Here is a 41,133-nt window from a genome sequence, read left to right as displayed (position 1 = left end):
ATCGCCTTTTTGTTTTATCAGACTTTTAATTTTTTCGTTAAGTTCTGTTTCGATTTCAGAGGTCAGATTTCCGTATTTTTTAAGTTGTTTTATGAGAGGGTTCATTCTTTGTACGGTGTTGGTTTATGCTTGCCGCTAACGCACAAATATACGCAATAATATTAAAAAACAATCATTTGTTTCAATAAAAATTAAAATGGGTTTTACATCTATGTGAATCAGTTGATTGAAAACAGATATTTTGTTGCGTATTTCGAATTATTATACTATCTTTCAACTCCAACAGAGATTTAAAAGTGGATGTTTAACATATCTGAAATACGCAGTTATGGATTTTAGAGATAAAAGATATCATTTTGAGCCGGGTGAATATAACGGCAAGCAGGTGATTTGGATTAGGTTCGAAAAAGACAACCAACTTATCTCCTATCTGCGCAATCATACAAAAGCAAGATGGTCGGCATCGAAGAAATCATGGTATGTTACCGATAACCGATATTATCGTGAGTTATTTGGTTTGAAGCCGGTGATTGCCGGTAAAGAAGTACTGAGCAAAATTCATGCTAAAAACCTACCAGCTCTAAAACGGTTTCAGGAACAGATAATACTGAAAGGATACAGCGAAAATACGCTTAGAACCTATACATTGGAATTTGCTCAATTGCTGTACATCCTTAAATCGTATCCGGTCAATGAGCTTACTCCTGATCGGTTACGTGGTTATTTTCTTTATTGTCACCGGACACTGAAATTGTCGGAAAGTGAAATCCATAGCCGTATCAACGCAATAAAATTCTACTATGAACAAGTGTTACACCGCGAGAAAATGTTCTTTGATATTCCACGTCCCAAAAAACCGCAGACACTTCCAAAAATGCTCAATAAGAAAGAAGTGCAAAAAATTATTGAAGTTACCCAAAATCCGAAACATAAACTGATGTTGAAACTTGCTTATGGTATGGGGTTACGTGTCAGCGAACTGGTCAGCCTGAAAATTTCGGATATCGACAGTACCGCCATGTTAGTCCGAATAGAACAGGGTAAAGGGAAAAAAGACCGTGTGGTTCCCCTCCCGGAATCAGTACTTGAAGATATGCGAAGTTATTATAAGGACTATCGTCCTAAAATATATTTCTTCGAAGGACAGGATGGAGGGCAATATTCCATCCGGAGTGCCCAACAAGTTTTTAAATCGGGATTAAAAAAGGCTGGAATCAAAAAACAAATCGGCATACATGGGCTGCGCCACAGTTATGCCACACACCTGTTGGAAACCGGTACAGATATACGTTTTATCAAAGATTTGCTTGGCCACCAATCTGTTAAAACGACCGAAATCTATACACACGTGACCGACCTGTCGAAGTCAAAAATAAAAAGTCCGCTCGATTCACTGTAAGAATATGTATAGCGGAATAAGCCAGGCTGCATAAATATGGCTTGCCAGACCGAGTAACACAAATAGATGAAAAACGGTATGGACAAATTCCCTTTTGGCCGTGGCGTATATGATCGCTCCTGCCAAAAAGTCATATTGCATGCTTTGGCAAAGATTTTGACGACACTATGATAGAAATAACGTGAGGCAGGTTTGGATCTCCCCATCCAATAATATGTGGAACTTTTAACTGGTTGTCACGTTTATCAATAAGAAAAGAAAGGAGACAATATATATGAACTTTAATAATTTTACAATAAAAGCGCAGGAGGCGGTACAGAAGGCGATTGACTTGGCGCAGGGCAACAGCCAGCAGATGATTGAGCCGGCCCACCTGCTCAAAGGAGTGATGATGGTGGGTGAAAATGTAACCGGTTTTTTGTTCCAGAAACTGGGTGTGAATCCCCAAAACCTGGAGAGGGTGCTCGATAAGGAGATCGAGTCGTTTCCTCGTGTATCCGGGGGCGAGCCGATGTTGAGCCGGGAGACGAATGCGGTGTTCCAGAAAGCTACCGGTTTCACCAGCAAGATGGGCGACCAGTTCGTGTCGCTGGAACATCTGCTGTTGGCGATACTGGATGAAAAGAACAGTGCTTCGCAGATGATGAAAGATGCGGGCATCTCGCTGAACCAGTTGCAGGCGGCCATACAGGACCTGCGCAAGGGGGAAAAGGTGACCAGCCAGTCGGCGGAAGATACTTACCAGTCGCTGGGCAAATATGCGGTGAACCTTACGGAACGGGCGCGTAACGGTAAACTCGATCCGGTGATCGGGAGGGATGAGGAGATCCGCCGTGTGCTGCAGATACTGAGCCGGCGTACCAAGAACAATCCTATCCTTATCGGTGAGCCGGGAACGGGTAAGACGGCCATTGCAGAAGGGTTGGCATACCGTATCGTGCGGGGTGATGTGCCGGAAAACCTCAAAAGCAAACAGATATACTCTCTGGATATGGGAGCACTGATTGCCGGTGCGAAATACAAGGGTGAATTCGAGGAGCGGTTGAAATCGGTAATCAACGAAGTGGTGAAGTCGGAAGGGGAGATTATCCTTTTCATCGATGAAATCCATACATTAGTCGGTGCCGGAAAGAGCGAAGGAGCGATGGATGCAGCCAATATCCTGAAACCGGCGTTGGCGCGTGGTGAGCTGCGCGCTATTGGAGCTACCACACTGGATGAGTACCAGAAATATTTCGAGAAGGATAAAGCGTTGGAACGCCGTTTCCAGACGGTGATGGTGGATGAACCGAGTGAATCGGACAGCATCTCGATCCTCCGTGGGTTGAAAGAGCGGTATGAAAACCACCATAAGGTGCGTATCAAAGACGAAGCGATTATTGCCGCCGTACAACTTTCAAGCCGTTATATCACCGACCGGTTCCTGCCCGACAAGGCAATCGACCTGATGGACGAGGCGGCTGCCAAACTGCGTATGGAGGTAGACTCCGTTCCAGAAGAGCTGGATGAAATCATGCGCAAGATCAAGCAGTTGGAGATAGAACGTGAAGCAATACGTCGTGAAAACGATACCCAGAAAGAGGAGTTGCTTACCAGGCAGATCGAAGACCTGAAGGCGGAGGAATCGGAATACAAAGCCAAATGGCAATCCGAAAAAGAGATCATCAATAAAATACAACAAGACAAGATTGATATTGAAAATGCCAAGTTCGAGGCAGAACGTGCCGAACGTGAAGGCGATTACGGCAAGGTGGCCGAGTTGCGCTACGGAACGATCAAGGAGAAGGAAAGCGAGATAGAAGCGCTGCAACAGCAGTTACACGAACGCCAGGGTGGCCGTGCGATGATCAAGGAAGAAGTGGACGCGGAAGATATTGCCGATGTGGTATCGCGGTGGACGGGTATTCCCGTAAGCAAGATGATGCAGAGCGAACGGGAGAAACTGCTTCATCTCGAAGACGAACTTCATAAGCGGGTGGTCGGCCAGGATGAAGCCATCACTGCCGTGGCAGATGCCGTGCGTCGTAACCGCGCCGGGTTGAGTGACCCGAAACGGCCGGTCGGCTCTTTCATTTTTCTGGGTACCACGGGAGTGGGAAAAACCGAATTGGCGAAAGCATTGGCCGAATACCTGTTCGATGACGAAAATATGATGACCCGTATCGATATGAGCGAATACCAGGAGAAATTCAGCGCTACGCGATTGATTGGTGCGCCTCCCGGATATGTAGGCTATGATGAAGGTGGACAACTCACCGAAGCCATCCGCCGAAAACCTTATTCAGTGGTATTGTTCGATGAGATTGAAAAGGCCCATCCGGATGTGTTCAATATCCTCCTGCAGGTGCTGGACGATGGACGGTTGACCGACAACAAGGGTAGGGTGGTGAACTTCAAGAATACCATCATCATCATGACTTCTAACATGGGATCGAACTTGATCCGTGAGAATTTCGAAAGGATCACTCCTTCGAACCGTGAGGAGATCATCTATAATACCCGCAATCTGGTGATGGATATGCTGAAAAGAACAATCCGCCCGGAATTCCTGAACAGGATTGATGATATCATCATGTTTGCCCCGCTGAAGGAGGATGAGATCGAACAGATTGTCCGCATTCAACTCGATGGCGTAGGGAAAATGTTGTTGGAAAACGGCATAGTGTTGAGATACACCGATGAAGCGGTCAGAAGTATTTCAGTAGCCGGTTTTGATCCTGAATTCGGGGCCCGTCCGGTGAAACGGTTGATCCAGCGGAAAGTGCTGAACCAACTCTCCAAGGATCTGCTCGCCGGGAAAGTGGACAAGACTAAACCGATTACCATCGACGCGATAGACGATACGATCTTCTTTAAGAACTAAAAGTGAAAAGTGGATATTTAGTTTTTTCACCTTTTCCAGAAACCGGGAACAAATAACGAGAGTACGGTAAATATCTCAAGACGCCCTACCAGCATAAGGAAACTGAGATAATATTTCATAAACGGTGTGGCTGATTCAAATGTGCCGCTGGGACCATAAGAACCTAATCCGAAGCCGTAGTTGCTGATGGAGGATAATGAAACGCCGATCGATTCTTCGAAGTTCATCCCGTTAAGGCCCAAAATAACGGCACTGATGACCGTAATGGATACATACAGGAAGACAAAGGCAAACAGCCGAGAGAGAGTCTCTCCCGTAATCACTTTCTTGTTTATCTTTACCACATAGAGGGCGTTGGGGTGTACCTGACGCTTGAAGACCAGCAATGCATTTTTGGAAAGGGCGATCAGACGGGATATCTTCATACCGCCCGATGTAGAACCTTCACTTCCGCAAAAGAGGATCATCACCAGGAAAAGAAGCCAGTAGGCAGACCCCCACAACTGGAAATCGGCTGTGGCAAATCCGGTAGTGGTGACAGCCGCAACGACCTGGAAAAATACTGTCCGGAATGTTTGTTCTATGTCATTCATTCGCCCTGTAGCCAAAAGAGCGATTGTAATTCCCACGGTGAAAAGAATGATGATCAGGAAATACCATTTGAACTCTTCATCCTTGAAAATTGTGGGTTTAAAACGTGTGACAAGCGTTGAAATAAGAAGGAAGTTAGTGCCGCCCAGGAACATGAGCAGTGTGATTACATATTCTGTATAAGGAGAATTGAAAAAGGCTATACTGGCCTGTTTCGTAGAGAATCCGCCTGTAGAGATGGCTGTGAGGGTATGGCAAGCAGCATCGAACGCATCCATAGGACCGGCCCAGAGAAAGAAAAATCCGAGAATGGTGAGGCCAAGATATGTCAATGACATCTGTTTGGTGATTTCACGGATACGGGGCCGGAACTGGTCTTCAGCGATACCGGTGGCTTCTGCTTCATAGAACTGGCTCGAAATCCCACCGAAGATAGGCATAAAAGAGAGTACGAAGATGATGATCCCGATTCCTCCGATCCATTGCGTGAAGCTGCGCCAGAAATGGAGTGATTTGGGAAATGCTTCGATATTGACCAGGGTAGAGCTCCCCGTAGTGGTAAAACCGCACATATTCTCAAAAAAAGCGTTCGTGAAAGAAGGGATGGCACCACTGAACAGGTAGGGGAGCGTACCGAACAATGCCATCACCAGCCAGGAAAGTGAGACGGTAAGGAATACCTCCCGCTTGGTGAGGTTTCCTGTTGTACGTCTGCGTTTTCTCACCATAAAAGTGATGAGTGCCCCTGTGCAGAAACAGATTACTGCCGAAAAATAGATACTCTTTACAGCTGTTTCGTTGTAATACTCACCTACCAGTGCGGAAAGGAGCATGAAGACCGCTTCAATGATCAGGAGCAGACCAATAGTGCTTAATACGAATTGATAGTTAAATCTCTTCATGTTTTTATTTCCCGGTGATGGAAGCCGGTGATAAAGGTCTCATATTAGTTAAACAGCTTCTCGATTACTTTCAGTGATTTATTGAGGAAGAAGACCACCACCTGGTCATATGGCTCAATAAGCGTGTCTCCATCCACCAACATCGGTTCACCGTTTCTGATAAGCGCCGCAAAAGTAATATCGGGTGGGAGGTTGAGGTTCCTTATCAGTTTTTTTGTCACTTTGGAATTGGGTTTGGCGATGACTTCTCCCACATTGGCGTCGGCAACGGTAAGGCTCTTTATATTGGAAGCATCGGCTTTCAGCAATAATTCATAGATCTTGCTGGCGGCAATCAACTTTTTATTGATCACCGTGCCTATATCGAACCTTTCCGCCATCGCAATATAATCGATGTTTTCCACTTCGGCAACCGTCCTTTTTACGCCATACTGTTTGGCCATTATACATCCCAGGATATTGGCCTCGGAATTGCCGGTAAGGGCGAGAAACGCATCGGTGTCGGCGATACTTTCCCGAAGCAGGAATTCGGCGTTCCTTCCATCTTCCACGAAAACGGTCACGTTGGAGGGAGCCATCTCAACCAGTGCCTGGGCACGCTCCCTGTCCTGCTCAATAACTTTTATACTGATGTTTTGCGGCAGTTGTTGTATGGTACGCATCGTGATGCGGCTGCCTCCCATGAACATAACTTTCCTGGTTTCGAACGATTTTTTCCCGAACAGTTCCGGCAGAGAATCGATATACTTCCTCAGGGTGCTAAAATAGAGGATGTCGTCGGGCAATATCTGGTCACTCCCTTTGGGTATAAGAGTGCTTGAATTGCGCTTGATGGCTACCATATGGAACCGTTTCTCTGTTTTTACAAGATCGTACAGGTATGTATTGACGATGGGCGCATTTTCCCTCACTTTGGCGGCGGCAATGATCACTGTTCCGTTACATAGCTCCCACCAGAAACGGGCCCATGGAGTTTTAAGCGACATGGCGATCTCCCTTGCTGCTATCAATTCGGGATAGATCATGGAGTGGATGCCCAGCTTCTCAAAAAAATCTTTATTTTTGGGTAACAGGTATTCGTAATTATCTATCCGTGCAAGCGTTCTCTTCGCTCCTAAATTGGATGCGAGCATACAGGAAGTAATATTCCTGGATTCTTCCGGAGTTACACCGACATAGAGATCGGCATTGGTAGCTCCCGCTTCGGTAAGATCCTTAATTGACGTGCAACTTCCAATATAGGTCAGTATATCGCTGTTGTCGCGTATGATGGCAAGCCGGTCCTTGTCGTCATCGATCAATGTTATGTCGTGATTTTCCTGCCCGAGAAGTTTCGCCAGATGGGTTCCGACTGCGCCCGCACCTGCTATTAAAATCTTCATTGCATCTTTTGCAGTTAATGATTCTCTATCTTAACGGTTATGTATTTGTATAACAGGACTTATGCTGTTATGCGGCGGTTGTAGATGTGCATGATTACCTTTACTTTCCTTGTATATATGGATAATCTGTTCCAGAATTCCTTTTTTATCGATTCCGGTGATATGTTGTAGTTCACTGACAGATCCATGGGTGACAAATTCATCAGGAATACCTATCCGGTGCAGGTGCACGTCGGTATAGTCGTTTTCCGAAAGAAATTCGAGGACTGCACTTCCTAAACCACCCTTACTGACTCCATCTTCCACGGTGATTATATATTTAAATTTACGTGCCACTTTATGCAGCAACGCTTCATCAATGGGTTTGAGGAATACCATATCATAGTGCGCTACGCCGATGCCTGATTCTTCGGCTTCGTCGATAGCCCTTGCAGCACTGTTTCCGATAGGACCGATAGAGAGGAGGGCTATGTCTTTTCCTCTTCTTAATTTTCTCCCCTTGCCGATGGGGATGATGTGAGGTTCATTCTTCCATTCGATTATTTCACCCTGTCCACGGGGATATCGGATGGCAAAAGGACCGTCATTTCCATATACACCTGTATACATCAGATTGCGCAACTCATGTTCATTATAGGGGGATGAGATGATCAGGTTGGGTATAGGACGGAGATAAGCCAGATCGAATACACCATGATGAGTAGGACCGTCGGGTCCCACTAATCCTGCCCTGTCGAGACAGAAGATCACTTTCAGTTTTTGTAGTGCCACATCATGGATTACCTGGTCGTATGCCCGCTGCATAAACGACGAATATATATTACAGAATGGGATCAACCCCTCCTTTGCCATACCGGCGGAGAATGTAACGGCATGCGCCTCGGCAATACCGACGTCGAAAGTCCTGTCAGGAAACTTATCCGCCATAAAACACATTGAACAGCCGGTGGGCATGGCCGGCGTCACTCCTACAATTTTTTCGTTTTTCTCAGCCATCTCTACGAGGGTGTGCCCGAAGACGTCCTGATAAGCCTGGGGCTGATTTGCATTATTTTTTACGATCCGTTCGCCGGTATCTTTATTGAAAAGACCCGGTGAATGCCAGATGGTGGCCGATTTTTCAGCCGGTTTGAATCCTTTGCCTTTGACAGTCTTGATATGGAGCAGCTTTGGCCCCTGCATGTCTTTGATGTTGCGGAGTATGCGGATCAATCCCGGCAGGTCGTGCCCATCCACCGGACCGAAGTAGCGGATATTGAATCCCTCGAACAGGTTTTGCTCCTTTGTTATCAAGGATTTGACGCTGTTGTTAAATCTCAGGACAAGATTCTTGCTACTTTCAGAAATAAGATTCCGTTTCTTGAACCCTTGGTAAATATTATTCCTTACCTTATTGTATTTTGCGGATGTGGTTAGTTTCACTAAGTAGTCCTGCATCCCTCCCACATTACTATCAATCGACATATCATTGTCGTTGAGGATGATCAACAGGTTATTGGGTTGCGAACAGGCGTTATTGATCCCTTCGTATGCCAATCCGCCGGTCATCGAACCGTCGCCGATGATGGCTACGATATGGCGGTTTAATTCCCCGCGAAGATTAGCCGCTACAGCCATACCCAATGCTGCCGAGATAGAAGTGGATGCATGACCGGCAACAAAAGTGTCATATTCACTCTCTTTAGGGTTTGTAAATCCCGAAAGACCGCCCAGTTTACGGTTGGTTGAAAATCTATCGCGACGGCCGGTCAGGATCTTATGCCCGTAGGCTTGATGCCCTACATCCCAGACAAGCCGGTCGTAGGGAGTGTTATATAAATAATGCAGTGCCACTGTCAGCTCCACCGTCCCGAGGCTGGATCCAAAATGACCCGGGTTGTGGGAGAGCTGTTCGATGATGAATTCCCGCAGTTCGCTGCAAACTGTTTCCAGTTGGTCTATGCTGAGTTTCTTCAGGTCATCGGGACTGTTTATATATTGTAAATATTGCATACGCTTGTTTTATTTAGATTTCACTCACAAGCTTCCTTCTTAATAACGAATACCTGTATGAAATAGTTTAACCGCTTAGGCACCTACCCACTTAATCACTTAGGCACTTAATTCGCCATATCGGAGAAAAATTTGATACGCACTAAACGAATTTCTGTCTCAGTATAATCCGGCAACTCTTCCTGGGCTTTTTCCAGATCATCGGTTTCCGCTTCTTTGAAATAGGAATATACGTCCTGTAGTACATCCTGATCCATCACCTCGTTAAGGAAATAATCGATATTGATTTTGGTACCTGAGTAAACGATTGCTTCCACTTCTGTCAGCATTTCATTGAAATCGATACCTTTTGATTCCGCCAGATCGTCGAGCGCCACTTTCCTGTCGATTGCCTGTACGATGGATACTTTTAGTTTCGATTTATTGGCGACTGTCTTTACGCGGAGATCCTCAGGACGGGTAATGTCGTTTTCCTCCACGTGTTTCTTTATCAAATCGACGAATTCTTTGCCGTAGCGCTTTGCTTTTCCTGCACCCACCCCGGGAATATTTTGAAGTTCTTCCAGCGTAATAGGGTACGACGTGGCCATAGCCTCGAGCGACGAGGGCTGGAAAATGACGTAAGGAGGAACGTTCAATTTCTTCGATAATTTTTTCCTCAGGTCTTTCATCATAGAGAAAAGTACAGGATCGGCAGCTCCACCGCTTCCACCGGCAGAAATAACATCTGAATCATCACTTTCCGGATCAGCCATATTATCCTCATCTTCATCTTCTTTTGTTATCTTGAAAGAGACCGGATTTTTAATGAAATCTTTTCCTTTTTTGGTGATCTTAAGAATGCCGTAGTTCTCGATATCTTTTTTCAGATAGTTATCCAGCATTGCCTGGCGGATAACTACTTCCCAGGTGCTTTCTTCTTCATCAGCGCCCGATCCGAATTCCTCCAGTTCGTTATGCCCGTATGTCTCTATATCGGATGATTCTTTTCCAATAAGGAAATTTATAAGATAATCGGCTTTTTGTTTTTCTTTGAGAGCGGTAATCGCCTCCAATACAGTAATAAGTAACTCTTTTGCTTCCACTTTCTTCTTGGGATTTAAACAGTTGTCACAATGTTCACAATTCGGTTCGTTATACTCTTCGCCAAAGTAGTGCAACAGCACTTTCCTCCGGCATACGGATGTCTCAGCATAAGCGGCTGTTTCCAGCAGCAGTTGTTTTCCGATCTCCTGTTCCGAGACCGGTTTCCCCTGCATGAACCGTTCCAGTTTCTGCAGGTCTTTTTCTGAATAAAATGCGATACATTTGCCCTCACCACCATCGCGTCCTGCACGGCCGGTTTCCTGGTAATAGCCTTCAAGGCTTTTGGGGATGTCGTAATGAATCACATAGCGGACGTCGGGTTTATCGATCCCCATGCCAAAGGCGATAGTAGCTACGATCACATCTACTTTCTCCATGAGAAAAGCATCCTGGTTATAGCTGCGTGTGGCCGCATCCATTCCGGCGTGGTAAGGCAATGCCCTTATGTCGTTTGCTTGCAGTATCTCTGCAAAATCGTCTACTTTCTTTCTGCTCAGGCAATAGACAATTCCTGATTTCTTCCCCTGGGAAAGAATATACTTGATAATCTCCCTGTCTATTTGTTCGGTCTTGTTACGGACCTCATAATAGAGATTAGGACGGTTAAAGGATGATTTGAATACAGCCGCATCGGTCATCCCGAGATTCTTCTGTATGTCGTGCTGTACCTTTGGGGTGGCTGTGGCAGTTAAAGTGATGATGGGACGCATGCTGATTTCACTGATGATAGGCCTTATGCGCCGGTATTCCGGCCGGAAATCATGCCCCCATTCAGAAATACAATGTGCTTCATCCACAGCATAGAATGAAATAGGAATGTTCCGGAGAAATTCCACATTTTCGGCTTTGGTAAGCGATTCAGGCGCTACATACAGCATTTTGGTCTTGCCGGAAAGCACATCTCTTTTTACTTCCTCAATCTCCTGCTTATTCAGTGACGAATTCAGGAAATGGGCAATGCCGTTCTCTTCACTGTAGTTACGCATGGCGTCCACCTGATTCTTCATCAGTGCAATAAGCGGTGAAATGACAATCGCCGTCCCTTCCATCAGCAACGCAGGGAGTTGGTAGCAGAGAGATTTTCCACCACCGGTAGGCATCAATACAAAAGTGTCTTTTCCGGATAAGATACTCCCGATTATAGCCTCCTGGTTACCTTTAAAAGTATCGAACCCGAAATATTCTTTTAAACCTTTGTATAATAAATCTTGTTTTTCCATTGAGCAAATCACTCTGTAATCAAATCGGCCTTCTTTGAAAGGCAAGCACAAATTTAGGAAAGTATTTTATATTTCCAAATAAGATTTATAGTAATACAAAATGAATATTTGTGGTTGTGCTGTAAATCCTCTATAATTCAATAAAGAACGGATGGTGAACACATAAAAAAACGCAGGCTGAACATGCGTTTTTTTGATTCACACGCAACCGGCTTTCACCGGCCGGAGTTCCTATATGTCGCGAATGAAGTCTCTGTCAGGCTACTCTTAAATGATGGAGGTCTGAATTTTCCAACTGGTGGGTAGCATATTCGCGGGTAACGTGCATTTTTTTCTTCTCACCTGAAGAGGGAAGAGTGAACATAGCTTCGATCATGATGGCTTCTACGATAGAACGCAGTCCGCGTGCTCCCAGTTTAAACTCAATCGCCTTATCGACGATGTATTCGTAAGCGCCCTGGTCGAAAGTGAGTGCTACATTATCCATCTCAAACAATTTCTGATACTGTTTGATGATCGAGTTTTTGGGTTCTACCAATATCCGGAGCAATGCATCCCTGTCAAGCGGTTCCAGGTAGGTGAGGATAGGAAGTCGCCCGATGATCTCCGGTATCAGTCCGAACGACTTCAGGTCGAGCGGAGTGATATACTTCATCAGGTTGTTCCGGTCTATTACTGAAGTCTGACTGCTGGCAGCATAACCTACCACACGTGTATTAAGTCGTTGAGCGATTTTTTTCTCTATCCCGTCGAAAGCACCCCCACAAATAAACAATATGTTTTTTGTATTTACGGCGATCATCCTTTGCTCCGGATGTTTTCTGCCTCCCTGGGGCGGTACATTTACCACCGAACCCTCAAGGAGTTTCAGTAATCCCTGTTGTACTCCTTCACCACTCACATCGCGGGTAATGGAAGGATTGTCACTTTTGCGGGCGATCTTATCGATCTCATCAATAAAAACGATCCCCCTTTCCGCGGCATTCACATTGTAATCGGCAACCTGAAGCAGGCGGGTGAGAATACTTTCAATATCCTCTCCCACATATCCGGCTTCGGTAAGCACCGTAGCATCCACAATAGTAAAGGGAACCTGCAGCAACTTTGCAATGGTCCTGGCCAGCAATGTTTTTCCTGTACCGGTTGCTCCCACCATGATGATGTTCGATTTTTCAATCTCCACATCGTCTTTGGTATTCTTTTGCAAGATACGTTTATAATGGTTGTAGACCGATACGGACAGAAAGCGTTTCGCACTATCCTGTTTAATCACATACTGGTCTAAAAACTCCTTGATCTGCGCAGGTTTGGGGAGAGAGGAAAGGGTGAGGCCTACGTCCGACTTCTTATTGCTTTGGAACGAGTCGTTCACAATTTCATGTGCCTGTTCGGCGCACATATCGCAGATAAAGCCGGTCATACCCGAAATGAGCAGATTTACCTCCTGCTCACTTCTTCCGCAGAAACTACAATGATTGCTACTATTCGCCTTTTTTGCCATTATTTATTTTTTTTTGTCAGGACGTCATCTACCATACCGTATTCTTTAGCTTCGGCTGCCGTCATCCAAAAGTCACGATCGGAATCCCTGGCCACATCCTCAACGGGTTTACCCGAATGGGTGGATATGATGGCATAGAGTTCCTGTTTGATTTTTGCAATTTCACGGGCGGTAATTTCGATGTCAGAGGCCTGTCCTTGTACGCCTCCCAGCGGTTGATGGATCATCACACGGGAATGGTTGAGGGCAAACCGTTTTTTCTCGGCACCGGCTACCAATAGTATGGCAGCCATGGAAGCGGCAATACCGGTACAAATGGTAGATACATCGCTTGAGATAAACTGCATGGTGTCATAAATACCCAATCCTGCATATACCGACCCGCCGGGTGAGTTTATGTAGATGGAGATATCCTTTCCCGGATCGGATGAATCGAGATAGAGCAACTGAGCCTGGATCACATTGGCCGTATAATCGTCAACGGCGGTGCCGAGGAAGATGATACGATCCATCATCAATCGTGAAAAAACATCCATTTGTGCTACGTTGAGCTGGCGTTCCTCGATGATGGTGGGAGAGATATATCCCCCCTGACTGGTGATATTCATGTAACTGTCCAATCTGGCGCCATTCATGCCCAGATGTTTCACCGCATATTTTCTAAAATCGTTATCCATAATTTTTTTATTGATGTGTATAATTCTAATCATTATCAATAAGGGCACTGCAAACAAAGTGCCAAATTTTACATCCGGGTATACTTTCCCGCTTTAGAATTATATAACAAATTTATAACGAATTATCGAAATACAAAATAAAATCCTGATAAACAATTAATAGTTATTCAGAGGAAAGTTATTTTTGTGTCGAAGTTTTTCTTTTTCTTGTCGGTTTTTCGGTTGGATCTGCTTCTTCTTCCGTGTCAGTAATATTGTCAGAAACAACCTCTTCATCGTGAGTATGCTCTTCCGCATGTTCACCCTCACCGTGTTCGTGCATATGTCCGCTCATCAGTTCACTGAAATCCTTTGAAGTGATCTCTTTTTCGATCACGGTCACGTTTTCTTTCAGCCAGTCGATGAGCTTGTTTTCTGTAGCCCTGTCGAACAGACTACGCACCGTCTCTTCTTTTTCAAGCAGGCTTTTGGTATAATTCTGCAATACGTCCGCCGGCAGGTTCGTCATTCCATATTGGGCAAACTGAGCTCTTGCTACTTCTGTGGCGAGTGCTTCGATATCAGTAAATTCGACTTTGATCTCATTCTCTTCCACGATCTTCTGTTTGGCAATCTGGAATTTCAGATCTTCCAGAATTTTCGGAAAATCTTCCTCTATCTCTTCGGCCGTACGTTTTTCGTCTGCCGCGAGCAACCACCGTTTCAACAATTCATCGGGGAATGTTACCTCTTCCATCATCTTTACAATGATGTCACGTGCTTCGTGAATGAAAAGGTGATCGACGTCCGGGTTGAATTGTTTCACCAACTCGGCTTCTACTTTGGTCCGGAATTCTTCCTCGGTTGTAGCTGTACCTTCTCCCAATACTTTGTCGAATAATTCCTGGTTCATCTCCGCTTCTTTATACCGGGTCACTTCATTAATGTCGAAACGGAAATCTGAATGAATGTCCGCTACGTTCTCTTTAGTGGTTTGCAGTAAAGAGGCTATTTCGGCTTCGTTATTGTCGTACGCTTTCCTGGGATTAAATACCACACTGTCGCCTACTTTGGCGCCGATAAAACTGTTTTTTGTTTCCTCGTCCTTAATATAGGAAGGCATCAGGATGGCGTTTTCAATTACCTGGCCATTTTCTTTTTCGTTGTCACCATCCATTTCTACGAGTGTACCTTTGAGCAGGTCGGTATCTTTGGCCTCCTCCTCTACAGAAACGTAGGTACCGTAATTCTGCTTGTAGGCATCCATCTGCCGCTCGAACAGTTCCGGTTCCAGTTGTATCTTATAAGAAGTCAATTCAACGTTTTTGTCGAGATTCAGATCAAATTCGGGAGTAAGCGCCACATCGAATGAAAATTTGAGTACCTCTTCTTTTTCCAGATCAATTTCTTCGTCCAGGTTATCTGCCGGCAGGGGTTCCCCGAGTACTTTTAATTTATTGTCACGAATAAAATTGCCTATTTCGTCGGAGACAATTTTATTGATTTCGTCAACCAATACTGCTTTTCCATATAATTTCTGGATCAGGCTTTTGGGTACTTTTCCCTGACGAAAACCGGGAATATTGGCTCTTTGACGATATTGATTCAATGACTTATCTACCTTCTCCTGGTAATCTGCTTTTTCGAGTTCAATGACGATGGTTCCATTTACATCGTTCGTTTTGTTCAGTGTTGACTTCATTATAATATGTGAAAATGATTGTTTTTTGTTGAAAGTCCGTAAAATTCAACTGATTGTAACATTTTGAAAAATAAGATTGCAAAATTAGTGTTATTCTTTTAATCTGCAAAAAATATTTTATAGAACCCGCTGTAATTCCTTTACCGGATTATTGTACTACCTTTGTACTTTAAATGACTGTGGCAATGAGACCTGTTCTTTCATCTTTTACACCGGGCTACAAGATAGCCTATCTTTTTTTGTTTCTGTTGATTGGTGTGATAACGGCTGGTATCCTGACAAATCTCATTCTGATGATACCGGCAGTGGGCAGCGGGAACGGAGTGAATGCCATTTATGTGGGTTCAGTAATGCAATCGCTAGTGGGCACCGCTTTGCCGGCATTTCTTATTGCCGCATTGACTCACCCTTCTCCGGCAGGCTATCTGAAGATGACAGGCAGTAGCCGGATGGGGAGAAAAATGGTATTCGCTGTGCTTGCTTTCCTATTTTCATATTGTTTAGCTTCGTTTCTGTCCCAATGGAATAAAGGGTTTGTACTTCCGGCGCCGATGCGAGGGGTGGAACAGGTATTACGTTCCATGGAAGACGCCGCACTCGCAACTACCGATTTGTTGCTGTCGGGGAAGACCATCGGCAGCCTTATCCTGAACCTGGTCGTAGTCGCAGGGTTTGCAGCGGTGTCGGAGGAGATGTTTTTCCGTGGAGCGCTACAGCAATTCATACAAGAGAAGTTCCCTGATGGACACGCTGCTGTATGGATCACAGCACTGGTATTCAGCCTGGTCCATTTTCAGTTCTATGGTTTTTTGCCGCGACTCCTGCTGGGCGCCCTGTTGGGATATCTGTTCCTTTACACTCAGAATCTCTGGATCCCCATCCTGTTTCACTTTATCAATAATGCTTTTATCATTGTGATGCATTATTTCTGGGGAAACACTTCGTGGATGCGGGAAATAGAGGAGATGCCGGTGAATGGATGGTTTGCCCTCGCCGCTGCTGCCAGCGCCTTGTGTACAGTCCTACTGTTCTGGGGATATTCTAAGAAGTGGAAAGGTGCCTAAGTGGAAAAGTGGAAAGGTGCCTAAGTGGGAGAGTGGGAGAGAAGGGTAATTAATAAATTGAATAATTAGGGGGATAAAACTTCTCAACTTCTTAACTTCTCAACTTCTTAATTTTTAGTTCTAACTTCTAACATTTAATAAACAACAATGATACAAATTCAACATACGCTCCTGTCGGACGAAATATTTGAAGAACAATTTATTTGCGACCTTTGTAAATGCAAGGGGGAATGTTGCGTGGAAGGAGAATCAGGAGCGCCCATCACGAAAGAGGAATTCCAGGATATAGAAAGCATCCTCCCCAAAATCTGGAATGACCTTTCCCCAAAAGCACAAGAGGTAATCAATAAACAGGGGATCGCCTATACAGATTACGATGGGGAATTGGTTACCTCGCTCGTAAATGGAAATGAGTGCGTATTTACCTATTTCGATGCCGATGGGGTATGTAAATGTGCCATCGACAATGCATACCGGGAAGGACGGATATCTGTCCGTAAACCGGTCTCGTGCCATCTTTACCCCATAAGACTGACAGAATATAACGATTTCACTGCTGTCAATTATCACCGTTGGTCAATATGCAAACCGGCCGTGAAGCTTGGAAGGAAAGAAGGGGTACCCCTCTACCGCTTCCTGAGAGAACCTCTGATCCGGAAATTCGGAGAAGAATGGTATCACGAAGTATGTGAAGCTGCCGGATTATTGAAGAAGGAGGAGTAATTATTAATCGCTTTTAAAGGAGTGTATTTGCCTATTTCGTGTTTTTTTGCGCTATTTACTTTTTCAATTTAGAATCTTGTGTTATTTTTGCACAGACATAAGTAAAATGTGCAGAATGTTATGGTTTCAGCAATTTCCAAGACAAAGAAAAATTTAATCGATGTAGCCCAACAGCTTTTCGCTAAGAAAGGTGTTGAGAATACAACGATGAATGATATTGCCGAAGCATCACAACGTGGCCGGCGTACTCTCTACACCTATTTCAACAGCAAATACGATATTTATAAGGCGGTTATTGAGTCGGAACTCAATGTGCTGTATAGCAGACTTGAGGAAGTAATCAAGCGCGATATCCCTGCTGACGAAAAACTGATTTTGCTGGCTTTTACCCGCCTGAGTGCTGTCAAGGAGGTGGTTACGCGCAATGGAACGCTGCGTGCCAATTTCTTCAGGGATATCTGGCAGGTGGAGAACGTCCGCAAGGAGTTCGACAGGAAAGAAATCAGTTATCTTGAAGAAATCATTCAGGATGGTTGTAATAAAGGTCTCTTCGGATTGAAGAATGTGAAACAGACCGCAGTGATATTGCATTATGCATTCAAAGGACTGGAAGTGCCAGTCATACGGGGCACGTTAAAACTCGACTATAATAAGAAAGAGGATAGGGATACTATTGCTGATATTCTTATCAAGGGATTGTATGGGAGGAGTGGATAAGTGCCTGAGTGGATAAGTGCCTAGGTGGTTAGGTGCCTGAGTGATTAGGTGGAAAAGTGAAAAACTAATAGTGAAAAGTGAAAATTTAGTTCTTAATTTTTAGTTCTTAGTTCTTAGTTTTTAATTTTTAGTTTTTATTTTTTTTGTTTTTAGTTCTGAAATTGATAATTAGTAATTAAATAAGTATGAAGTTATTAGAAGGAAAGACCGCATTAGTGACAGGAGCTGCCCGTGGTATCGGGAAAGCGATAGCCTTGAAGTTTGCCTCGGAAGGTGCGAATATCGCATTTACGGATTTAACCATAGATGAGATCGGTACGGCTACCGAGCACGAAATTGCCTCTTTGGGTGTAAAGTGTAAAGGTTACGCCTCCAATGCCGCCAATTTCGAGGAAACGCACAAGGTGGTTGAACAGATTATGCAGGACTTTGGTCGCATAGATATCCTGATTAACAACGCCGGTATTACCAAGGACGGTTTGATGATGCGGATGAGTGAACAGCAATGGGATGCAGTGATCAATGTAAACCTGAAATCGGCATTCAACTTTATCCATGCGGTAACCCCCGTGATGATGCGCCAGAAATCGGGCAGCATCGTGAATATGAGTTCCGTGGTAGGCGTATCCGGAAATGCCGGTCAGGCTAATTATTCCGCTTCCAAGGCGGGCATGATCGGCCTGGCGAAATCGATGGCAAAGGAGTTGGGTTCACGCGGTATACGTGTAAATGCCATTGCCCCTGGTTTTATCATTACCGAAATGACCGGACAATTGTCGGAAGAGGTACGTAATGAATGGGCAAAACAAATTCCATTACGTCGCGGAGGCACACCGGAAGATGTGGCGAATACGGCCGTTTTCCTGGCTTCCGATCTCTCTTCGTATGTAAGCGGACAGGTGATCAATGTCTGCGGTGGCATGAATACATGATTAAATGACAGTTCTTTACGAAGATAATCACCTCATCATTGTCAATAAGGCACCCGGTGAGATCGTGCAAGGCGACAAGACGGGAGACCAGCCGCTGTCGGAGATGGTGAAGGAATATCTGAAAGAGAAGTACAATAAGCCCGGCAACGTTTTTTGTGGTGTGACGCATCGCCTCGACCGTCCGACGAGCGGGGTGGTGGTGTTTGCAAAGACCAGCAAGGCGTTGTCGCGGCTCAATGATATGTTCCGCGATGGTGAAATGGATAAAACCTATTGGGCCATTGTGAAGGATCGTCCCCCGAAAGAGGAGGATCAGTTGACCCATTATCTGGTCAAGAACGAAAAGACCAATAAATCTACTGCTTATCCCGTTGAAAAGCCACACACAAAAAAGGCGGTACTCCATTACAAGCTGATTGCCGCATCACAGAATTATTATTTGCTGGAGGTCGACCTGGAAACCGGTCGGCACCACCAGATTCGCGTGCAGTTGGCCAAAATTGGATGCCCTATCAAAGGCGACCTCAAATACGGTGCATCCCGTTCCAATCCGGACGGCAGCATCAGCTTGCATGCACGGACTATCTCCTTTATTCATCCCGTTTCCAAAGAAAAAATAATGGTCACCGCGCCCGTGCCGGAAGATAATCTCTGGAAGACATTTGAAGTATGATTTTTTGTGATCTGTTTTATCTACTTCTGGTATTTTGCCATCGACCGTTTTTTTATTCTCTATAAGTGAACTTTAAATCAATTTCTCCTCATATACCATCTTTCTCAATACCTCTTGTATTACGTATCTGGCGATAACTATTAATGAACTGTTTAAGCTTGGTTGAAGAATAGTTTTTTAATTAAATATGTATGAAAAAAGAGGCTTGTGAATGAGATTTAAGATAAAAACCGTACATTTGCATATCGGTGTGTAACCCCGATTTCGTATATAATAGAGAAATAAAATCTACAAATTAATAAATCAATCTGAATGAGATGAGTACTGAATAATAAGACAAAGGCTGTTAATTGGAGAAAGTAATTAAATTCTTTTAGTTTTTAGTTTTAGCTTACATCGCTTTTGCTCTTTATTCCTTGCTCTTTGTTCTAATTAAAAATCGTATGAAACCAACTTTATTTGTATTGGCAGCGGGAATGGGAAGCCGTTATGGAGGACTGAAACAATTGGACGGATTAGGTCCGAGCGGCGAGACCATTATGGATTATTCTATTTACGACGCGGTGAATGCCGGCTTTGGAAAACTGGTATTCGTGATCCGCCAATCGTTTGAAAATGACTTCAGGGAGAAGATCGTCAGTAAATATGAGAAAAAAATACCGGTGGAACTGGTATTCCAGGAACTGGATAAATTACCGGAAGGCTTCACACCCCACCCCGACCGGGTGAAACCGTGGGGTACCAACCATGCTGTGATGATGGGAAAAGAAGTTATTCATGAGCCTTTTGCAGTAATCAATGCCGATGATTTCTATGGCCGCGAGAGCTACAAGGTGCTGGCCGATTATCTTTCTACTTTGGGAGAAAGTGAAAACAAATATTGTATGGTGGGTTACCGTGTGGGAAATACCCTGTCGGAAAGCGGAACCGTAGCCCGTGGCGTTTGTGAAACCGACGAAGACCGTAATCTAACCGGGGTGGTGGAACGTACACAAGTGATGCGCGTAGACGGAAAAGTGAGCTATAAGGATGAAAACGACCGGTGGATTGCCATTGACGATAATACGCCTGTCTCCATGAATATGTGGGGTTTCACTCCCGATTATTTCAAATATTCCGACGATTATTTCATACAATTCCTGAAAGAAAATGCCGAAAATCTGAAAGCGGAATATTTCATACCGTTGTTGGTCAATCATCTGATCGTAAATGGAAAAGCGACAGTGAAAGTGCTCGATACTCCTTCTTCCTGGTTCGGGGTCACTTATGCAGAAGACCGGCCCGGCGTTGTGGCGAAGTTGAAAAGTATTGTGGATGAGGGTGCTTATCCCTCTCCATTGTGGTAAAATTATCACCCTTTTATTATACAGAACAAGCCTGCTATGTGGATTGATATTATCATCATTCTTATACTGATCCTTTTGAACGGTTTTTTTGCCTTGTCGGAGATCGCTATCGTATCTACGAAAAAGAACATACTGGAGGCAGAACGGAAGAAAGGTAAGTCGGGCGCCCGGCGGGCATTGAAATTACGTTCCGACCCCGGTAATTTCCTGTCGTCCGTACAGGTAGGAATTACTTTGATCGGAATCGTCAACGGAGCTTATGGGGGACAGGCTTTTACGGTATATTTAGTGCCTTTCTTCCAGCAGTTTCCGGCTATTGCTCCTTTTGCTGAAGGTGTTTCCATGGTAATTGTGGTATTCCTGATCACTTATGTTTCCATCGTGATCGGTGAACTGGTACCCAAAACCATTGCGCTGAACAATCCGGAGAAAATGGCGATGGCCGTGGCTCCTACTATCCATGTGGTGAGTATTATTTTCTATCCTTTTGTAAAACTGCTGTCGGTATCGACTGGTTTTGTCAGCCGGCTGATAGGCTTGCAGCCGAAAGTGGAAGTGGTGTCGGAAATGGAATTGAGAGCCATGCTGAAGACCGCTTCCCACGAGGGTGTGATCGATGTGGAAGAAAATATAATCCACGAGCAGGTTTTTTATTTTTCCGATAAGCGTGCCATCCACCTTATGACACACCGTACCGATGTGGAATGGGTGGATATCAGCAAGAGCAGGGAAGAGATCATAGAGGACCTGTTGCAGACCAAACACAGCAAGATTCTTGCCTGCAGAAAAGAAATCGATGATTTTGCAGGTACCATCTCCATGCGGGATTTCCTGTTAAGGCTCAATAAGAGGGATCTCTTTTCAATAGAAGACCTGATCATGGAGCCTATCATCGTCCCCAATAATCAACTGGCACAAAAAGTGCTTGAAAATTTCAAGAATAACCACAAGTTTGTCGCCGTGGTGGTGGACGAATATGGAAGCCTCGATGGAATTATCACTATTCATGATATCTTTGAGAATCTGGTAGGCGCTATTCCGGAGGAGACAGAAGATGAACTGTCTGATCCGCTTATATTCATGCGCGATGATCATTCTGCTTTGGTGAGTGGGGAAGCTCCTATCGAGATATTGTCGCAGATGGATGAAGACTTTATTGTGGATTTCGATAAGATCGATTATTCGACGGTAGCCGGTCTTGTATTTGAATGTATTAATAAAATTCCGGCGGTGGGAGATCAGTTTGACTATGACAATCTCCATTTTGAGATTGTGGATGTAGATGGAAATAAGATAGATAAAGTTTTAGTAACAAAAAAATTAAAAGAGGTCGATGAAGTGGTTATGTAATAATTAAAAAGTTTTATGTTATATAACACAAAATTTTTTCATGTTACGTCGAAAATAGGTGCTAATTTTACAGCAGATTTAAGAAAGAATCAATCTTCATCGATATCTTAATTTTAAACCCAGAAAATTACATGAACAAATTGTATGGCAAATCCGGTTTGCTTGTCGATGCTTTTAAGAAAACGGTAGACGGCAGGCAAACCGGGTTGTACACTCTGACAAATGAGAACGGATGCGAACTGGCGGTCACCAATTATGGTGCTAAGATAGTTTCGCTGATGGTGCCCGATAAGAACGGAACATTGGTTGACGTTGTATTGGGACATAATACGATAGATGAATATTTGACTTCGGAAGAGGCCTATTTTGGCGCTATATGCGGCAGAACGGCTAACCGTATTGCGAATGGCCGCTTCACCCTTGAAGGGAAAGAATACCAATTAGCAATCAATAACGGCCCGAACTCACTCCACGGAGGAATAAAGGGATTTAATGCGGTGGTGTGGGAGGTGAAAAAACTGACCGACCGGAGTATTGAGTTATTTTATCTTTCTCCGGATGGTGAAGAAGGGTTTCCCGGTAATCTTGCCGTTACCCTGACTTATACTCTGACGGATGATAATGCGTTGGATATCCACTATAAGGCGACTACCGACAAGTCGACTATCCTGAATCTCACCAATCACTCCTATTTTAATCTCTCGGGACAGGGGGATCCCTCTGTCGGCGATCATCTGCTGGTGATCAACGCAGACAGTTACCTGCCCACCGACAATACGGCCATACCTTACGGCGATGCGGAACCTGTAAAAGGAACGCCGTTCGACTTTACCGAGCCCCATACCATCGGAGAGCGGATTAATGACGATTTCGAACAACTGCATTTTGGTAAAGGATACGATCATAATTACGTTTTGAATAAAAATGCAGCGGATGAATATATTTATGCAGGTTATTGTTTCTCCCCGAAGACAGGTATCAAAATGGAGATCTACACTACCGAGCCGGGCATGCAAGTCTATACGGGGAATTGGATGACCGGTAATTTTGAAGGTAAGCAGGGAAAACGTTACCCGGCCAGGTCGGCTGTGTGCTTTGAAACGCAACATTTTCCCGACAGCATCAATAAGCCGGAATATCCGTCGGTAGTCTTGCAGCCGGATGATACTTTCGAGTCCAGGACAACCTATCGGTTTTCAACTGAAGCATAAATTGATATTCGACTATTCACAATTAATAAATTAACAAAATAATTAATCAAAAGTATGAACACGACTACTGATCAGAACAAAAATCGGATTGTGCCAATTATCATGATGATTGCGCTTTTCGGAATGATCTCATTTGTTACCAATCTGGCTGCGCCGATGGGACAAGTATTAAAAGAACAATTCGGTGTTTCCAATTTTATGGGATTGCTGGGAAATGCGGCTAATTTTATCGCTTATGCCGTAATGGGAATACCCGGCGGTATCTTGCTGCAACGTGTAGGATACAAAAAAACCGCCCTGATCGCTATCGCTATAGGGTTTGTAGGAGTATTTGTACAGTTCCTCTCGGGACATTCTCCTGAATCAGCAGCATTTGGCGTTTACCTGCTTGGTGCGTTTATTGCCGGCTTCTCCATGTGTCTGTTGAATACTGTGGTCAACCCCATGCTGAATACATTAGGCGGCGGGGGAAACAAAGGTAATCAGTTAATCCAGGTCGGCGGTTCCTTCAATTCTATTATGGCCACCTTTACCCCTATGTTCGTAGGTATTTTAATCGGTGAGGCAACTAAAGCAAATATTAAAGACGTATTTCCGGTGATGTACATTGCCATGGGCGTTTTTGCTGTTGTGTTCTTTGTAATGATGGCAGTAAAAATTCCTGAACCACATGCCACCAATACAAAAGAACCTATGGGTAAGCTGATGTCAGGCGCATTGAAGTTCAGGCATTTTGTGCTGGGTGCCATTGCTATCTTTGTATATGTAGGTGTGGAAGTAGGTACTCCCGGAATCATGATCTACTGGTTGTCCGATAATCCGGAAGTAGGAAAAACCATTGCCGGTTTTGTGGCAGGTACTTATTGGTTCCTCATGTTGGTAGGCCGGTTGCTCGGAGCTTCCTTAGGTAGTAAAATTTCCAGTAAAACAATGCTTTCCACACTCTCTGCCGTAGGATTGATCTTAATCCTTTCCGCAATCTTATCGCCCACCACCAACCTGATTTCATTACCGGTATTACAGACATCTGCTACGGGTGCACTCTCGTTTGGTATGGCACAAGTGCCCATTAACGCTTTGTTTATTGTATTAGTGGGTCTTTGTACATCCATCATGTGGGGAAGTATCTTTAACCTGGCAGTGGAAGGTTTGGGTAAGTTCACACCCGCCGCTTCGGGTATATTCATGACCCTGGTATGTGGTGGAGGTATCCTTCCTGCCATTCAGGGTGGTGTGGCTGACGCAGCCGGTTATATCGCCAGTTATTGGGTGATTGTGATCGCATTGGCTTACCTGTTGTTCTACGGCTTGGTCGGATCGAAAAACGTAACTAAAGGTGTTTCTGTAACCGATGATGAAGTTCCGGTAGATACGGCTTCTCAAAGTGTGCCGGTAGAAGAATAATGAGTGGATATGACAACAAAATAATTACTATGACGAAAGAAGAAATAATTATAATATTCTCAGAGAAATTCGGGAATGAAACGCCGGTGGTATATACTTCACCGGGACGTATTAACCTGATTGGCGAACATACTGATTATAACGGGAGTTTTGTATTTCCCGGTGCGATCGATAAAGGCATGATAGCCGCAATGCGCTTCAATGGGACCGATAAGGTGAGGGCCTATGCAATTGATCTCGATGAGAGTGCTGAATTCGGATTGACCGAAGAAGACCTACCCAAAGAGGGTTGGGCAAAATACATTTTCGGCGTATGCCGTGAGATCATCAAAAGAGGTGGTACAGTGAAGGGTTTTGACACCGTATTTTCGGGCGATGTGCCCCTGGGTGCCGGTATGTCATCGTCGGCCGCCTTGGAAAGCACCTATGCTTTTGCATTGAACGATATGCTGAACCTTGGTATCGACCAATTCGAACTGGCACGTATCGGACAATCCACGGAGCACAATTATGTGGGTGTGAAATGTGGCATTATGGACCAGTTTGCCTCCATCTTCGGAAAGAAAGGAAACCTGATCCGCCTCGATACCAAATCGATGGAATATGCCTACTTCCCGTTCGATCCCAAAGGATACAAGCTGGTGTTGCTCGACACGGTGGTAAAACATGAACTGGCTTCGTCGGCTTATAACAAACGGCGGGAATCGTGCGAACATGCCGCCAGAACCATTGCCAAACGTCACCCCGAAGTGGAATTCATGCGTGATGCATCCATGGAAATGCTCGACGAAGTGAAGAACGAGATTTCTGAAGAAGATTACATGCGTGCCAAATACGTGATCGAGGAAACCCAACGGGTACTCGATGTGTGCGATGCATTGGAGAAAGGCGATTATGAGACCGTCGGCCAGAAGATGTTTGAAACACATCATGGCATGAGTAAGCTTTATGAAGTGAGCTGCGAAGAACTCGATTTCCTGAACGACGTAGCCCGTGAACATGGTGTGACCGGTTCGCGTGTGATGGGCGGCGGCTTTGGAGGTTGTACCATCAATCTGGTAAAGGATGAGTTGTATGATTCTTTTATCAGTGATGCCAAAGCGCAGTTCAAGGCCAAATACGGCCACGAACCGAAAGTCTATGATGTGGTAATCAGCGACGGAGCGCGCAAGTTGTAGTACTCTTTTCAAGTAATATTATAAGGTTGGGAGCCGGGGTTATTTTCAAAACCCCGCTTCCAATTTTTTTTTGACCATCTTTTACCAATCAATCCCGCCTTTTCTTTCTGCCCAGGTGATAATACCGGATAAAGTGCCTTATCCGTAAAGTCATTGGTACCACGATTCCTTTTTTTTATCGATAAATACCGGACCTTTGTCGAAATGTTTTTCGCCGTTTGTCGGGTAAACCTATTTTTGTCAGAAAAAAGGATCATTTATGAAATACATTTCTTATCCATTCATTCCGAAAAGGACAAATATTACTTCTGTTTGCATCACGGTAGTAATATTCCTTTTATCCGGAATACCGGATGCATATCCACAAGAAAATAACTTACCCTTACAATGGGATTTACAGACTTGTATAGATTATGCACTGGAAAATAATATCCAGATAAAACAAAGCGAAGCCAATAAAGAAACAGGCCTGGTCGATGCCAAACAGGCCAAAGCGGCAATGCTCCCTTCACTCTCGGCATCTGTAGGCCAGAACCTGACCAACTATCCGTTTTCAAAAGAAGATGATTCTTCGGGCACATCTTCATTTTCAGCATCAGGAAGTTACAGCCTGAATGCATCGTGGACCATTTTCGACGGCGGCGCACGCACCACCGGTATCAAACAGGCTGAATTAAACAACCGGATTGCCGACCTGGAAATTGAAGAGAGTAAAAACAATATCAAGTTGGCTATCATACAGAATTATATGCAAATCCTGTATGCCAGTGAGGCGTTGAAAGCTTATGAGGATGCCGTGGAACTGAGTAAAGCCCAGTTAGAGAGCAATAAGATAAAATTATCCGTCGGATCGGTAGCCAAAAGCGATGTATCGCAATGGGAATCACAGTATGCATCGGATAATTACAATCTGGTGAATGCCCACACAACTCTCGAAAATTATAAATTGCAATTGAAGCAATTACTGGAACTGGATAGGCTTGACAGTATGGAATTAGTGCTCACACCACCCGACGAAGATGATGTACTATCCATGATCCCTGATAAACGAACCATTTACCAGACGGCTTTACATGTGATGCCGCAGGTAAACAACAGCCGGCTTAACACCGAATATGCACACCTGGGTATTGAAAAGGCAAGAGCGGGTTTTTATCCTACCATCAGTTTACAGGCGAATACAGGTACGGGCAACCTGTATAATAACTCCGGATATTCATTCGGATCACAACTGAAAAATAACTGGAACAATATGGTCGGATTGTCGGTCAGCATCCCTATCTTTTCCAACAGGAGTGTCAAAAGTGCCGTGGAAAAAGCAAATATTGATGTCTATTCTTCACAGTTGAACGAGTTAAGTATCCGGAAGGAACTTTATGCGGATATCGAAACGACTTATTTAAATACCCTGACCTCCCAATCGCAGTATGTCGCAGCCGAAGAGAAAGTGAAATATAGCCGTGAGAGTTATGATGTGATGAATGAACAGTTTACATTGGGTCTCAAGAACACCATTGAGATGTTGACGGAGAAAAACAGGCTGGTCACCGCGCAACAGGAATTGCTACAGGCTAAATATACCGCGCTGATGAATATTAAAGTACTGGAATATTATCAGGGATTGATCTGAAAAACAGAAAATAAAATAATCATATGAAGACAAATAACAACAATTCAAAAAGGGATATCCGGTTATCTTTTATGGCTTTTCTCCTGTTTGCAGGGAGCCTGACAGCCTCGTTTTATTCCTGCAAGGATAATAAGAATCATAAAACAGAATGGCTTGCGGCCACAGTCGAAAGGCAGGATATCTCCAATATGGTGACATGCACCGGTACACTGGAACCGATAACGAAAATAGATGTGGGCACGCAGGTCAGCGGTAGAGTCGATAATATCTATGTCGATTTTAACAGCGTAGTCTCACAAGGCGAATTGCTTGCCGAACTCGACCAAACGGTGTTGCAGGCAGCATTGTCGTCGGCAAAGAGTTCGATGGCAACCGCCAGGAGTGAACTGGAATACAAGGAGAAGAATTATGAGCGTTTCAAGGTGTTGTTTGAAAAGCAACTGATCAGCAGTTCGGATTATGAAGAAGTGCTATACTCTTACCAAAAGGCACAGAACGACTATAATGTAAGTGCCAATAACTATCAAACAGCTCAAACTAATCTGGGGTATGCGAAAATATATTCCCCCATTGATGGTGTTGTCCTGAGCCGTGAAGTGGAAGAAGGCCAGACGGTTGCTGCCAGTTTCGAAACGCCGACGCTTTTCACCATTGCAAAGGATCTCACCAAAATGCGTGTAATAGCCGAAGTTGATGAAGCGGATATGGGTGATATTGCTGTAGGACAGAGGGTAAATTTTACCGTGGATGCCTTTCCCTATGAAGAATTTGCCGGCACAATCACACAAGTGAGGCTATCGCCTACGACCACCAATAATGTGGTTACTTATGAAGTAGTAGTGGAAGCACCTAACGACGGATTAAAACTGAAACCGGGTATGACGGCGACCTGTACGATCTATACCCTGGATAAACCGGATGTGCTTGCCGTTCCATCCCAGGCGGTGAATTTTAATCCGGGGGACGAGCCGATGAACGGCAGAGACTCCGTGGTGTGGGTGCTCGATCAGGCCGGTTTGCCGGTGCGGCGTCCGATAAAAACAGGCAACAGGAATAATATGTATACCGAAATATTATCGGGTGTAAACGAAGGCGAAAAAGTGATTATAGGAAAGAATAATCAGGCAGCCCAACTGACAACCCCGACGGGCAACGGAAACGAATCCAGTCCTTTCATGGCGCAGCCACCACGTCGCGGCGGTGGAGGAGGTAGATAATCCGGAAAATGCAATGATCCCAAAAGTTGAAAATAATGAATAACCAACCTGTTATTATCGATATAGCGAATATCCGTCGCGATTTCATTGTCGGTGCTGAAACCGTGCATGCTTTACGTGGTGTGACATTCAGTATCAAAGAGGGTGAATTCGTAACCATCATGGGAAAATCGGGGAGCGGAAAAAGTACACTGCTGAATATTCTGGGTTGTCTGGATACCCCTACCGACGGTTCTTACCTGCTGGACGGCATCTCTGTACAGAAAATGAACAAGGATCAGCGTGCCAGGATCCGGAATACCAAGATCGGCTTTGTTTTCCAGAGTTATAACCTGTTGGCCAACACTACGGCTATGGAAAATGTAGAACTTCCGCTGATGTATAATCCCGGCATTTCCTCATCCCTGCGCCGGCAGAAAGCTATTGATGCGCTGGAGAGGGTAGAGCTTGCCGACCGGCTGCTACACAAAAGCAACCAGATGAGCGGCGGTCAGATGCAACGTGTGGCCATAGCCCGGGCATTGGTCAATGATCCGGCGGTAATCCTTGCCGACGAAGCGACCGGCAACCTGGATACCCGCACATCGTTCAGTATCCTGAAATTATTCCAGCAACTGAACAGTGAGGGGAGAACGATCATTTTTGTTACCCATAATGAGGATATAGCGCAGTACGGCACCCGCAATATCATATTGAAAGACGGGAGGATTATCGAGGATAAGTATAACCCCCATATCCTGTCGGCTGCAGAAGCTTATGAGAAATTGCCCAAAGAAGAGTAAATTAATTTGATGATCCCGATAAATCGGGACAGGTAGTGATGATTTGTTGATTTGATGATTGATAGGTCTTGGGTATAATAAAGAAAACAAATAAAATGAATACGGATAATTTATTCAAAATAGCCATGGTGGCATTGTCCCGAAATAAGGTCAGGGCTTTACTCACCATGTTAGGTATTATAATCGGCGTAGCCTCCGTAATTACTATGCTGGCGATAGGAGAGGGCTCCAAGCGGAGTATCCGGAATCAGATTTCGGAGATGGGCTCGAATATGATCATGATACACCCTTATTCAGAACGCGGGGAAGGAGGAGCCCGCCTGAGCATGTCAAATATGGAAACATTGAAAAATAAGGACTATTTCGACATCAGGGATAAAGCGGAGTATATATCGGCGGTATCACCCAATGTAAGCAGCAGCGGGCAGTTCATTTATCAGAATAAGAACTATCCGAGCAGCATCAACGGTGTAAGTCCTGAGTACCTGGCTATACGTCAGTTGAAGATCCAGTCCGGAATCATGTTCACCCAACAGGATGTGGAGACCAACAATAAAGTCTGTATAATCGGTAAAACGATCGTCGATAATCTCTTCACCGCAGGTGAAGACCCCATCGGCAAAGTGATCCGATTCAATACCATCCCGTTTGAGGTGGTGGGAGTACTGGAGAGTAAAGGGTACAACACCATGGGGATGGACCAGGATGATATCGTGCTGGCGCCATATACAGCCGTACAGAAAAGGATTTTAGCGATCAACTATTTACAGGGGATCTATTGCTCTGCCGTATCGGAAGAGGCAACTCCCGACGCTGTGGAGAGTATCACAGCCATCCTTGCGGAGAATCACGGCATGGCTGATCCTTACGACTATGATTTTGAGATACGTTCACAGGAAGAATTGAGTTCGATGCTCACCACTACTTCCGACCTGATGACGATCCTGTTGGCCTGTGTGGCCGGCATCAGTCTTGTTGTGGGAGGTATCGGGATTATGAATATCATGTACGTCTCGGTTACCGAACGTACCCGTGAAATAGGATTAAGGATGAGTGTAGGTGCCCGGGGAAAGGATGTGTTGATGCAATTCCTGATAGAAGCCATCCTGATTAGTGTGATTGGAGGAATTATTGGTATTTTTGTGGGCGTGGGGGTTACCTTTGTAGTAAGATGGGCGGCTTCGTGGCCGGTATTCATTCAGTCGTGGAGCGTATTGCTCTCATTTGCTGTATGTTCTATCACCGGTATTTTCTTCGGATGGTATCCGGCAAAGAAAGCTGCAAAGCTCGATCCGATAGAAGCAATACGATATGAATAGAAAATGGATAAAAATCAAAGCGGATAATATATTTATCCATATTGCCGCATGGGCCATCATCTTCGGACAGCCCCTGTTTTTCATGAGCCGGGGAGATTTTTCATGGGTCAGTTTTCTCCTGTTTATTCCCGTTCCGATTTGTTTTACGGTCGTATTTTATACCAATTACTTCTACCTTATTGACCGGTTGTTATTTGAAAACAGGAAGAATGAATTTCTTATTACCAATATCCTGATAATCTTGGGTACAGCCTTGCTCATCCATCTCTGGCATGAATTTTCCTTTACATTGAATGTGGCAGGCGACATGCCCCCATTTGGCGGGGGAAAACCTCCGGAAGCTACTTCTCGGCCGGAGGGGAGCAGATGGGTGCCGATTGTGATTTTCATCCTTCGGGATCTGCTTTCACTGACATTGGTGGTCATCCTGGCCACGGCTATCAAGATGAACCGGCGATGGGCTAAAGTAGAAGCCATGCAGAAAGAGATGCAGCAGACAATGGTAGAGGCCGAACTGAAAAACTTGAAGAATCAGATAAACCCGCATTTCCTGCTCAATACGCTGAACAATATCTACGCGCTGGCGCAACTCAATTCTCCGAAGGTGAAGCCTGCCATCATGGACCTGAGCCGCCTCCTCCAATATGTGTTGTACGAGAACAATAAGATGTTCGTGCCGTTGAAAGAAGAGGTAAACTTTATCGGTAACTACATCGACCTGATGCGCCTGCGCTTGCCGGTGGATGCTCAGATCAGTGTACAATTCGATATCAGGGAGAACAGTGAGATGATGATTGCACCGCTCATTTTTATTTCGCTGATAGAGAATGCTTTTAAACATGGAATCAGTAGTGGTGAGTATTCGTTTATCGATATCTCCCTGACGGAAAAGGAAGAGGGAAAGATCGAATTCCTGTGCCGCAACAGCTATTTCCCGAAAGACGCATCCGACAAAAGCGGCAACGGCATCGGGTTGCAGCAGGTGAAGAAGAGGCTCGAACTGATTTATCCCTACCGCTATATGTGGCATAAAGAGATAGAGGACAATGTCTATTCAACCGTATTGGTCATCGAAACCTGAAAAAAAGAAGGATATGGAGAAAGTACTTACCTGCTGGATTGTCGACGATGAACCATTGGCTCTGAGCCTTCTGGAGTCTTATATTCAGGATACGCCCGATCTTATGCTGACGGGAAAATATAATAATCCTACTTTGGCGATGCAAGACCTTATCAGCAAGAAAGTAGATTTGATCTTTCTAGATATCCAGATGCCACATGTCAATGGCATGGAATTGGCCCATCTGGTGCCGCCCGAGACAAAGATCGTTTTTATTACGGCTTTCAAGGAGTACGCGTTGGAAGGGTACCGGGTAAATGCTTTCGACTATCTGCTAAAACCGGTTTCTTTCGAAGAATTCCTAATAACCTGCAAAAAAGTGCTGGACTGGTTCGATGCTGTGTCTGAAAATTCCTCAGGATTAACAACCGCTTCCGGATCGGAGGCGATATTTGTAAAGTCGGGACAACAACTTGTCTCAGTCCTTTTTAAGGATATTCTTTATATCGAAGGACTGAAGGATTATATAAAGGTATATACGACCAACAGTAGCCGGCCCTTTATTACCCTGGAAACGATGAAAAATATGGAAAATATCCTTCCCTCCAATTTATTCATCAGGGTGCATCGTTCTTTCATCGTGCAGAAAAATAAAATTGAATCGGTCAACAGGAACCGGTTAACAGTGGCCAGCCGGGAAATACCCATAGGGAGAACATACAAACAAAAGATGCTGAACTTTATCAGCCATAAATAGTAAAAAATGAAACTAGATTAGTAAAATGTGTTGCATTATTTCCGAAATTTTTCTAACTTTGTATCCTAATATCATATAATTATCAACTTTACAAAATAATGTAACGCACTATGCACAGATACAAACCGGTGCGATTGATCCTTGAAAACGGGATGGTTTTTCATGGACAATCTTTTGGAGCTGAAAAGGCAACATCGGGAGAGGTCGTTTTCAATACGGCAATGGTCGGTTACCCCGAAAGCCTGACAGACCCCTCTTACGAAGGACAGATTTTAACACTCACATATCCTATTATCGGAAATTACGGAGTTCCTGCTTATAGCAAAACAGACGGAATTTCCGATTTTTTTGAGTCCGAACGTATCCATGCCTGTGGTTTAATCCTGCAGGATTACTCCGAAGAATATTCCCACTGGAACGCTGTGAAGAGCCTGGGTGATTGGCTGAAAGAGGAGGGTGTGCCCGGTATCAGCGGAATAGATACGCGGATGCTCACAAAAGTGCTTCGTGAGAAAGGATCCATGCTGGGAAAGATAGTATATGGGGAAGATGATGAAGTAGAGTTTTATGATCCCGAAACCGAAAACCTTGTTGCTAAAGTCAGCTGTAGTGAAGTGATCGAATATGGACAAGGAGAGAAAAAAGTGGTGCTGGTCGATTGTGGGGCCAAGCTGAACATCTTGCGGGAATTACTGAAACAGGACGTTCATCTGATCCGCGTTCCCTGGAACTATGATTTCAGCAGGATCGACTATGACGGTGTGATGATTTCCAACGGACCCGGAAGCCCCGATCATTGCGGAGCCACTGTCGACCATATCCGTCAGGCGATGAAGAAAGAGAAACCCATCTTTGGAATCTGCATGGGGAATCAACTGCTGTCGAAAGCAGCCGGTGCCAATGTTTACAAACTGAAATATGGGCACCGCAGTCATAACCAACCGGTACAAATGGTAGGAAGTAGCCGTTGTTACATTACTTCCCAAAACCATGGTTATGCCGTGGACGAGTCGCTGTTAGGCTCCGAGTGGGGACCCTGGTTCGTGAATATGAACGACGGTACGAACGAGGGAATCCGCCACAAAACAAAACCGTTCTACTCGGTGCAGTTTCACCCTGAAGCGACAGGCGGCCCGACCGATACCCGCTTCTTTTTTGAAGAGTTTGTAAAAATGCTTTGAGAGTTAAAAACTAAAAATGACCAACAATATATTTACTCAAGATACACCGCTCTCTACAGAGGAAAGTCGGTTAAAGGTGAAAAAAGCGCTGATCCTCGGTTCCGGTGCACTCAAGATCGGGGAGGCGGGTGAATTCGACTATTCCGGTTCGCAGGCATTGAAAGCATTGCGTGAAGAAGGAGTAGAGACCATCCTGATCAATCCCAATATTGCTACGGTACAGACTTCGGAAGGATCAGCCGATAAGATTTACTTCCTCCCGGTGACTCCTTATTTCGTAGAGAAAGTGATTGAAAAGGAACGGCCTGACGGTATCCTGCTGGCTTTCGGGGGACAGACCGCACTCAACTGTGGTGTGCAGCTGTACACTGCAGGAACACTAGAAAAATATAATGTGACTGTACTGGGAACACCGGTACAGTCGATTATGGATACCGAAGATCGTGACCAGTTCGTGAAAAAGCTTGATCAGATTGAAGTGAAGACCATCCAAAGCCATGCCGTCTCTACCCTGGACGATGCATTGAAAGCTGCGGAACAACTGGGTTATCCTATTATTGTACGTGCTGCTTATGCCCTTGGCGGACTGGGATCAGGATTTTGTAACGATCCCGAAGAGTTGAAGGCCCTCGCCACGAAAGCATTCAACTATTCCAACCAACTCCTGATTGAGAAATCGCTTAAAGGATGGAAAGAAGTGGAATATGAGGTAGTACGCGACCGTTACGACAATTGTATCACCGTCTGTAATATGGAGAATTTTGACCCGCTCGGTATCCATACCGGTGAGAGTATCGTCGTTGCTCCTTCGCAAACACTGACCAATTCAGAATATCACAAATTGAGGGAACTCTCCATCAGGATCGTCCGTCATATTGGTATCGTGGGAGAATGTAACGTGCAGTACGCCTTCGATCCCGCCTCGGAAGATTACCGGGTGATCGAAGTGAACGCCCGTTTGAGCCGTTCATCGGCATTGGCATCCAAGGCGACCGGCTACCCGTTGGCATTTGTGGCGGCAAAGTTGGCATTGGGATACGGTTTATTCGACTTGAAGAACTCGGTGACACGGTCGACCAGTGCTTTTTTTGAGCCGGCTCTGGACTATATCGTTGTGAAAATACCCCGTTGGGATTTGGGAAAATTCAGTGGAGTCTCCAAAGAGATCGGTTCCTCCATGAAATCGGTGGGCGAGATCATGGCGATCGGCCGTACCTTTGAAGAAGCCATACAGAAAGGGCTCCGCATGACCGGATTAGGGATGCATGGCTTTGTGGAGAACAAGGAACTGAAGGTCGAAGATATCGACAAAGCACTCCGCGAGCCGACCGACCAGCGCATCTTCGTGATCAGTAAAGCTTTCAGGAAAGGATATACTATCGACCAGATCCATGACCTTACAAAAATAGACCGGTGGTTCCTTGAAAAATTGAGCAATATAATCAAAACAGCAGAGTCGTTGGAGAACTATCCGGCTGAATCCATCAATTTTCAGAAAGAGAACCATCCTAATTTCGATGAACTACTGAAAACGGCTAAACAGCAGGGTTTTTCCGATTTTCAGATAGCACGGGCCATCTACAAGGATAAGATGGAAGAGGAAGAAGATTCCCTCCGGGTACGTATTTACCGGAAAAGATTGGGTCTTCTCCCGTTTGTCAAACAGATAGATACGCTTGCTGCGGAATATCCGGCCCAGACCAATTATCTGTATCTTACCTATAACGGTTCGGAAAATGATGTACACTATCTGGGGGATCACCGGTCGGTCATCGTACTGGGATCGGGGGCTTATCGCATCGGTTCGTCGGTGGAGTTCGACTGGTGCTCGGTCAATGCACTGAACACAGTCCGTAAGGAGGGATTCCGTTCCGTGATGATCAACTATAACCCGGAAACAGTATCTACCGACTATGATATGTGTGACCGGCTTTACTTCGATGAGCTGTCGTATGAACGGGTGATGGATATCATAGAACTGGAAAATCCGCATGGGGTTATCCTCTCTGTGGGAGGACAGATTCCCAATAACCTGGCGGTAAGGCTGGATCAATCGGGGGTGAATATTTTAGGTACGGGAGCCAAAAGCATCGATAATGCCGAGGACCGCCACAAGTTCTCTTCGATGCTCGACCGGCTGGGTATTGACCAACCGCGCTGGAAAGAACTCACCACCCTCAGTGATATCCGTCTGTTTGCCGATGAAGTGGGATTCCCTCTATTGGTACGTCCTTCTTATGTATTGTCGGGTGCCGCCATGAATGTCTGCTCCAACGAGAATGAATTGGAGCATTTCCTCACCCTGGCGACCGAAGTGTCGGCCAAATATCCGGTGGTAGTATCGGAATTCGTGGAAAATGCCAAAGAGATAGAGATGGACGCGGTGGCACGTAACGGCGAACTGATCGTTTATGCCATCTCCGAACACGTGGAATTTGCCGGCGTGCATTCGGGGGATGCCACCATCCAGTTCCCTCCACAGAAAATCTATGTCCAGACGGTAAGGAGGATTAAGCAGATCACACGGGAAATCGCACGAGCACTCCAAATCACCGGACCATTCAATATTCAGTTTTTGGCAAAGGATAATTCCATCAAAGTGATTGAGTGTAACCTAAGGGCTTCAAGATCATTTCCATTCGTATCCAAGGTGTTGAAAATTAATTTTATAGAGCTTGCGGCTAAAGTGATGCTTGATATTCCTGCAGAAAAGCCGGAAAAATCGGCATTCGAACTCGATTATGTGGGCATCAAGGCGCCCCAGTTCTCCTTTACCCGCTTGCAGAAAGCCGATCCCGTGCTGGGAGTAGATATGGCCTCAACCGGTGAAGTGGGAGCCATTGGTGTTAATTTCGATGATGCACTGCTCACCTCGATGTTGGCGGTTGGATACCGCATTCCGGAAAAAAATATCATGGTCTCTTCGGGGGGATCCCGGTCGAAAGTTGACCTGCTGGATGCCTGCCGCCTTTTGCAGCAACACGGTTATACCCTTTATGCCACCGGCGGAACACAGAAGTTTCTGGAAGAGAATGGCGTCAAAAGCCAATATGTGGCCTGGCCCGATGAAACCGGTGATGAAAAGAACAATGAACTGAAGGTAGACGAAATGATTGCCCAAAAGAAATTCGACCTGATTATCAATATTCCCAAAAACCTCACCGAGAAGGAATTGACCAACGGGTATAAGATCCGTCGGGGTGCCATCGACTATAATATCCCCCTTATCACCAATGCCCGTCTTGCCAGCGCCTTTATCAAGGCTTTCTGCAGGATGCCGCAGGATGAGATAGAGATCAAACATTGGGGAGAGTATAATTGAAGTGGAAAGGTGGAAAAAGTGGAAAGGCGAGATGGATAATTTGAAAATTTATAGACTAATTCAATCTCAATCAGCAAATCAACATAATGAACAATTCAATTAAGAAAGTGATTTTATTGGGTTCCGGCGCCCTGAAGATCGGACAGGCAGGAGAGTTTGACTATTCCGGTTCGCAGGCTTTGAAAGCGATGCGTGAAGAGGGAATAGAAACAGTATTGATCAACCCGAATATCGCTACCATACAGACATCGGAGGGTGTAGCGGACCGGGTTTACTTCCTGCCCATCACCCCTTACTTTGTGGAAAAGGTGATCCAAAAGGAACAGCCGGACGGTATCCTGTTGGCCTTCGGGGGACAGACGGCGTTGAACTGCGGCGCAGAACTATACCAGAGAGGTACGCTCGATAAATATGGTGTACAGGTGTTGGGGACGTCGGTAGAGGCGATCATGATCACCGAGGACAGGGATTTGTTCGTGAAAAAACTGAATGAGATCGAGGCCAAAACGCCTGCATCAAGGGCGGTAGAAAGCCTGGAGGATGCGTTGGCGACGGCCCGTGAAATGGGGTTTCCTATCATGGTACGCTCTGCTTATGCACTGGGCGGACAGGGTTCAGGCATCTGCACCAATGAAGAAGAATTTATAGAATTGTGCAAGAGCGCCCTTTCTTTTTCTAACCAGATATTGATAGAGGAGAGTTTGAAAGGATGGAAAGAAATCGAATTCGAAGTGATCCGTGACAAAAACGACCATTGCTTTACCGTGGTACCGATGGAGAACTTCGATCCGCTGGGTATACATACCGGTGAAAGTATCGTGGTGGCCCCCATCATCACCCTTAGCAAAGAGCAAATCGCCATGCTTGAAGATATTGCTCAGCGGGTGGTCCGACATATCGGTATCGTGGGTGAATGTAATATCCAGTATGCTTTCAACGCGGAGACTAATGATTACCGTATCATCGAAATCAATGCCCGCCTGAGTCGTTCATCGGCACTTGCTTCCAAGGCGTCGGGTTATCCGCTCGCTTTTGTGGCGGCAAAGCTGGCTTTGGGCTACACCCTCGACCAGATAGGGGAGATGGGGACACTCAATTCTGCCTATACGGCGCCAAAGGTAGATTATATGATCGTGAAGATACCCCGCTGGGATCTTAATAAGTTCCATGGCGTAAGTCACGAGATCGGCTCCTCCATGAAGTCCGTCGGTGAGATTATGTCCATTGGCCAGTCGTTCGAGGAAATCATCCAGAAAGGGTTACGCATGATCGGACAAGGGATGCACGGCTTTGTGGGAAACCGCGAGATGATCTTCGACAATGTGGAAGAAGCACTCTCGAAGCCGACCGATATGCGTATTTTTGCGATTGCCAATGCTTTTGAAAAAGGATATTCGGTTGGGCAGATCGAGGCGTTGACCAAAATCGATCCATGGTTCCTGAGACGTTTGGAGAATATATACAATTACTCAAAAGTACTTGAAACTTATAATAAGATCGAAGACCTGCCGGAAAAGGTGCTTCGTGAAGCAAAACGACTCGGTTTCTCCGATTTCCAGATCGCTCGGTTTGTAGAAAATCCGCGAGGAACCCTGGAGAATGAACTGATCAGGGTGCGAAACAGAAGGAAAGTGCTAAAGGTTATGCCGGTAGTGCGCCGTATCAATACGGTTGCCTCCGAAAACCCGGAGAAAACCAATTATCTATATTTCACTTACGATTCGGACAAGGCATTTACCCCCCGGAAAAGTGGAAAAGATTCAGTGATTGTGTTGGGATCCGGTGCATACCGCATTGGTTCGTCGGTAGAATTCGACTGGTGTTCGGTCAACGCGGTACAGACCGTCCGGGAACTGGGCTATGAATCGGTGATGATCAATTACAATCCCGAAACGGTATCCACTGATTACGACATGTGCGACCGGCTTTATTTCGATGAGTTGTCGTTCGAAAGGGTACTTGATGTGATCGATCTAGAAACTCCCAAAGGAGTGATTGTTTCGGTCGGGGGACAGATTCCCAACAACCTCGCCATGAAATTGTACCGGCAGAATGTATCCATCCTGGGAACCTCTCCCTTATCGATAGACCGGGCCGAGAACCGCCATAAATTCTCTGCGATGCTTGATGAACTGGGTATCGATCAACCTCGTTGGAAAGAGATGACCAGTTTCGGGGAGATCGACGCGTTTATTGACGAAGTGGGATTTCCCGTGCTGATCCGTCCTTCTTACGTGCTTTCAGGAGCTGCCATGAACGTATGTTATGATAAGGAACAGATGCATACATTCCTGAAGATGGCTGCCAATGTATCGAAAGAATACCCGGTAGTAGTCTCTTCTTTCCTGCAGAACGCCAAAGAAATAGAATTCGACGCGGTAGCCCGTGAAGGGGAAGTAGTAGAATATGCCATTTCTGAACATGTGGAATTTGCCGGTGTACATTCGGGTGATGCTACTCTCGTTTTCCCTGCACAGAAGCTCTATTTTGAGACTATGCGCCGGGTAAAAAAAATATCGAAACGGATTGCGAAAGAACTGAATATCAGTGGGCCGTTCAATATACAGTATCTGGCCAAAAACAACGAGATCAAAGTGATCGAATGCAATCTGCGGGCGTCACGCTCTTTCCCCTTTGTTTCCAAGGTGTTGAAACATAATTTTATCGATACAGCTACCCGTATCATGCTGGATGCGCCTTTCAGTAAACCCGACAGTTCGGTGTTCGACCTGGAGTACATTGGCGTGAAGGCATCCCAGTTCTCTTTCTCCCGCCTGCAGAATACCGACCCGGTGCTGGGAGTGGATATGTCCTCTACGGGAGAGGTTGGATGTATTGGTGAAGATTTCTCGGATGCGATCCTCAAGTCGATGCTTTCGGTAGGGTATAAAATACCCCAGAAAGGGATACTGATATCTTCCGGCGAGATGAAATCGAAAGTCGATTTGTTAGAGGCATGCAAATTGCTGGGAGAAAGGGGATATGACCTCTACGCCAGCCACGGTACACAGAAGTTCCTGGAAGAGAACGGTATCAGGGCGACCGATGTGAACTGGCCCGACGAGGACGGTGAGAACAATATCCGGCAGATGATCATCGACAAGCGATTCGACCTGATCATCAATATCCCCAAGAATGTGACCAAAAGGGAACTTACCAACGGTTATATTATCCGTCGTGGTGCAGTCGATTTTAATATACCGCTGATCACCAACGCCCGTCTTGCCAGTGCCTTTATCACTGCCTTCTGTAATATGGATCAGGAGGATATGGAAATAAGGAGTTGGAACGAGTATTAAGATAGACTGATTAGATTGTAAGAACCAAGAACCAAGACAGATTCAAGATTTGCATCTTGAGTCTTGGATCTTGGTTGTATGCGTCTTGGATCTAAACATACTTAAACCGCCGGATACTTTGTTTGGGAGTTTTTTCAAATTCCTCTTCCTGGAGCCGGAAGGATGCAATCTTGCTGTAGGATGGCAATTGACTGTTCACCTCTGCGACCACTCCCTGAAATAAGGCGTCCACTTCCAGATCTGTCACCCCATTCTCTTTCAGGGCGTCCTTATCGGCCACGATCAGGGCAACAACCTTTTGATCTTCACTGATAGCCAGTGCCTCGCTGACAAACGGAGAACTGTTGAGCTTCTCTTCAATCTCTTCAGGATAAATATTTTGTCCGGAAGGGCCCAGCATCATATTCTTGCTCCTTCCCCTGATGAAGATGAAATTGCCGCTGTCCATCGTTCCCAAGTCACCGGTTTTCAACCAGCCGTCCACGGTAAACGCCTCTTTGGTAGCTTCCTCGTTTTTGTAATATCCCAGCATCACGTTACTGCCCCGGGTAAGTATTTCACCTACGACATTTTGCGGGTCTTCAGAGTCGATTTTCACTTCCATCCTGTCTACCACCTTTCCACTGGAACGCTCTTTATACTTAGCCCAGTAGGCGTAAGAAATCAATGGACCA

At 45.3% G+C, this 41,133-nt stretch carries 29 protein-coding genes (1 of these 29 cut by a window edge); 21 read left to right on the top strand and 8 right to left on the bottom strand.

Annotated features, from left to right (window positions below; genetic code table 11):
- Positions 1 to 328: 328 nt before the first annotated feature.
- Both ABV001_RS02085 and clpB read left to right on the top strand, forming a co-directional pair.
- Complete coding sequence (locus tag ABV001_RS02085; RefSeq protein WP_294083405.1) at positions 329 to 1,399, top strand: tyrosine-type recombinase/integrase; 1,071 nt, start codon at positions 329 to 331, stop codon at positions 1,397 to 1,399.
- Positions 1,400 to 1,673: 274 nt separating this feature from the next.
- Positions 1,674 to 4,262, top strand: a complete 2,589-nt coding sequence (gene clpB, locus ABV001_RS02080) for an ATP-dependent chaperone ClpB (protein WP_352421281.1) — start codon at positions 1,674 to 1,676, stop codon at positions 4,260 to 4,262.
- Between the two features lie 26 nt (positions 4,263 to 4,288).
- Here the strand turns inward: clpB and ABV001_RS02075 are convergent, their stop codons facing one another.
- From ABV001_RS02075 to tig, 7 genes are all read right to left on the bottom strand, one after another.
- Positions 4,289 to 5,755: a TrkH family potassium uptake protein gene (locus ABV001_RS02075; RefSeq protein WP_352421280.1), complete on the bottom strand. Its 1,467-nt coding sequence runs from the start codon at positions 5,753 to 5,755 to the stop codon at positions 4,289 to 4,291.
- A gap of 44 nt (positions 5,756 to 5,799) precedes the next feature.
- Positions 5,800 to 7,137: a Trk system potassium transporter TrkA gene (trkA, locus tag ABV001_RS02070; RefSeq protein WP_352421279.1), complete on the bottom strand. Its 1,338-nt coding sequence runs from the start codon at positions 7,135 to 7,137 to the stop codon at positions 5,800 to 5,802.
- A gap of 30 nt (positions 7,138 to 7,167) precedes the next feature.
- On the bottom strand, positions 7,168 to 9,129 hold the full coding sequence (gene dxs, locus ABV001_RS02065) for a 1-deoxy-D-xylulose-5-phosphate synthase (protein WP_352421278.1): 1,962 nt from the start codon (positions 9,127 to 9,129) through the stop codon (positions 7,168 to 7,170).
- A 107-nt stretch (positions 9,130 to 9,236) separates the two neighbouring features.
- A complete protein-coding gene (gene recQ, locus ABV001_RS02060; RefSeq protein WP_352421277.1) occupies positions 9,237 to 11,435 on the bottom strand; it encodes a DNA helicase RecQ in 2,199 nt (732 codons plus the stop codon).
- A gap of 256 nt (positions 11,436 to 11,691) precedes the next feature.
- A complete protein-coding gene (gene clpX / locus ABV001_RS02055) occupies positions 11,692 to 12,936 on the bottom strand; it encodes an ATP-dependent Clp protease ATP-binding subunit ClpX (RefSeq protein ID WP_352421276.1) in 1,245 nt (414 codons plus the stop codon).
- Positions 12,936 to 13,613 (bottom strand): ATP-dependent Clp endopeptidase proteolytic subunit ClpP, encoded by a 678-nt coding sequence (clpP, locus tag ABV001_RS02050; protein ID WP_323423159.1) that lies wholly within the window; start codon positions 13,611 to 13,613, stop codon positions 12,936 to 12,938. The genes clpX and clpP overlap by 1 nt, the downstream gene beginning before the upstream one ends.
- A 178-nt stretch (positions 13,614 to 13,791) precedes the next feature.
- Positions 13,792 to 15,294, bottom strand: coding sequence for a trigger factor (gene tig, locus ABV001_RS02045; RefSeq protein ID WP_352421275.1), 1,503 nt, complete (start codon positions 15,292 to 15,294; stop codon positions 13,792 to 13,794).
- A gap of 185 nt (positions 15,295 to 15,479) precedes the next feature.
- Here tig and ABV001_RS02040 point away from each other — a divergent pair, with 185 nt between their 5' ends.
- From ABV001_RS02040 to carB (ABV001_RS01950), 19 genes are all read left to right on the top strand, one after another.
- The gene (locus tag ABV001_RS02040) at positions 15,480 to 16,358 is read left to right on the top strand and encodes a CPBP family intramembrane glutamic endopeptidase (RefSeq protein WP_352421274.1); all 879 of its coding nucleotides are present in this window, start codon (positions 15,480 to 15,482) and stop codon (positions 16,356 to 16,358) included.
- Positions 16,359 to 16,505: 147 nt separating this feature from the next.
- Positions 16,506 to 17,081, top strand: coding sequence for a DUF3109 family protein (locus ABV001_RS02035; protein WP_352421273.1), 576 nt, complete (start codon positions 16,506 to 16,508; stop codon positions 17,079 to 17,081).
- A gap of 120 nt (positions 17,082 to 17,201) precedes the next feature.
- Positions 17,202 to 17,798 (top strand): TetR/AcrR family transcriptional regulator, encoded by a 597-nt coding sequence (locus ABV001_RS02030; RefSeq protein ID WP_352421272.1) that lies wholly within the window; start codon positions 17,202 to 17,204, stop codon positions 17,796 to 17,798.
- Between the two features lie 185 nt (positions 17,799 to 17,983).
- On the top strand, positions 17,984 to 18,730 hold the full coding sequence (fabG, locus tag ABV001_RS02025; RefSeq protein ID WP_352421271.1) for a 3-oxoacyl-[acyl-carrier-protein] reductase: 747 nt from the start codon (positions 17,984 to 17,986) through the stop codon (positions 18,728 to 18,730).
- Between the two features lie 4 nt (positions 18,731 to 18,734).
- Complete coding sequence (locus ABV001_RS02020; RefSeq protein WP_352421270.1) at positions 18,735 to 19,403, top strand: RluA family pseudouridine synthase; 669 nt, start codon at positions 18,735 to 18,737, stop codon at positions 19,401 to 19,403.
- A gap of 443 nt (positions 19,404 to 19,846) precedes the next feature.
- Positions 19,847 to 20,749, top strand: coding sequence for a sugar phosphate nucleotidyltransferase (locus ABV001_RS02015; RefSeq protein WP_352421269.1), 903 nt, complete (start codon positions 19,847 to 19,849; stop codon positions 20,747 to 20,749).
- A gap of 36 nt (positions 20,750 to 20,785) precedes the next feature.
- A complete protein-coding gene (locus ABV001_RS02010) occupies positions 20,786 to 22,099 on the top strand; it encodes a hemolysin family protein (protein ID WP_352421268.1) in 1,314 nt (437 codons plus the stop codon).
- Positions 22,100 to 22,230: 131 nt separating this feature from the next.
- Positions 22,231 to 23,310, top strand: a complete 1,080-nt coding sequence (locus ABV001_RS02005; protein WP_352421267.1) for an aldose epimerase family protein — start codon at positions 22,231 to 22,233, stop codon at positions 23,308 to 23,310.
- Between the two features lie 54 nt (positions 23,311 to 23,364).
- On the top strand, positions 23,365 to 24,714 hold the full coding sequence (locus ABV001_RS02000; protein ID WP_352421266.1) for an MFS transporter: 1,350 nt from the start codon (positions 23,365 to 23,367) through the stop codon (positions 24,712 to 24,714).
- A 29-nt stretch (positions 24,715 to 24,743) separates the two neighbouring features.
- The gene (gene galK, locus ABV001_RS01995; protein WP_352421265.1) at positions 24,744 to 25,892 is read left to right on the top strand and encodes a galactokinase; all 1,149 of its coding nucleotides are present in this window, start codon (positions 24,744 to 24,746) and stop codon (positions 25,890 to 25,892) included.
- Between the two features lie 259 nt (positions 25,893 to 26,151).
- Positions 26,152 to 27,522: a TolC family protein gene (locus ABV001_RS01990; RefSeq protein ID WP_352421264.1), complete on the top strand. Its 1,371-nt coding sequence runs from the start codon at positions 26,152 to 26,154 to the stop codon at positions 27,520 to 27,522.
- A gap of 23 nt (positions 27,523 to 27,545) precedes the next feature.
- Positions 27,546 to 28,739, top strand: a complete 1,194-nt coding sequence (locus tag ABV001_RS01985; protein ID WP_352421263.1) for an efflux RND transporter periplasmic adaptor subunit — start codon at positions 27,546 to 27,548, stop codon at positions 28,737 to 28,739.
- Between the two features lie 35 nt (positions 28,740 to 28,774).
- Positions 28,775 to 29,521, top strand: a complete 747-nt coding sequence (locus ABV001_RS01980) for an ABC transporter ATP-binding protein (RefSeq protein ID WP_352421262.1) — start codon at positions 28,775 to 28,777, stop codon at positions 29,519 to 29,521.
- A 95-nt stretch (positions 29,522 to 29,616) separates the two neighbouring features.
- On the top strand, positions 29,617 to 30,840 hold the full coding sequence (locus ABV001_RS01975) for an ABC transporter permease (RefSeq protein ID WP_323423144.1): 1,224 nt from the start codon (positions 29,617 to 29,619) through the stop codon (positions 30,838 to 30,840).
- Positions 30,833 to 31,921, top strand: a complete 1,089-nt coding sequence (locus tag ABV001_RS01970) for a sensor histidine kinase (RefSeq protein ID WP_352421261.1) — start codon at positions 30,833 to 30,835, stop codon at positions 31,919 to 31,921. The genes ABV001_RS01975 and ABV001_RS01970 overlap by 8 nt, the downstream gene beginning before the upstream one ends.
- Before the next feature lie 13 nt (positions 31,922 to 31,934).
- Entirely contained in the window at positions 31,935 to 32,657 is a 723-nt protein-coding gene (locus ABV001_RS01965) for a LytR/AlgR family response regulator transcription factor (protein WP_352421260.1), read from the top strand.
- A gap of 110 nt (positions 32,658 to 32,767) precedes the next feature.
- Positions 32,768 to 33,838 (top strand): glutamine-hydrolyzing carbamoyl-phosphate synthase small subunit, encoded by a 1,071-nt coding sequence (gene carA / locus ABV001_RS01960; RefSeq protein ID WP_352421259.1) that lies wholly within the window; start codon positions 32,768 to 32,770, stop codon positions 33,836 to 33,838.
- A 16-nt stretch (positions 33,839 to 33,854) separates the two neighbouring features.
- A complete protein-coding gene (gene carB / locus ABV001_RS01955) occupies positions 33,855 to 37,160 on the top strand; it encodes a carbamoyl-phosphate synthase (glutamine-hydrolyzing) large subunit (RefSeq protein ID WP_352421258.1) in 3,306 nt (1,101 codons plus the stop codon).
- Between the two features lie 86 nt (positions 37,161 to 37,246).
- Positions 37,247 to 40,459, top strand: coding sequence for a carbamoyl-phosphate synthase (glutamine-hydrolyzing) large subunit (carB, locus tag ABV001_RS01950; RefSeq protein ID WP_352421257.1), 3,213 nt, complete (start codon positions 37,247 to 37,249; stop codon positions 40,457 to 40,459).
- Positions 40,460 to 40,550: 91 nt separating this feature from the next.
- Here carB (ABV001_RS01950) and ABV001_RS01945 read toward each other — a convergent pair whose 3' ends face one another.
- Positions 40,551 to 41,133, bottom strand: partial view of an AMP-binding protein gene (locus ABV001_RS01945; protein WP_352421256.1) — the end only. The gene runs 1,070 nt beyond the window's last position; only the last 583 of its 1,653 coding nucleotides appear in the window; its start codon lies off the right edge, out of view; the stop codon is at positions 40,551 to 40,553.

This window comes from Proteiniphilum sp. (genome assembly GCF_040307845.1).
GTDB lineage: Bacteria > Bacteroidota > Bacteroidia > Bacteroidales > Dysgonomonadaceae > Proteiniphilum.
The sequence above is the reverse complement of the archived record's forward strand: the minus strand, read 5'-3'. Positions and strand labels throughout refer to the sequence as shown.

Coding starts and splice junctions, on each gene's coding strand:
- ABV001_RS02085 (WP_294083405.1), top strand. CDS start 329: ATGGATTTTAGAGATAAAAGATATCATTTTGAGCCGGGTGAATATAAC.
- clpB (WP_352421281.1), top strand. CDS start 1,674: ATGAACTTTAATAATTTTACAATAAAAGCGCAGGAGGCGGTACAGAAG.
- ABV001_RS02075 (WP_352421280.1), bottom strand. CDS start 5,755: ATGAAGAGATTTAACTATCAATTCGTATTAAGCACTATTGGTCTGCTC.
- trkA (WP_352421279.1), bottom strand. CDS start 7,137: ATGAAGATTTTAATAGCAGGTGCGGGCGCAGTCGGAACCCATCTGGCG.
- dxs (WP_352421278.1), bottom strand. CDS start 9,129: ATGCAATATTTACAATATATAAACAGTCCCGATGACCTGAAGAAACTC.
- recQ (WP_352421277.1), bottom strand. CDS start 11,435: ATGGAAAAACAAGATTTATTATACAAAGGTTTAAAAGAATATTTCGGG.
- clpX (WP_352421276.1), bottom strand. CDS start 12,936: ATGGCAAAAAAGGCGAATAGTAGCAATCATTGTAGTTTCTGCGGAAGA.
- clpP (WP_323423159.1), bottom strand. CDS start 13,613: ATGGATAACGATTTTAGAAAATATGCGGTGAAACATCTGGGCATGAAT.
- tig (WP_352421275.1), bottom strand. CDS start 15,294: ATGAAGTCAACACTGAACAAAACGAACGATGTAAATGGAACCATCGTC.
- ABV001_RS02040 (WP_352421274.1), top strand. CDS start 15,480: ATGAGACCTGTTCTTTCATCTTTTACACCGGGCTACAAGATAGCCTAT.
- ABV001_RS02035 (WP_352421273.1), top strand. CDS start 16,506: ATGATACAAATTCAACATACGCTCCTGTCGGACGAAATATTTGAAGAA.
- ABV001_RS02030 (WP_352421272.1), top strand. CDS start 17,202: ATGGTTTCAGCAATTTCCAAGACAAAGAAAAATTTAATCGATGTAGCC.
- fabG (WP_352421271.1), top strand. CDS start 17,984: ATGAAGTTATTAGAAGGAAAGACCGCATTAGTGACAGGAGCTGCCCGT.
- ABV001_RS02020 (WP_352421270.1), top strand. CDS start 18,735: ATGACAGTTCTTTACGAAGATAATCACCTCATCATTGTCAATAAGGCA.
- ABV001_RS02015 (WP_352421269.1), top strand. CDS start 19,847: ATGAAACCAACTTTATTTGTATTGGCAGCGGGAATGGGAAGCCGTTAT.
- ABV001_RS02010 (WP_352421268.1), top strand. CDS start 20,786: ATGTGGATTGATATTATCATCATTCTTATACTGATCCTTTTGAACGGT.
- ABV001_RS02005 (WP_352421267.1), top strand. CDS start 22,231: ATGAACAAATTGTATGGCAAATCCGGTTTGCTTGTCGATGCTTTTAAG.
- ABV001_RS02000 (WP_352421266.1), top strand. CDS start 23,365: ATGAACACGACTACTGATCAGAACAAAAATCGGATTGTGCCAATTATC.
- galK (WP_352421265.1), top strand. CDS start 24,744: ATGACGAAAGAAGAAATAATTATAATATTCTCAGAGAAATTCGGGAAT.
- ABV001_RS01990 (WP_352421264.1), top strand. CDS start 26,152: ATGAAATACATTTCTTATCCATTCATTCCGAAAAGGACAAATATTACT.
- ABV001_RS01985 (WP_352421263.1), top strand. CDS start 27,546: ATGAAGACAAATAACAACAATTCAAAAAGGGATATCCGGTTATCTTTT.
- ABV001_RS01980 (WP_352421262.1), top strand. CDS start 28,775: ATGAATAACCAACCTGTTATTATCGATATAGCGAATATCCGTCGCGAT.
- ABV001_RS01975 (WP_323423144.1), top strand. CDS start 29,617: ATGAATACGGATAATTTATTCAAAATAGCCATGGTGGCATTGTCCCGA.
- ABV001_RS01970 (WP_352421261.1), top strand. CDS start 30,833: ATGAATAGAAAATGGATAAAAATCAAAGCGGATAATATATTTATCCAT.
- ABV001_RS01965 (WP_352421260.1), top strand. CDS start 31,935: ATGGAGAAAGTACTTACCTGCTGGATTGTCGACGATGAACCATTGGCT.
- carA (WP_352421259.1), top strand. CDS start 32,768: ATGCACAGATACAAACCGGTGCGATTGATCCTTGAAAACGGGATGGTT.
- carB (WP_352421258.1), top strand. CDS start 33,855: ATGACCAACAATATATTTACTCAAGATACACCGCTCTCTACAGAGGAA.
- carB (WP_352421257.1), top strand. CDS start 37,247: ATGAACAATTCAATTAAGAAAGTGATTTTATTGGGTTCCGGCGCCCTG.